Source organism: Sphingobium sp. V4, from assembly GCF_029590555.1.
Classification (GTDB): Bacteria; Pseudomonadota; Alphaproteobacteria; order Sphingomonadales; family Sphingomonadaceae; genus Sphingobium.
Map to the genome: position 1 here is coordinate 1,107,933 of NZ_CP081001.1, position 57,671 is coordinate 1,165,603.

Annotated in this window: 47 protein-coding genes and 3 pseudogenes (2 of these 50 cut by a window edge); 28 read left to right on the forward strand and 22 right to left on the reverse strand. The window is 58.9% G+C overall.

The genetic code is table 11. The features are described from left to right. Window positions 1–776 carry the start of a TonB-dependent receptor gene (locus tag K3M67_RS05755; RefSeq protein ID WP_285832557.1) on the reverse strand. It extends 1,693 nt beyond the left edge of the window, so only the first 776 of its 2,469 coding nucleotides appear in the window; it begins with the start codon at window positions 774–776; its stop codon lies beyond the left edge, outside the window. A 446-nt stretch (window positions 777–1,222) separates the two neighbouring features. On the opposite strand from K3M67_RS05755, the gene K3M67_RS05760 reads away from it, so the two are divergent. The 12 genes and pseudogenes from K3M67_RS05760 to K3M67_RS05815 form a co-directional block, all read left to right on the forward strand. Beyond that, the gene (locus K3M67_RS05760) at window positions 1,223–3,445 is read left to right on the forward strand and encodes a molybdopterin-containing oxidoreductase family protein (RefSeq protein ID WP_285832558.1); all 2,223 of its coding nucleotides are present in this window, start codon (window positions 1,223–1,225) and stop codon (window positions 3,443–3,445) included. A 409-nt stretch (window positions 3,446–3,854) separates the two neighbouring features. Beyond that, window positions 3,855–5,096, forward strand: a complete 1,242-nt coding sequence (locus tag K3M67_RS05765; protein WP_285832559.1) for a CoA transferase — start codon at window positions 3,855–3,857, stop codon at window positions 5,094–5,096. Between the two features lie 62 nt (window positions 5,097–5,158). Continuing rightward, window positions 5,159–5,857, forward strand: a complete 699-nt coding sequence (locus K3M67_RS05770; protein WP_285832896.1) for a nitroreductase — start codon at window positions 5,159–5,161, stop codon at window positions 5,855–5,857. A gap of 192 nt (window positions 5,858–6,049) precedes the next feature. After that, on the forward strand, window positions 6,050–7,474 hold the full coding sequence (locus tag K3M67_RS05775; RefSeq protein WP_285832560.1) for an IS4 family transposase: 1,425 nt from the start codon (window positions 6,050–6,052) through the stop codon (window positions 7,472–7,474). Window positions 7,475–7,555: 81 nt separating this feature from the next. Further along, window positions 7,556–7,936, forward strand: a complete 381-nt coding sequence (tnpA, locus tag K3M67_RS05780) for an IS66-like element accessory protein TnpA (RefSeq protein ID WP_285832561.1) — start codon at window positions 7,556–7,558, stop codon at window positions 7,934–7,936. A gap of 80 nt (window positions 7,937–8,016) precedes the next feature. After that, a pseudogene (tnpB, locus tag K3M67_RS05785) lies at window positions 8,017–8,279 on the forward strand (IS66 family insertion sequence element accessory protein TnpB). 50 nt (window positions 8,280–8,329) lie between these two features. Further along, window positions 8,330–9,650: pseudogene (gene tnpC, locus K3M67_RS05790) on the forward strand (IS66 family transposase); the annotation flags it as partial. Window positions 9,651–9,952: 302 nt separating this feature from the next. Next, a complete protein-coding gene (locus K3M67_RS05795) occupies window positions 9,953–10,135 on the forward strand; it encodes a hypothetical protein (RefSeq protein WP_099185689.1) in 183 nt (60 codons plus the stop codon). Then, complete coding sequence (locus tag K3M67_RS05800; protein ID WP_285832562.1) at window positions 10,122–10,823, forward strand: recombinase family protein; 702 nt, start codon at window positions 10,122–10,124, stop codon at window positions 10,821–10,823. The genes K3M67_RS05795 and K3M67_RS05800 overlap by 14 nt, the downstream gene beginning before the upstream one ends. Beyond that, on the forward strand, window positions 10,777–12,189 hold the full coding sequence (locus K3M67_RS05805; protein WP_285832563.1) for a recombinase family protein: 1,413 nt from the start codon (window positions 10,777–10,779) through the stop codon (window positions 12,187–12,189). The genes K3M67_RS05800 and K3M67_RS05805 overlap by 47 nt, the downstream gene beginning before the upstream one ends. A gap of 95 nt (window positions 12,190–12,284) precedes the next feature. Beyond that, window positions 12,285–13,310 carry an IS110 family RNA-guided transposase gene (locus tag K3M67_RS05810; protein ID WP_285832564.1) on the forward strand — a complete coding sequence of 342 codons (1,026 nt, stop codon included), beginning with the start codon at window positions 12,285–12,287 and terminating at the stop codon, window positions 13,308–13,310. 251 nt (window positions 13,311–13,561) lie between these two features. Then, window positions 13,562–13,755 (forward strand): annotated as a pseudogene (locus K3M67_RS05815) (transposase domain-containing protein); the annotation flags it as partial. Window positions 13,756–14,054: 299 nt separating this feature from the next. Here K3M67_RS05815 and K3M67_RS05820 read toward each other — a convergent pair. The 7 genes from K3M67_RS05820 to K3M67_RS05850 form a co-directional block, all read right to left on the reverse strand. Further along, complete coding sequence (locus K3M67_RS05820; RefSeq protein ID WP_285832565.1) at window positions 14,055–14,438, reverse strand: amidase family protein; 384 nt, start codon at window positions 14,436–14,438, stop codon at window positions 14,055–14,057. 64 nt (window positions 14,439–14,502) lie between these two features. Continuing rightward, window positions 14,503–15,324 (reverse strand): IS5 family transposase, encoded by an 822-nt coding sequence (locus tag K3M67_RS05825; RefSeq protein WP_285832566.1) that lies wholly within the window; start codon window positions 15,322–15,324, stop codon window positions 14,503–14,505. Between the two features lie 83 nt (window positions 15,325–15,407). Beyond that, entirely contained in the window at window positions 15,408–16,388 is a 981-nt protein-coding gene (locus K3M67_RS05830) for an amidase (RefSeq protein WP_285832567.1), read from the reverse strand. 273 nt (window positions 16,389–16,661) lie between these two features. Beyond that, window positions 16,662–17,471, reverse strand: coding sequence for a metal-dependent hydrolase (locus K3M67_RS05835; RefSeq protein ID WP_285832568.1), 810 nt, complete (start codon window positions 17,469–17,471; stop codon window positions 16,662–16,664). Window positions 17,472–17,547: 76 nt separating this feature from the next. Beyond that, window positions 17,548–19,293, reverse strand: coding sequence for an N-acyl-D-amino-acid deacylase family protein (locus K3M67_RS05840; RefSeq protein WP_285832569.1), 1,746 nt, complete (start codon window positions 19,291–19,293; stop codon window positions 17,548–17,550). Window positions 19,294–19,337: 44 nt separating this feature from the next. Continuing rightward, complete coding sequence (locus K3M67_RS05845; RefSeq protein ID WP_285832570.1) at window positions 19,338–20,432, reverse strand: acyl-CoA dehydrogenase family protein; 1,095 nt, start codon at window positions 20,430–20,432, stop codon at window positions 19,338–19,340. 11 nt (window positions 20,433–20,443) lie between these two features. Next, complete coding sequence (locus tag K3M67_RS05850; protein ID WP_285832571.1) at window positions 20,444–21,625, reverse strand: acyl-CoA dehydrogenase family protein; 1,182 nt, start codon at window positions 21,623–21,625, stop codon at window positions 20,444–20,446. A 409-nt stretch (window positions 21,626–22,034) separates the two neighbouring features. On the opposite strand from K3M67_RS05850, the gene K3M67_RS05855 reads away from it, so the two are divergent. Next, window positions 22,035–22,802: a TetR/AcrR family transcriptional regulator gene (locus K3M67_RS05855; RefSeq protein WP_285832572.1), complete on the forward strand. Its 768-nt coding sequence runs from the start codon at window positions 22,035–22,037 to the stop codon at window positions 22,800–22,802. A 72-nt stretch (window positions 22,803–22,874) separates the two neighbouring features. Here K3M67_RS05855 and K3M67_RS05860 read toward each other — a convergent pair whose 3' ends face one another. Further along, window positions 22,875–23,222 (reverse strand): hypothetical protein, encoded by a 348-nt coding sequence (locus K3M67_RS05860; RefSeq protein WP_285832573.1) that lies wholly within the window; start codon window positions 23,220–23,222, stop codon window positions 22,875–22,877. 166 nt (window positions 23,223–23,388) lie between these two features. On the opposite strand from K3M67_RS05860, the gene K3M67_RS05865 reads away from it, so the two are divergent. The 4 genes from K3M67_RS05865 to K3M67_RS05880 are packed head-to-tail and all read left to right on the forward strand — an operon-like array spanning window position 23,389 to window position 27,144. Further along, window positions 23,389–24,243, forward strand: a complete 855-nt coding sequence (locus K3M67_RS05865; protein ID WP_285832574.1) for an HTD2 family dehydratase — start codon at window positions 23,389–23,391, stop codon at window positions 24,241–24,243. Next, window positions 24,240–25,454, forward strand: a complete 1,215-nt coding sequence (locus K3M67_RS05870; RefSeq protein WP_285832575.1) for a CaiB/BaiF CoA transferase family protein — start codon at window positions 24,240–24,242, stop codon at window positions 25,452–25,454. The genes K3M67_RS05865 and K3M67_RS05870 overlap by 4 nt, the downstream gene beginning before the upstream one ends. A 13-nt stretch (window positions 25,455–25,467) precedes the next feature. After that, the gene (locus K3M67_RS05875; RefSeq protein ID WP_285832576.1) at window positions 25,468–26,376 is read left to right on the forward strand and encodes an HpcH/HpaI aldolase/citrate lyase family protein; all 909 of its coding nucleotides are present in this window, start codon (window positions 25,468–25,470) and stop codon (window positions 26,374–26,376) included. A 27-nt stretch (window positions 26,377–26,403) separates the two neighbouring features. Then, window positions 26,404–27,144: an IclR family transcriptional regulator gene (locus K3M67_RS05880; protein WP_285832577.1), complete on the forward strand. Its 741-nt coding sequence runs from the start codon at window positions 26,404–26,406 to the stop codon at window positions 27,142–27,144. 109 nt (window positions 27,145–27,253) lie between these two features. On the opposite strand, the gene K3M67_RS05885 is transcribed toward K3M67_RS05880, so the two are convergent. Beyond that, window positions 27,254–28,069 carry an enoyl-CoA hydratase gene (locus tag K3M67_RS05885; protein ID WP_285832578.1) on the reverse strand — a complete coding sequence of 272 codons (816 nt, stop codon included), beginning with the start codon at window positions 28,067–28,069 and terminating at the stop codon, window positions 27,254–27,256. A 103-nt stretch (window positions 28,070–28,172) separates the two neighbouring features. Further along, window positions 28,173–29,732, reverse strand: a complete 1,560-nt coding sequence (locus K3M67_RS05890; protein ID WP_285832579.1) for an AMP-binding protein — start codon at window positions 29,730–29,732, stop codon at window positions 28,173–28,175. A 283-nt stretch (window positions 29,733–30,015) separates the two neighbouring features. On the opposite strand from K3M67_RS05890, the gene K3M67_RS05895 reads away from it, so the two are divergent. From K3M67_RS05895 to K3M67_RS05915, 5 genes are all read left to right on the forward strand, one after another. Further along, complete coding sequence (locus K3M67_RS05895) at window positions 30,016–30,870, forward strand: SDR family oxidoreductase (RefSeq protein ID WP_285832580.1); 855 nt, start codon at window positions 30,016–30,018, stop codon at window positions 30,868–30,870. Window positions 30,871–30,877: 7 nt separating this feature from the next. Continuing rightward, window positions 30,878–31,381: a MaoC family dehydratase gene (locus tag K3M67_RS05900; RefSeq protein ID WP_285832581.1), complete on the forward strand. Its 504-nt coding sequence runs from the start codon at window positions 30,878–30,880 to the stop codon at window positions 31,379–31,381. A 62-nt stretch (window positions 31,382–31,443) separates the two neighbouring features. Continuing rightward, window positions 31,444–32,940, forward strand: a complete 1,497-nt coding sequence (locus tag K3M67_RS05905) for an aldehyde dehydrogenase family protein (protein ID WP_285832582.1) — start codon at window positions 31,444–31,446, stop codon at window positions 32,938–32,940. A 360-nt stretch (window positions 32,941–33,300) separates the two neighbouring features. Continuing rightward, entirely contained in the window at window positions 33,301–34,704 is a 1,404-nt protein-coding gene (locus tag K3M67_RS05910) for a phosphotransferase family protein (protein WP_285832583.1), read from the forward strand. Between the two features lie 105 nt (window positions 34,705–34,809). Continuing rightward, window positions 34,810–36,039: an MFS transporter gene (locus K3M67_RS05915; protein ID WP_285832584.1), complete on the forward strand. Its 1,230-nt coding sequence runs from the start codon at window positions 34,810–34,812 to the stop codon at window positions 36,037–36,039. On the opposite strand, the gene K3M67_RS05920 is transcribed toward K3M67_RS05915, so the two are convergent. The 5 genes from K3M67_RS05920 to K3M67_RS05940 form a co-directional block, all read right to left on the reverse strand. After that, on the reverse strand, window positions 36,026–37,171 hold the full coding sequence (locus K3M67_RS05920) for a CaiB/BaiF CoA transferase family protein (RefSeq protein ID WP_285832585.1): 1,146 nt from the start codon (window positions 37,169–37,171) through the stop codon (window positions 36,026–36,028). The genes K3M67_RS05915 and K3M67_RS05920 overlap by 14 nt on opposite strands. A 2-nt stretch (window positions 37,172–37,173) precedes the next feature. After that, window positions 37,174–38,646, reverse strand: a complete 1,473-nt coding sequence (locus tag K3M67_RS05925; RefSeq protein ID WP_285832586.1) for an aldehyde dehydrogenase family protein — start codon at window positions 38,644–38,646, stop codon at window positions 37,174–37,176. A gap of 65 nt (window positions 38,647–38,711) precedes the next feature. Continuing rightward, entirely contained in the window at window positions 38,712–40,295 is a 1,584-nt protein-coding gene (locus K3M67_RS05930) for a long-chain-fatty-acid--CoA ligase (protein WP_285832587.1), read from the reverse strand. 7 nt (window positions 40,296–40,302) lie between these two features. Next, window positions 40,303–41,481: a CaiB/BaiF CoA transferase family protein gene (locus tag K3M67_RS05935; protein ID WP_285832588.1), complete on the reverse strand. Its 1,179-nt coding sequence runs from the start codon at window positions 41,479–41,481 to the stop codon at window positions 40,303–40,305. Between the two features lie 227 nt (window positions 41,482–41,708). Then, window positions 41,709–42,521 (reverse strand): SDR family NAD(P)-dependent oxidoreductase, encoded by an 813-nt coding sequence (locus tag K3M67_RS05940; RefSeq protein ID WP_285832589.1) that lies wholly within the window; start codon window positions 42,519–42,521, stop codon window positions 41,709–41,711. 987 nt (window positions 42,522–43,508) lie between these two features. On the opposite strand from K3M67_RS05940, the gene K3M67_RS05945 reads away from it, so the two are divergent. The 5 genes from K3M67_RS05945 (at window position 43,509) to K3M67_RS05965 (ending at window position 48,237) form a co-directional block, all read left to right on the forward strand. Next, on the forward strand, window positions 43,509–44,300 hold the full coding sequence (locus K3M67_RS05945; protein WP_285832590.1) for a TetR/AcrR family transcriptional regulator: 792 nt from the start codon (window positions 43,509–43,511) through the stop codon (window positions 44,298–44,300). Window positions 44,301–44,565: 265 nt separating this feature from the next. After that, window positions 44,566–45,711: an aromatic ring-hydroxylating oxygenase subunit alpha gene (locus K3M67_RS05950; RefSeq protein WP_285832591.1), complete on the forward strand. Its 1,146-nt coding sequence runs from the start codon at window positions 44,566–44,568 to the stop codon at window positions 45,709–45,711. A 575-nt stretch (window positions 45,712–46,286) separates the two neighbouring features. Beyond that, the gene (locus K3M67_RS05955; RefSeq protein ID WP_285832592.1) at window positions 46,287–47,279 is read left to right on the forward strand and encodes a DUF7064 domain-containing protein; all 993 of its coding nucleotides are present in this window, start codon (window positions 46,287–46,289) and stop codon (window positions 47,277–47,279) included. Window positions 47,280–47,332: 53 nt separating this feature from the next. Continuing rightward, complete coding sequence (locus K3M67_RS05960) at window positions 47,333–47,824, forward strand: FAS1-like dehydratase domain-containing protein (protein WP_285832593.1); 492 nt, start codon at window positions 47,333–47,335, stop codon at window positions 47,822–47,824. Beyond that, a complete protein-coding gene (locus K3M67_RS05965) occupies window positions 47,821–48,237 on the forward strand; it encodes a hotdog family protein (protein WP_285832594.1) in 417 nt (138 codons plus the stop codon). The genes K3M67_RS05960 and K3M67_RS05965 overlap by 4 nt, the downstream gene beginning before the upstream one ends. 27 nt (window positions 48,238–48,264) lie before the next feature. Here K3M67_RS05965 and K3M67_RS05970 read toward each other — a convergent pair whose 3' ends face one another. The 6 genes from K3M67_RS05970 to K3M67_RS05995 form a co-directional block, all read right to left on the reverse strand. Continuing rightward, window positions 48,265–49,455 carry a thiolase family protein gene (locus K3M67_RS05970; RefSeq protein ID WP_285832595.1) on the reverse strand — a complete coding sequence of 397 codons (1,191 nt, stop codon included), beginning with the start codon at window positions 49,453–49,455 and terminating at the stop codon, window positions 48,265–48,267. Continuing rightward, the gene (locus K3M67_RS05975) at window positions 49,452–49,709 is read right to left on the reverse strand and encodes a Zn-ribbon domain-containing OB-fold protein (protein WP_285832596.1); all 258 of its coding nucleotides are present in this window, start codon (window positions 49,707–49,709) and stop codon (window positions 49,452–49,454) included. Before K3M67_RS05975 ends, K3M67_RS05970 begins: the two co-directional genes overlap by 4 nt. Before the next feature lie 279 nt (window positions 49,710–49,988). Then, window positions 49,989–50,480 carry a nuclear transport factor 2 family protein gene (locus K3M67_RS05980; RefSeq protein ID WP_285832597.1) on the reverse strand — a complete coding sequence of 164 codons (492 nt, stop codon included), beginning with the start codon at window positions 50,478–50,480 and terminating at the stop codon, window positions 49,989–49,991. Window positions 50,481–50,542: 62 nt separating this feature from the next. Further along, the gene (locus K3M67_RS05985) at window positions 50,543–51,628 is read right to left on the reverse strand and encodes an NAD-dependent epimerase/dehydratase family protein (RefSeq protein ID WP_285832598.1); all 1,086 of its coding nucleotides are present in this window, start codon (window positions 51,626–51,628) and stop codon (window positions 50,543–50,545) included. Between the two features lie 200 nt (window positions 51,629–51,828). Beyond that, window positions 51,829–52,608: an SDR family NAD(P)-dependent oxidoreductase gene (locus K3M67_RS05990; protein WP_285832599.1), complete on the reverse strand. Its 780-nt coding sequence runs from the start codon at window positions 52,606–52,608 to the stop codon at window positions 51,829–51,831. A gap of 207 nt (window positions 52,609–52,815) precedes the next feature. Then, entirely contained in the window at window positions 52,816–55,287 is a 2,472-nt protein-coding gene (locus K3M67_RS05995) for a TonB-dependent receptor (RefSeq protein ID WP_285832600.1), read from the reverse strand. A 694-nt stretch (window positions 55,288–55,981) separates the two neighbouring features. Between K3M67_RS05995 and K3M67_RS06000 the strand changes: the two genes are divergently transcribed. Next, a protein-coding gene (locus K3M67_RS06000) for an acyl-CoA dehydrogenase family protein (RefSeq protein WP_285832601.1) crosses the window boundary here: on the forward strand, window positions 55,982–57,671 show its 5' portion. It continues 680 nt past the right edge of the window; 1,690 of the gene's 2,370 nt are visible here — the first part of the coding sequence; it begins with the start codon at window positions 55,982–55,984; its stop codon lies off the right edge, out of view.

Consider the following 57,671-nt stretch of genomic DNA (forward strand, 5'->3'; position numbering starts at 1 on the left):
GGGAAAGGCTGGGCGGGAGCCGAATTGTGGATGTATCCATCCATCGCTGCATAGCGACCGGCCAAGCGAACTTTTAGAGTGTCGGTTACCGGGCCGCCGATTGCGCCTTCGAAGTAGCGTTCATCAGCTACGAACTCGTAGCCGGCACGCGCATACCCTTCAAGCTTATTGCCCGGATCAGCTGTCGTAATCGATATGACCCCAGCAGGTGAATTTTTTCCATAGAAGAGTGCTTGCGGACCCTTTAGTACTTCCATCTGCGCAAGGTCATAAAGGCCTTGTTGTATCAGGCGGCCTCGCCCGACGAGCACATTGTCAAAGTTTACAAGTACGCTCTGCTGAACCCCCGCATCGGTTGGGGTCGACCCAATGCCACGGATAGAGAGAAGAGCTCCGTTCCCCGCAGCGAAGCGGGCAAGTGTCACGAACGGAACCAATTGGGCAGCCGATTCTAGCGTGGTAACATTATTACGGACAAGCGCGTCCGATGACAGCGCTGTCACCGCGACTGGCACTTTGAGCAAGGATTCTGAACTGCGACGCGCGGTTACGATGATATCTTCCAGACCGCCCGTCGATCCGGTGACTGGGGATCCTCGGTCTTGCCCGCCCTGATATTGCTCTGTAGTTGGTGCCGCAGTAACGGAGGCGCCTGAAATCGGTTGCTGCGTGTCTTGCGGAACGGTCTGGCTCTGCGCCCACGCGGAACCATTCACTGCCAGGGCGGCAATGCTCGCGCCGATCGCCAATGCGCGGCGAACTGATCGAAATTTCATTATTTCCTCCCCTTACATGCTACGGTTCATTAGCCGCTGCGTCGGTCAACTAGTCAGTCGGTAGCTTTTATGCGGAGGAATGGCAAGAGGGCAAGCGCCGACATCCGATTCCGAGCGGACGTTGCGGGAAAGACGCAGGCCGACCTTGAGCGCGATCGATCGATGCCAACCTGAGTCAAAGCGAGGTTTTAACGGCTCGCTCGGATATCGTAGCCGCGGAAGACAAAGCAATATTCGATATGGAATGGATGGATGGAAATGGTTCGACGCTGCGATTTTTATGTCATCACCGATTAACGTGAGACTATCAACTGTCTATATGGTAGATCGCCGTTTGCTAGGGATGATCGGCGGTAGTGGCGAGGGCGAAGCGGGTGATCGCCCCCCGTGCGCAAAAGCAGGATTTTTCCATACCTAAATGGTGTATGCCGGGGAAGGCTTGAAGAATGGTAGATATTCAGTCCAAACACCGGACGTCTAGAGGGCGGCCTGACGGCATATACCCTGGTCTGTGCCGGCTTTGCGTCGGCTACTGCCCGATTATGGTTACAGTTGAGAACGGTCGAGCTGTTAAAGTAGCCGGCGATCCGGACGCACCGTTGTTTGATGGCTACACCTGCCCGAAGGGAAGGGCCCTTCCTGACCTGCATTACGGTCCACAACGATTGCTGCAGTGCCTGCGCCGTCACGTCGACCGAGGCTTTGTGCCGGTTCCAAGCGCAGCAGTCGTAGAGGAAATCTCAGATCGCGTTCGCTCGATCATTGATCGACATGGACCGCAGGCAATTGCGGTATATTACGGCACTGGCAGCACTAGTTCCTCTCTTCCGCTTACCGTCGCAAAGGCTTGGTTGGACGCGCTCGGCTCCACCATGTTTTTCTCGGTCAACACGATCGATAAGCCAGGCATGCAGATTGCGCAGGCACGTCACGGGCTTTGGGAAGCGGGCCATCCCTCTTTTGAAGATGCGGAGGCTTGGATTCTTGTAGGGAGCAATCCCATCATCAGCAAGACGGGCGGTTTTCCTCAAAACAACCCGGGTATGCGGCTTAAGGAAGCAGTCAATCGGGGCCTTAAGCTGATCGTCATCGATCCACGGCGCAGCGAGGTTGCGCGGCGTGCCCATATTCACCTGCAATGCCTACCAGGCAATGATCCCGCGGTGCTTGCGGCGATCGTCCATGTCATCATTGCTGAGCGCCTGTTCGACGCCGATTTCGTGGACGCAAACGCGGATGGGTTGGAGGCACTAGAAAGCGCTGTCGCGTCCTTCAAGCCCGCAGCAGTTGCGGCTAGAGCCGGGGTGGAAGAGGCCGACCTCATCGAGGCGGCCCATGTGCTGGCTCGGGCACGTAGCAGCGGCATTTTCTGTGGGACTGGACCGAGTTTCGCGACATATGGGACGCTCACCGAATATCTCGCTAACTGCCTGACGACTTTGTGTGGTCACTGGGCACGGGCGGGCGACGTTCTCCAGAAGCCCAACGTTCTTCTTCCTGCATGGTCCGCTCGGGCTCAACCGATCGCACCTTATCCGGAAGCCAGCGGCGCGCAACTTCGCGTGCGGGGATTGCGTGGAAATGCGAGTGGTCTCCCGGTGGCCGCGCTTGCTGATGAGATACTGCTGGAGGGTGAGGGTCAGATCAAGGCGCTCTTCTGCCTAGGCGGGAATCCGATGATGGCTTTCCCCGATCAAAGGCGAACCCATGAGGCGTTGCGGAAGCTCGACCTTCTTGTGGTATTGGATCCGGAAATGAACGCGACCGCGAGGCTGGCCGACTATGTCCTGCCACCTTCTTTAATTTTGGAGACGCCGGGTACCAGCCTCTTAATGGAGGCGATAAAATACAACGCCCATTCGCGGGGCCTCGACCAGCCCTATGCGCGGTACGCGCCGGCGATTGTCGATCCCCCGGCGGGATCAGACCTGATGGGAGACTGGGAGTTCTTTTATGAGTTGGCAAAGCATATGGGTTTGCCGCTTACGATCCATAGCCATTACGGCATTGGGCCGCATAGGGAAGCGCCGTGTCACAGCGTGGAGCTCGATATGACTGACCGTCCTTCGACTGACGAACTGATCGAATTATTGCTTCAAACGTCACGAATTCCGTTGGCGGAGGTGAAGAACTATCCACATGGCCATATCTTCGCGGAAGTCAAAGAGCGAGTCCGTGAACGCGATCCCGCGTGTATGGCGCGATTGGATCTCGGAAACAGCACCATGATGGGCGAACTCGAGCAGATTGCCGTCGAAAGTTCTGGTGGTGTCGACGCAGAGGATTATCCTCTCCTACTCGTACCAAGGCGCGTGAATCACCTCGTCAATTCCTATGGGCGCGCAAGTCCGAGCCTTAACAGCAAGAAGCCATATAATCCGCTGTCGATCAACCCAGCTGATGCTTCACGCTTTGCGATCTCCAGCGGTGATCAAGTGCTCGTTCAATCACGGTTCGGGGAGGTGCGCGCCATCGTCGAGGAGGACAAGGAAATACGGCCGGGTGTTGTTTCGATGAGCCATTGCTTTGGTGGAAATCCGGGCGATGATGAAGACCCATCAACGGAAGGTGCCAACGTCGGCAGGTTGATTAGCGTTGAGGATAGACCCGATCCGATAACAGGTATTCCGCGAATGGGTGCCTTGCCAATCCGCATCGTTTCGCTTTGACAATCGGGAGCCTCGAAATTTCGAATCTCTTTGGGCAGGTCTGGAAGTTCGGCAAAGTTGAAATATCGGCAGATTTCAACAAAAGATGGGGTGCGGCCAGCGGCCAGCCACTATTCACGATTCTAACGATAGAATATACTTGAAATCTTATTGGCATTCTCCAGGTGGCGACTGTTTCCATAGTCCTGTCAATCGGGAACAGGTGACTGGGCTGTATTGACCACATCGGCAATTGCTTCTGGCGAGATCATTGGCAGCAATAACCTCGCTATCGTATTGGGCTTGAGACGATATTTTCTCCCAACTGAACGGTTGATTGATTGGCGCTTTTGTAGTAGCCGATACCTTCTAAGGCGTTCCGCGGCGGCAGGGCGGACCAAAGTTGCACGAATGACCGGAAAGGATTTAAATGCTCGGAAACAAGGCTTTACCGGACTTTGGCTGCCTTCGCGGCGTGAAAGTAGTCCATGCAACCTCCAATATCGCCGGTCCTTTCGGTGCGGAGTTGCTTGCGGAGCACGGCGCTGATGTTTTGTGGCTCGAAAATGCGCGCTCACCTGATCCATCGCGGCTCAGTGGCCGCCGGTTTTTCCAGACCGAGCGGCAAAATCAGCGGACCATGGCGCTCGATCTTCCGAGTGAGCAGGGCCGGGAAATCTTTGCCCGCATCATCCGAGAAGCTGATATTTTCATCGAGAACAGTAAGGGCGGACAATATGAGAAATGGGGTCTCACCGATGAGGTCCTCTGGCAGATCAATCCGAGGCTCATCATTGCCCACTTAAGTGGCTTTGGCGAAACAGGATTGAAGGAGTATGTTGAACGGCCCTCTTATGATGCGATCGCCCAAGCCTTCGGTGGATATATCGACCTGAACTCCAACGGAGTTACCGCGCCATATGCCGCACCGGCGACCGCCGACTATGTTGCCGGACTTTTCCAAGTAGTGGGCATTCTGGCTGCGCTGCATCGCGTCAAGCAATCTGGAGTGGGCGAAAGCGTCGACGTCGCTATGTACGAGTGCATTATGAAGGTGCAGTGCGATCAGGGCAATTACTTTACCGACAAAGAGCCTGTGGCCAGGGTCGGTTATCCCTATTGGGTGGCTGGCTGGACTTGCCTGCCTTGCAAGGATGGTGAATATATCCAACTGTGCCTTACCGGCACCGGTGTTCTGAAGAAGGCCATTCCGTTCTTCGGCCTCGAATATGGTTCGGCAGAGTTCCCAGAGGGCATCTCCGGTATGCAGATTGCCAAGCCCAATGGAAGGAAATTCTCCGACGCGATCGCAGCTTACCTTCTTACTAAGACTGTCGATGAGGCGGAGAAAGAAATGATCACCGCAGGCCTTCCTGTGTCCAAAGTCAATACGCTGGCGGACATAGAGCATGATCCACACGTTCTTGCTCGCGAGACCCTTGATGAATGGGAAGCCTTCAACGGAGAGAAAATCAAGTCTGTAGGCCCCGTGCCGAAGTTCCGAAACAATCCTGGGCGACACTGGCGCGCTGCACCGCTCTTCGGTATGGACAACGACGAAGTCCTTGCCGAACTGGGATATTCGGCGGAAGAAATCGCAGCATTTTATACCAGTCGGACTATTGCACGCCAATCCGAACCACGCACAAGAAAGCGTTCGATAGAGGTTTAAAGGTTACGCCATAGCTGCCGAACTTGCCCTGAACGCATCCCATCCATCGTGAGTTTCATTTGATGAAAGAACAGCCTGAGGGGACCTCGCAGTCCGCCGTATTTTTTGAAAAGCTGGTGCGCGATCGTCGTTCCGTACGCGGATTTCGGACAGATCCTGTACCAAAGCCTCTGCTTGAGAAGATATTCACAACGGCTCAACAAGCGCCCTCAAACTGCAATACGCAGCCGTGGATTGCTCATGTCGTTTCGGGGGGCTCTGCCGAGCGCGTGCGGACCTTAATGCATGAGGCTGCAGTCAACAGAGTACGTCCAACCCCCGACATTCCTATCCCGGATGCCTACACGGGGGAATATCGGGCAAGACAAATTGGTGCTGCTGTCGCTTTGTTCGGAGCGCAAGGGATTGCGCGGAATGATGTCGTGGCTCGCAATCAATCATTCTTGCGAAATTTCCGTTTTTTTGACGCGCCGCATGCCGTTTTCATTTTTATTCCCCCCCATGCTGACATTCACGAGGCGTCCGATTGCGGGATCTACATCCAGACTCTGCTTCTTGCTTTCACCGCAAACGGTCTAGCTTCCTGTGCACAGGGCGCCCTCAGTCACTATGCTGACATCGTTCATCGGGAGTTGAACGTTCCGGATGAACATCGCCTGCTTGTTGGCATTGCATTCGGCTATCCTGATGAGGAGCATCCAGCGAACGCTGCTGTTACCGAGCGTGTTTCGCTTCTCGAAGCTGTTACATTTCACGAATAGGTCCAGAGCCTTTCGCCAACCGACATAAGGACGAATTTAACGTGATTATCGTCTGCAGCGCTGTAAGCGTCCGGTCTGGCTTTCAATTACCCACAAGTGGTCGCACGCGTGATTCCCGTGAGCGCATTACGTTTGAAGCCCCTGACTCGGCTGTGATTCCTGCTCAGGCACGGAACCTGCGGGGTGCGTGCTATGGCGAACGACGGAGATGAAGGTGAGACCTGGATCGACGGAGAAATAGACAACACCGGGTTCGGCGATGCTCGGCTTGGTAATCGGCTGCGCAAACTGATGTGCTGCTTGGACAGCGCAACAGGTCAGCCGCTGCCGTTGGCGTGCGAAGACTGGGCAAACACCAAAGCGGCGTACCGCTTCTTGTCGAACAGCTCGGTCACCGAAGAGCACATTCTGGCTGGCCATTTCCAAGCGACAGCGCGTCGTGCAGCCAGCTGCGATGGCACCCTGCTGGTGCTGCAGGACACCACAGAATTCGTCTACCAGCGATCAGCACCAGATAGCATCGGCTACACCAAGCATGTGAACAGCGGGCGCGACAAGGAAGGCCGCTGGCGTCAGCACAAGCTGTGCGGCGTGATGATGCATGCCAGTCTGGCCATCACGCTTGAAGGGCTTCCCCTCGGCTTGACGGCTGCCCGCTTCTGGAGCCGTGCACAATTCAAAGGGCTGCTGGCGCTCAAACGCAAGGTCAACCAGACCCGCGTGCCGATCGAGACAAAAGAAAGCATTCGCTGGCTCGAGAATATGCGCGGCTCGACGGCATTGCTCGGAGGGGATCCCGCCCGCATCGTTCACGTCGGCGATCGCGAGAACGACATCTATGAATTCTACTGCGCGACGCAGGAGCTCGGGACCCATTTTGTCGTCCGCACTTGCGTTGATCGTCTGGCCGGCGACGGCAAGCACACCGTGTCGGCCGAGATGGCCGAGGTCGCTGTCGAGGGACATCACCAGTTCGAGATCGCCGACGGTAGCCGCGTAAAACTGGCCCTGAAGTACAAGCGCATCGGCGTTCTGCCGCCCATTGGCAAAGCGCGGCGCTACCCACCACTCAGCTTGACCGTGATCCACGCCGTGGAAGTCGACCCTCCCGAAGGGCGCAAACCGATTGACTGGAAGCTGCTCACCGATCTTCCTGTCGGAACGGCCGCGGAGGCGATCGAGAAAATGGCCTGGTACTCGATGAGATGGAAGATCGAGCTGTTCTTCAAGATCCTCAAGTCAGGCTTCAACGCCGAGAAACTCAAGCTGCGCGCAGCCGAGCGACTGGTCAACCTGATAGCCATATTCTGCATTCTGGGCTGGCGAATCTTCTGGCTCACGATGCTGAACAGAGCGCGCCCCAATGATGATCCCGGGTCCGCACTGACAGCCACCGAGATCGCGCTCATTGACCGAATTGCCGCCCGCGCCGGGAGAATGACTGCAAGCGCGCCGCCGATTTCATCGTACCTGACTGAGATCGCGCGCTTGGGCGGCTATCTCGGTCGACGACACGATCCGCCGCCCGGCAACATGATCATGTGGCGAGGTTGGACCCGACTCATGGACATCCGACTTGGGGTCGAGCTCGCCGCCGAACCACTTGTGGGTAATTGAAAGCCGGTCTGGGGCGCCTTGCGGGGTAGGTGAGCGGCAAGCCACAGGTGCGGCACTGTGGTTTGCACCGGTGCGGCACCTATGGCTACGCGGATTATCGACGTTTCGGAGTTCGGGAAGCGCCCGCGCCGCTCATGGCCGAATGAGGAGAAGGCGCGACTGGTGACGGCGACGTTGGAGCCGCGGGCGACGGTGCGATCGGTGGCGCGCCGCCATGGCGTTGATCCATCACTGCTTTACCGCTGGCGGCGCGCCTTCCTCGCTGATCGTCTGACGGCGACGCCAGCCCAGGCGGATGGGTTCGTGCCAGTGCAGCTGGCACTGCCGGCACCGGCAGGGCAGCCGCTATCGCTCCCTGCGGGCTCGATCGAGGTACTGACCGCCGGCGGTCACCGGGTGCGGATCATACCGCCGGTAGATCGTGCTACGCTACGGCTGGTGTTGGACGCGCTCGGCCGATGATCGGTCCTCCCGTGGGCGTGCGGGTGTTTCTAGCTGCGGGCGCCACGGATATGCGCAAAGGGTTCGACGGTTTGGCCGCTATGGCGCAGAGCGTGCTCGGCAAAGACCCGTTCTCCGGCGCGGTGTTTGCGTTTCGCGGCAAGCGGGGCGATCTGATCAACTCCTGTGGTGGGACGGCCAAGGCATGGTGCTGCACGCCAAGCGGCTAGAGCGGGGTCGGTTCACCTGGCCAACCACCGCCACCGGCGTTGCGGTGCTGACGCCGGCGCAACTTTCGATGCTCCTGGAGGGGGCGGACTGGCGGGTGCCGAAGCGGAGCGCCGAGCCGGAGTTCGCGTGGTAAGAAGCGGCACTTTATGGCGGTTTTGCGTGCTTTGTTAGTGGCCTGGTGCTATGCTCGGGCATGTCGCTCGACGTTGCATCTCTGCCCGACGATGCCGCCTTTCTGAAGGCGCTGCTGGTAGAGGTTGATGCCGATCGCAACGCGCACAAGCTGATCGCCGAGCGGCTCAAGATCCAGCTGGCGCGGCTCCGCCGGATGCAGTTTGGCACCTCGTCGGAGAAGATCGAGCGCGAGATCGAGCAGCTGGAGCTGGCGCTTGAAGAGGTCGAGGCGGAGGCCGCTGCGACCGTCGTCTCACCCGTGCGAGCCGATGTCGTGAAGCCCTTCCGCCAGCCGCTGCCCGAGCACCTTTCGCGCGACGAGGTCGCGCATGAGCCCGCCTGCATCTGCCCCGACTGCGGCGGTCCGATGCGTCGCATCGGCGAGGATGTCACTGAGCAGCTGGATTATGTGCCCGCCTCGTTCCGCGTCATCCGCCACCTGCGCCCCAAGCTCGGCTGTCGGACCTGCGACAGGATCGTTCAGGCGTCGCTCCCCAGCATGCCGATCGAGCGCGGCAGGCCAGGCGCTGGCCTGCTCGCTCATGTGCTCGTCGCCAAGTACGCCGACCACCTGCCACTCTATCGCCAGTCGGAGATATACGCACGCGAAGGTGTCGATCTCGCCCGTTCCATCATGGCGGACTGGGTTGGCCGCTCGGCGGCGCTGCTTGAGCCGCTGGTCGATGCGCTCGCTCGTCACGTCATGGCCGGCAGCACGCTGCACGCCGACGACACGCCTGTGCCCGTGCTCGCACCCGGTGCGGGGCGGACCAGGACGGGTCGGCTCTGGGTCTATGTGCGCGATGAGCGCGGCCACGGTGGCGAAGCGCCGCCTGCCGCGCTGTTCCGCTATGCGCCGGACCGCAAGGGCGAGCGCCCCGCAGCCCACCTCGGCGGCTTCTCAGGTCACATGCATGCCGACGGCTATGCCGGGTTCAACAAGCTCTACGGCAACCGTATCGCCGAGGTGGCCTGCATGACGCACGTCCGGCGCAAGTTCTTCGACATCCATGCCGCCAATGGCTCGGCAGTCGCCCGTGAGGCGCTCGAACGGATCGCCGCTCTTTATGGCGTCGAGGACGCCATCCGCGGCGCGCCTCCAGACCAGCGTCGGAGCGAGCGGCAGGCACGCGCCGGGCCGCTCCACCAAGACCTGCGTGCGTGGCTGGAAGCGATGCTGCCAAAGCTCTCGCGCAAGTCCGACCTGGCGGTCGCCGTCCGCTACGCCCTGTCGCGTTGGCAGGCACTCGGCCATTACGTCGACGATGGTCGCCTCGAGATCGACAATAACGCCGCCGAGCGCGCGCTTCGCGGCGTCGCCATCTCGCAGACATTCTGCCCATGTCGGGCGCGACGTCGTTATGTGGTATCGGTGGCATCCGTATTTCGAGCGCACGGTTCGATGCGAGTATACGGAGGATCGGGCGACCGGCAGAGTCGCTCATATCGTCGTGCGCCACGGCGAGGTGATTGTCGTTCCGGCGTGGATGCTGGATCGCGGCGTTTGCGAGGCGTTCAGCCTGGGCAGCCCTCGTGTCACCGTGGGTGCGCTCACCGATCTCCATAATCTCTTGATCGAAGCCGGTCTTCGACATGCGCTGCTGAGCGGATCGAACGCTCAGGAGGACATCGATGAAGCTCTTGCCCCCACCGACGCGGCTGCCGGCGCCACGCCAACTGATCATGCCACTCGACTCCAGAAGCCTGGACGGTCTGACGAGGGCCCAGCGCGACGTTGCGGTGGCAAGCCTCGCCAAGCTGCTGATGGCGGCCGCAGGCGTCTCGGACGAGGAGATGACCGATGACCGCCGGTAATCTTCTTCCCCTGGCCCTGCTGCGGCGCAAGGCCGTCGTCTACGTCCGACAGTCGACGCCCCAACAAGTGAACGCCAACCTTGAGAGCCAGCGCCGGCAGTACGAGCTGATCGATGTCGCTCGCCGTTGGGGATTCCGTGATGTCGAGGTCATCGACGAAGATCTCGGCCGCAGCGCCAGCGGTGCAGTCGAGCGTCCCGGGTTTGAGCGTCTTGTCGAAGATCTGTGCACCGGTCATGTCGGCGCCGTCCTGTGCCTGGAGGCCTCGCGCCTCTCCCGCAACGGACCAGACTGGCACCGGCTTCTGGAGCTGTGCGGCCAGGTCGACGCCCGCGTCATCGATATCGATGGCATCTATGACCCTGCCAAGCCGAACGACCGGCTCTTGCTCGGCATGAAGGGCAACATCAGCGAGTTCGAGCTTTCGGTCATTCGCGCGCGCATGTACGAAGCTGCGCGGCAGAAAGCCCAGCGCGGCGAGCTGCGCATCAGCGTCCCGATCGGCTACATCTGGCATCGCGATTACGGCCTCAGCTTCGATCCGGATATTCGGGTGCAGGAGGCCATCAGGCACATCTTTGCGCGCTTCCGCGAGATTGGCAGCGCCCGGCAGGTGCTGACTCGCGCTCACTGCGGAAGGGATGCATTTCCCGCGGCCGTCCGACGGCAAGATGATGATCTCTTTTGACTGGGTGCCGATACGCTACCGCAACGTCATCAGCGTACTCAAGAACCCGTTCTACGCCGGCGTCTATGTGTACGGGAAGACCGAGAAGCGCACCGAGATCATCGCTGGCCGGGTCCGCAAGAGCTATGGCCACCGCAAGTCTTATGACGACTGGGGCGTCATGCTCAGGGACCATCATGCCGGCTATGTCGGCTGGGACGAGTTCGAGCGGAACCAGAAGATCCTCGCGACCAACGCCTATGGCAAGGCCGGCGGCGTAAAATCCGGCCGCGGCGGCAAGGCGCTCCTTGCTGGCATGCTTACCTGCGGTCATTGTGGTCGCCGCCTTTGCGTCGTTTATGTCGGTCGGCGCAGAGGCTATCATGTCTACCGCTGCGACCGTTCGAACCTCATGCTGGCCCGGCCACGATGTATGACCACCAATGGCGATCGAACCGATGCAGCGATTTCGGAGGAAGTGCTTCGCGCTGTGGCCCCCATGGCGATCGAAGCGGCTTTGGAGGCGGAGCGCATGCATCTCGAGGGCGAAGCGCAAAGGCGACAGATGGTCGAACTGGACCTCCAGCAGGCCCGCTACGAAGCCTCGCTGGCCGAACGGCGCTATGCTGCCTGTGATCCCGATAACAGATTGATTGCCGCGCAGCTCGAGAAGAGCTGGGAAGCGACGCTTCGCCGCGTCGAGGCCTGCGAGGCGCGGCTCAACGATCGACAAGCCGATCAGGGCGATATGCCTGACTTCGCGGGCCTGGCCCATGATCTCAAGGCAGCGTGGGCCGATCCCGATGTCGACATGCGCTTCCGGCAACGGCTTTTGCGCGCGCTGGTCAAAGATATCGTCGCAACCACCGACAAAGATGCGCAGGAAGTTGAGCTCACCATCCATTGGCAGGGCGGGCAGCATTCGCAGGTCCGCATCCGCAAGCCCAAGTCTGTAGAGCACACCAAGAGCACGCCGGAAGAGGCCATGGCCATCATCCGCTCGATGGCCACACGCTGGTCCGACGCTGACGTCGCTGCCACGCTCAACCGCATGGGCATGCGCACTGGCCAAGGCAAGAGCTGGACCGGCCACCGCGTCAACTCGCTGCGCCGTGTCCACAAAATCGAGGGCTATAAATCAGCCGGTACAACCCGCGGCGAATGGCTCACAATGTTGGAAGCCGCTACAAAACTGGGCGTTACCAGCCACAAAATTCGGTGTGCTGTCGAAGCTGGGTTGCTTCCGACCGAGCAGATCATGCCCGGAGCACCTCATCAAATCCGCGCTGTTGACCTCGAAAAGCCCGAAATCCGCGCCGCGATCTCGCGAAAAGGTCCGTGTCGCGCTCACGACCAAAACCAGGAATCCCTGTTTTCCGCCATTTGAAAAGGAGCAGCACAATGATGATGTGGACGCCCCCGCACTGACCGGCAATTGCTATGCTGTCGGTTGGTCAACCAAGAGGAAGAGGAGCGTTTACGATGGCGATCACGACGATTGGGCTCGATCTGGCGAAGAGCGTTTTTCAGGCACACGGCATCGACGAGAGCGGTGCCACGGTGCTGGTAAAAAAGCTGCACCGCAAGCAGATGCTGCCTTTCTTCTCAAAGCTGTCGCCATGCCTGATCGGTGTGGAGGCATGCGGAACAGCGCATTATTGGGCGCGTACGCTCGCTGCGATGGGACACGAGGTGCGCCTGATTCCGCCGTCCTATGTGAAGGGCTATGTGAAACGCGGCAAGAGCGATGCGCTTGATGCCGAAGCGATCTGCGAGGCCGTTACCCGGCCAACCATGCGGTTCGTGCCGGTCAAGTCGATCGAACAGCAGGGCATTCTCATGGCCCATCGCGCCCGTTCACTGCTTGTGCGCCAACGCACCATGCTGGCCAATGCCGTGCGCGCGCATCTGGCGGAATTGGGCTTTGTTGCGAATCCCGGCATCGCCAACCTCGTGAAGCTGGCCGAGCAGGCACTTACCGACAGGAACGCTTTGCCAGCCTATGCCCGAACGGCACTGGAGGTACTGGTCCGGCAGGTCATGACAATCAGCGGCGAGATCACGGCGCTCGACCAGCAGTTGGCCGCTTGGCATGCCGACAGCGAGGCCAGTCGCAGGCTAGCCGCGATACCGGGCCTGGGTATAGTCACGGCCACAGCGATCGCTGCCACCGTCACCGATCCCGAACAGTTCCGTTCCGGCCGTCAGTTCGCCGCTTGGCTCGGCCTGACACCTCAGCAGCATTCCACCGGCGGCAAGGCCCGGCTCGGCGGCATCTCCAAGCAGGGAGATCGATACTTGCGCCGACTGCTCGTTGTCGGCCCGACTGCCGTCATGCGGCACGCCAAGGACAAGCCAACGCCCATGGCCGACTGGATCAGGAAACTGTCGGAGAAGAAACCCTTCCGGCTCGTCTCCGTCGCCCTCGCCAACAAGCTGGCCCGGATCGCTTGGGTCGTGCTGACCCGAAAGGAAGCCTACAGACCGTATCAGCAACTCGCGGTCTGATAAGACACCCAACACCCGAATTGGCAGTGGCAGTCGATGATGAGTAACGATCGAGCCAATGGTGAGGCCAACCCGTCTGATTCACTGCGCCTTACAAGCGCGTCACGTTGATCAGGGACCTCATCGGCGGATTTCCATCAGGGCCAGCGGCAAACACGGCGCCGCGCAAACAGGCCGGACACATGAAAGCAACCGATCAAATCCATCCCGACAAAAAGCCCTTGCCATAGGGGGCGTCCACACATGAATCAGGCAGCAAGAACTGGCTGTTTGCAGGCTCCGACAAAGGCGGTGAGCGTGCCGCCACCATCTACAGCCTCATCGAACGGCGAAGCTGAACAGCATCGATCCTGAGGCTTGGCTGAGCGACACCATCGCCCGTATCGCAGACCACCCGGCCCGCCGTATCGACGAGCTGCTGCCCTGGAACTATCGTCCCGCCTGAACGAAACCCGCCACCGGACGCTTACGCAGCGTTCTCGGCGCTTACATTATTATGAAGCGCTTTCTCACGGCGATTAGGTTGAAAAGTTTCGCCAAGCCGTGTTTGGTGCGGTTAGAACCCTGCTGGGGGCTTGGCGCGGGTTGACTTCGCCTGGGTTTGCTGAAGGTCCAGGATTAGCCATATCGTCTGTTGCTCGGACCGCTTCTTGGCCATTTGCGCTTCCTGTCAGCGGTGCGCCTCAGCATCGTCCGCCGGCCGTTCGGAGAAATGATGCCTACTTCAGGAAAACTTTGGCACTTTCACCTGAGCGCCGGGGTGTGGAGATGCCAGTTTGTCACGCGCTGAACGGTATGGCCGATGGCAATCAATGTCGCTTCATTGAACCGCCGTGCCACTAGTTGAAAGCCGACCGGCAATCCTCGACTATCCAAGCCACCTGGCAGTGCAATGGCTGGGCATCCCGAAATGTTTATAGGTAGTGTGAAGGTGCCGGATTCGCTCAACCTTCCACTGCCGCGTTTTTCAAGTTCACCAACTTTGGGAGTGATGAACGGCAGTACGGGCAGCAACAGCACATCGACCTGCTCGAAACAGGCGTCAATAATCCCGCTGAGAACATCGGCATGGTTCATCGCAGCAACCAAGTCCATGGCACTCAAGTCACGTCCGTGATCGAGCATCATAATCGCGCCCGGTCCATATTCCTCGACTTTCTTAGAGCCCGATTCGAAATTATCGGCCGCGATATCAGAGTTTTGCGATACGCCGCGTGAGCAGCTGGACTGAGGCGATGAACAGCCAGGCGGTGGCCGAAGCAATAGTGTTTTCAAAGTCTTTGGCGAGACGGCGATTGCGGTTGAGCCATGCGAGTGTTCGTTCGACGACCCACCGGCGTGGTAGGATCTCGAAGCCTTTGGCGATGTCGGATCGCTTGACGATCTCGATGGTCCATCTGCTCATGGCGCGCAGTGCATCCTTGAGCTTGTCGCCTGCGTAGCCGCCATCGGCGAAGACGTGCCGGAGCCAGGGGAAGCGCTGGATGATGGCTGATAGCACCAGCGGAGCACCGTCGCGGTCCTGAATATCGGCCCCGTGGATGACGGCATGGACGAGGTAACCTTGGGTATCGGTGAGGATGTGGCGCTTGCGTCCCTTGATCTTCTTGCCCGCATCGTAGCCGCGTGGACCGCCGGATTCCGTGGTTTTCACGCTTTGACTATCGATGACACCCGCGCTGGGCGAGGGCTCGCGACCCTGGAGTTCGCGCGCGATCATGAGCAGCATGTGGTTGATCGTCAGCCACAGGCCGTTGTCGCGCCACAGATAGAACCAGCGCCGAACGGTGGACACCGGAGGGAAGCAGGGTGGTAGCATCCGCCATGGAAGCCCGCCCCGCAGCAGATAAAGGATCGCCTCGACGATCCGGCGCATCGGCCATTTACGGGGGCGGCCCACCAGCGAAGGCGGAGGGAAGAACGGTTCCAGCACCCGCCACTCCGCATTCGTCAAATCCGTTGGCAAAGCCAACTCGCTTCGCGCATGCTGCGCGCGAGTGATATCGGTCCACATCGCTGTTCCTCGGAAGTTCTTCGCAAAACTCCAGAATCAGCGACCGCCTTAGACGTCAAGCTAAGGCGCTGATATCACTCACCTTAATTTCGGATCGGCCTCTTAGGGTAGAGTGCGCGGTGCGCCTGCGCCATGCCCGTTGTGACCAAAGTCATCATTTGGGACATGTCTGGGCGCGGAAAGGTGATATTGACCAACCGGCCGCCCAATTCGGCAAGTATTTGCGCAGCCATTTCCATTGTCGCGATTGTTTCGTCATCGCAAATCTCTTCGATCAGGGCGCGGTCATATCCGATGATTGCGTCCCCAATGCCGGCCTCCAAGGAGAGCAGGTAATTAGGAGCAGCCCGGGGATGTGTGGTTGGATCAGCCGGATCGGGACCGGCAATCGCTGCCAGGACCGCAGCACAATCGGCTACAGAACGGGCTAGGGGGCCCAAGGTATCGAGACGTTCGACCAAGGGAAATACCCCATGGCGTGAGACGCGACCCCAACTCGGCTTCAGACCGGTCAATCCGTTCATATTGGCCGGGATGCGGATGGAGCCACCGGTGTCGGAGCCGATGGCGGCCTGACAAAGACCGGACGCAGCGGCTACGCCCGACCCGCTCGACGAGAAGCCCGAACAATATCCTTCGTTCCAGGGGTTTGTCGGGGGCGGGACGCTGGGATGGTGGGCAATGGTTGCAGCTTCGGTCATCTGGGTTTTGCCGACGATGACCGCCCCGGCCCGTTTCAGTCGGGTGACAATCGTTGCGTCCTCTTTGGATATTTGATTAGCTAGCACGGTTGTGCCTGCAGCAGTAGCTTCCCCTTTTATCGACACGAGATCCTTGATCGCGATCGGCACGCCATGCAACGGTCCGCGGTCCAAGCCCATGTGCAGTTCGGCGTCGGCTCTGTCTGCCCGTTCGCGCGCAGCATCGTGAAACACCGTTGCGTAGGCGCGCAGACGGGGCTGTGCCCTATCGATTGCGGCAAGTGTGGCCTCAACAGCCTCGCGCGAGGTGCACGTGCCGCTGTGAATGCGATGCGACAGTCCCATCAAGCTCTCGAACGGCATATCCATCCCTTTCAGGTTTCAACGGAGGTCGTCATCGCCGACCTGAATGTCCTACATATCCATCAGTGTCGGACGTGCATTAGCCGAGTTATCGCGCCACGATTGATGCTCGGTTCCACGCTAGCGCCGTCGAGAGCCATGCCGATAGTGAGTGCGGCCTTTGAAGCTCGACCTGCTGGGGCGACAGATCAGCAAGCAGGGCGGGACCGAGCGATCTTCGGCCTCGTGGCCCGGAATCCATTTCAGCAATCCTGGATCAACGATGAGGCGCCATCACATGGATGCCAGCGCATAGTGATCAAGTATGGCCTGAGCTCCCGCAGGGACCTTGGCCGGCGATGGATCGTACCTTGGCGTGAAAAGCTTGAGGACCTTTGGAAGCTGGAATGCGATCAGTTTCCTGCGGAATTTGCGTTCGCGCTCCAGCGAAAGCTTTCTTTCTGCGGGAGTCATGTCCGCTCGCTCATGCTCCATGATCTGCTGATAAATTCTTTTATTATGTCCACCCAAGTGCCGATAAGCAAAAATGATTGATTTTACGCGATAAAAATAGTCGCCATATATAGCCTGATAAACTTTGTGGCAGACGCTGCGATGCTCATATTCCTCGGCCAAGTGCCATTTCCACATATTCAAAGTGCGCTCGTCGGCTCCTTCGAGATATTCATCCGTTTCTTCGAAAAGGAAAACCGCCAGACTCAGTGCGAGTGTCTCGAAGGCGGCGCTGTATGCGCAATTAAACTTGTGTGACTTCGAGGCAAGGAACTGTCGATAATCGGCCCGTTTCGCCTCGTAACCCTCCCGCAGGAACGGGTAGGATTTGAAAATTTCAGCGTTATAAGCGTTGTGAATCTTGTAATGCTCGGTTTCCTGCTTGACGAAATTGTCGATGTCATCTTCCAGATGGCGGTGCTGCGGGGGCAACTTGGCCTTGGCTTGCGCCAGAACCTGATTCAGGAACGGTTCGACAGCAGGGGTCCCCGTGCTTCCCGCCAGGAAGAAGGCGCCGAACTCTATATTGTTGCACCAGTGACCGGGAACGCCTTCAAATTGCATATTGGGTTGGCGGTGAATGAGTGTCATTTGAGTGACTCCCGAATATCTGAGGGCTTGCCTTTGATTTGCACAGCACTTGGTCAGGGTATCCCACAATTCGTCTCTAAGTTTCTAGAATGGCAGCTTCTGGCGCCCGTTGAGAGCCTCTGATCAGTTTCCCGGGGAGGGCGCCTGTGGGCTTTCCATCTTGTTCGATGATTATACCCCCCACCATTGTGGTGCGGTAGCCTTTAGCGCCTTGAAGGAAACGATGCCCTCCCGCCGGGAGATCGTCCACAATTGTCGGGGGATCAAGGGAGAGTGCATCATAGTCAATGACGTTGATGTCCGCGCGATAGCCCGGCGCAATTCGACCGCGGTCATGCAGACCCGCCAAGGCTGCCGGTTCACTTGTCAGCAATCGCACTGCGTCGGCAAGCGCAATCTTTTGGCCGTCTCGATCTCGTGTCCAGTATGAGAGAAGATATGTAGGGTAACTCGCATCACAGATCATGCCGTAATGCGCGCCTCCATCGCCTAGACCGACTATTGCTGCTGGATGGCGCATCATTTCCAGCGCGGCGTTTAGATTCTGGTCCTCGAAATTAGCAATTGTGGCCAACATCAAGGCGCGCCCATCATTCTCCAGCAGCAGATCATAGGCTACTTGTTGCGGTGTCTTCCCGGTCTGCGAGGCGATGGCCGCCAGGCTGTCTGCGGCGTCCGGCGAATAGTTGCGGCCGTCGAACCGATAGATCCGGTCCCACATTCGGGTAAAACGGGCGATAGGGGATGTCGGTTGTGTCGGTAGTTCGGAAACCAGGCGTTCCCGGGTCGCCGGTTCCCGCATACGGTCCACCCGCTCGGCAAGCGGCAGATGTGCTATCGCTTGAAACGAGGGACACAGGGCAAACGGGTGGAGCGAGGCGCTCAGCGAGAAGAGCATTCCGACCGGGCGGGGGAACACCTGGGGGCGGATGGATACGCCCGGCAATCTGTTAGCCTGTTCCACCAACCCTAGAACTTGTTTCCAATGGTTGGGCGCGAGCGAATTCTGGACGAGGGTAAACGTCGCGGTACAGTCGGCGTTCTTTGAAATCCTGGTAAGAAGATCGACCTCGGTGTCCTCTCCGGCCGATACGGGGGGGCGCACGTCAGGCACCATCTGGAAAAGAGCATTTCCCCCTCGCCGCGCGCCGCACATAATCGCCAAAAGTTCGTCAGATGCAGAATTGTAGCTCGGGATATAGTTTCCGTGGGAGTCGCGATGCGAGTTCAGGCGGGAAGTCGCGAAACCGAGCGCACCGGCTCTAACGGCTTCGCAGGCAATGTCCGCCATTCGTTCGAGATCCTCCGAATTGGCCGGCTCCAACGCAAGGGCTCGCTCGCCCATCACGTATAGGCGAAGTGGACTATGCGGAAGAAAGAACGCGACGTCGATGTCGCGAGGTTGACGTTCGACGCAGTCAAGAAATTCGGGGAAGCTCTCCCAGTTCCAATCGAGACCGGCGGCCATGACGGCGCCGGGGATGTCCTCAACGCCTTCCATGGCGGAAACAAGGGCGTCATGATCGGCGTGGCGGCAGGGAGCAAATCCTACGCCGCAATTTCCCGCGACCACAGTCGTGACCCCGTGGGAAGAGGACGGCTTCATCCGGGACGACCAGATCGCCTGCCCATCGTAATGCGTATGGGGATCGACGAATCCGGGGGTAACGATGCAGTCACCCGCATCAATGGTCTGGCGCGCCGGGCCGGGCACATCGCCGATTGCAGCAATCTTTCCGTTCAGTATCCCGACATCTGCGCGCCGGCCGGATGTTCCGCATCCGTCAAATACGGTCCCACCGCGTATGACGATATCGAGCATCTTCTCTCTCCCTCAGTCGGCTGCCGGTCGGCGTTGACGCGCTTTCACATGTCCCCCGAAAAGGCTGATCTTGCATCGGTAGGCGCGTGATCGACGAAACGGTCTGCTATTTTACCGAGCAAGTCGTATTGCGAGCCCAAGCGGCCGTGGGCGGCAGCTGCACGGCGGTAATAGTGCTGCATGGGATATTCGCGGGTAATACCCATGCCGCCGTGGAACTGGCTGCCTGCGACCGCCGCCTCCTGCAGGGCTCGCTCAGCAAGCCAAGCCGCCAGGGCGCCGGCTGAAGGAATCTGTTCGCCATGTGCGATCCCGGAGACGCCCTCCCACACTGCGAGCCAGGCCGATTCGCTGTAAGCCTTGGCATTGGCCAAGCCGTGCTGCACGGCTTGGAAACTGCCGATCGCACGTCCGAACTGGAATCGTTCCTTCACGTAATTCGTGGTTAGGGCAATCGCGCCTTCGGCGGCCCCATATGCTTCGGCCGCACCCAGCAGGAGGCATTTTTCTCGCCACCGCTCCAGAACCTCTTCTGTCATGGCGGTGCTGATCAGTTTCGTCGGGACAACATCTTCGAGTGAAATCCAGGCACCGCGCAGATTGTCGATCAGGCTGGCTTCGCGGATGTGGGCACCCGGAGTTCCGGCTTCGACCAGTGAGATAGTGATGACACCGGCTTCCGAGATGGCTGGAACAAGGAATGCATCGGTCTGAGCTCCCCAGAGCACCAATTGGTCCGGCGATGTCAGGGACAGATTTTCGCCCGATTGCCTAGAGCGGCAATTTGGCAATGGCACGACGATCCGCTCGCCGGTTTCGATGCTGCGCCGAATTTCTTCCAGGGCCTCGCCATCCGCTGCGTCCTGCAGCAGCAGTATCGCAGCCACGGTTGCGAGAAGGGGCAGGGCGACGGCCGATCGCCCCGCTTCCTCCGCAAGAATGGCGAGGGTTTCCAAGTCGTCTTCGTTCGATGCCGCCGAAAGCCATTCGAGCTTTATGATTTCCTGCCAAAGGGCCTTGTCAAATCCGTCATCGGATTGTTCGGCCGTCAGACGGGCCTCATGGGAGACGTGGTCCGAAAAGACGACTTTGGCCGCTTCGCGAACCTGCTCCTGCTCGGATGAATATCGCAAATCCATCAATGTGCTCCTTAGCGTGTCCGCGGTAGGCCCAAGCCGAATCCGGCTATCAGGTCGCGCTGCAATTCGTTGGTTCCGCCTCCGAACTTTACCGCCGGGGTCGACAGATAGGCCCTTGCCGGCCTGCCTCCAGCCAGCGCTTCTGGATCGCGATGGGCGAGCTGACCTTGCGAACCCATCAGTTTGAAGGCCTCGATCCCCAGTCGCTGGTGCGTTTCGGTGTTGATGATCTTGGAAATGCTGGCTTCGAGCTGGGAACCGGTGAAGCCGGAATCCATCATCCAGGCAGCTCTCATGGCCATTAGCCGGCTGACATGAATATCAGCTGCTAGCTTCGCAAGTTCGCGGCGCTGGAATTCGCGCTCGCCTTCGCTCACCCCTTCTTGCTTTCGCCACCAATCGACCAGCCGATAATGTTCATATAACATTTCAGCATGGCAGAACACGCGCTCGAAGTTGAGCTGTCCGGTTATATATTTCCAGCCTTCGTTCTCCTCGCCCAGGCGCATCTCTTCGGGGAGGAACACATCGTCGAAGAAGACATCGTTGGTCCGTTCGTTCAGCTGGGTGATGATTGGACGGATCGTGATCCCTTTGAGATCGGCCGGGACGATGAACATCGAAATACCCTTGTGTCGGGATTCCGGTGTGCCGGTTCTCGCGGCAAGCCAAATGTGGGTTGCCGTGTGTGCATGGGAGCACCAGGTCTTGTGCCCGTTCAGGCGATAGCCACCGGCCACCGGTGCGGCCCGCGTCGATAGCGCAGCCAAGTCAGTGCCTGCGCCCGGCTCGGAATATCCGATCGCCATAAGCACCTCGCCCGAAAGGCATCGCGGAAGGAACTTTGCCTTGAGCTCCTCGGAAGCGAACAAAGTAAGGCTCGGAATCACCGCTTGGGTGAGCATGGAGCCCGTCGGAAGGCGCCGAAACATCAATTCTTCGTGGAACAGCCACTGTTCGACGAAGCTGAGGCCTTGGCCGCCATATTCACGCGGAGTAGCCAGTCCCAGCCACCCATCGGTACCTAGACGGCGGATAAATGCCCGTTCAGCAGGCCCGTAATCTCCGAACCGACCGCCATGGGATTGCGCAAGCGACTCAAGATCGATCTCGCCCCTTTCCGAAAGCTTGTTCAGATAGTCACTGATACGACGAAGTGTCGCCCTATGCTTCGCTTCCAGGCGGAAATCCAACCCTCCACTCCCTTTTTTCCGTAGGTCGGACGCCTACAAACCAGCATCACGCTAAGTCGTCCCGCAGCCCTAGTCAACCGACCATTCGGTTAACCGTTTGACTGGCCGAGCAGCACAGGTTGATCCGGCCGCCTTCACCAGTCGGTTCTCCTTCAAATGTCCAGCCGATACGGGGACATTGTCATCATTCCTCGCATTGGCTAACATGCGGACATACAGAGTGAGAATTCCGCACGTTTCGTTGTTCCAGGAGTGTCGTAGCCTATGCCGTAATATTTTCATTTTGGTGGCTGTGCCCATGTCGGCAGCGCTGCGATGGCGGATTCGGCAGATGGTCTGGTGTCAAACGGGTGACATTGCGAGACTGGACCGACTAAACCTATAACTTCTACGTTAAGGAATTGAATTGATGGCTGAGCCTTTGGAAAAAATTGATAGAAAAGAAGCGGTGTTGAATGCCGCATCTCACTTGTTTGTAGCAAATGGCTATATGTCCACAACAATGGATGATATCGCGGCGACTGTTTCACTCAACAAGGGCACACTTTACTATTATTATGAAAGCAAGTCTGCAATCCTGTTTGACATTATCTATAGGGGCGAGGAGGGGCGTCTCGCAATGGCACGCGTGGCGAGCGATAGGGCCGCTGACGCAAATCCAAGCGATGCGTTGCGGCAGTTCATCGAGGAGACCGCAATCTATATCCTTGAGAATCCGGTGAGCTCAAGGATTTCAATGCAGGAATCTCCTTTCATCGATATGTGGCTGACCGACGAGCAGTTGAAGATCCTCAATGATTGCCATGAGGAATTTCAAGGCTACATGCTGTCGCAACTCGAACGGGGCATCGCGGAGGGGCTTTTTTCTGGCGTCGATCCGCGCGTGGCCGCTCAGGGCATTACCGGCGCGCTGAGTGCGCTGCCCCGCTGGTTTCGCAGCAAAGGCCCGCTTGGACCGGAAGAGGTCGCCCGAGATTTGGCAAATCTTATGCTCAACGGCGTGATGGGAGGGAAACCGGTGTCCGTTCCCCCTGCGATCAAAACGAGGGCGAAGCGTGCGCTCAATGGGGAGGGGCCTGTGGCTGCGGTGAACAAGGCTCCGAAAAAGCCGCGAGCGCGGGACAAAGCGCAAGAGCGCCGGGCTCGCGCGGATGTTTTCAGCAAAGACCTAGGATAGCGGCCCAAGGCAAGCCGGAGTCCGTTTTGACACCGACCTAGCATGCCGGCAGGAGAGAGGAGGACGCGCGCGTCATCCGGGATTTGCCGGCCGACATTGCGTGACGTAGCTCTGGATAAAGCCGTCCTCGTTCAAAAGCACGATTGCGACGGCTTCGATCCAACTGTCTCCTGCCTTCACGTTATAACGCATAGCGTTGCCGTTGATCAGGACGCCCGCCACCGGTGTACGGGGACGATTGGGTCTGGTAAAGTTGGCGTGGATTTCCTCGCGGCCAACGAAATGGCACTTGTCTCGCCCGACAAGCTTCATTCCACCATCAAAAAAATAGCCGTCTACAGCGAAAAGTTCGGATATCCTCTCGGGCTCGCTATCGAGATATTGCGCATATCGCTTCAGGACATTCATCTCGATCTCCACCTATTGTACATCCATACTATGTGGGTGGGCGCTCAGCGTCAACCAAACGGACGTTTGCACGACAACAATTCCATATGGAATTGAAATTCGAATGTCTTAAGATTTTCTGTCGTTTTGACGTTTCCGATACTACCGGTTTGCCCAGACCCATATGCTGGAAGGCGGAATGTATCAGGTGGATGGTGGAGACAGGAGAAATGATCCGGCCGTTGTTCGACGGACTGAGACCGACAGGATTTGCCTGCAGCTTTGTCAGCGCTTGGCCGCGCTGCTGGACGTCGATCCTGCGAGTTTGGTCGAAGGGCAGGAATTGCCGCTGGCTTGGACGTCAATCCTTTTCCCGACAGTTGTTGTCCAATCCGATCTTGGTCGGGATGGCCATGCGAACCGTGGAAGCTTCATTCCAGCCGGTTTGTCTCCCCGGCGCGTATTCGCTGGGCGAACATTGACGCGGCTCGGCCCTTTGCGGATCGGGGACACCGTGGAGAGGAGTTCGGCAATAGCTAAGGTCGAGCACAAGCAAGGCAGGCGCGGGCCTTTTGAACTTGTCACCCTGCGGCATGAGGTTTCGAGCCCTGCTGGTCCAGGCTACGAAGAAATTCAGAAGATCATTTATCATGATGGCGTGGTCGCGGGCGGGCAGGCGGAAGGATCTGACGCAGGCATAGCTCCGAGTTGCTGGTCTCGGGAGATACGGATCGATGAGACGATGTTGTTCCGGTACTCTGCGTTGACGTTCAATTCCCATCGCATCCACTATGATTTGCCCTATGCCACCGCGGTTGAGGGATATCCGGGTTTGGTCGTGAACGGGGGGCTTACGGCGCTGCTGTTGGCGCAATTCTCGCGCGAAGTCCTCTCCGCTCCTGCTCTTGAATATGAAATGCGTGCCGTTGGCCCGCTATATGCCGGACAGAATATATCTCTTAGAGGGCGCTCTACAGTAGAGGGCGGCGAGTTCGACGCGTTCGCGGAACACGGGGGCCTGGCGTTCTCAGTTCGCGTGAAGGTCGCAGGATGAGCGGCGGTGTACTCGAGGGTGTGCGCGTTGTCGATTTGACGAGCGTGGTGGTCGGTCCCGTGGCCACCATGAATCTCGGCGATCACGGCGCCGATGTGATCAAGGTCGAAAGTCCCGATGGCGACCTGCTGCGTCGTCTGGGCGGAATGTCGCGGTGCGGGCAACTCTCCCCGAAATTCCTGCACATGAACCGAAACAAACGTTCGATTGCCCTCGATCTCAAACGACCGCGTGCACGACAGGCTTTGGAACGGTTGATCGCCAGCGCCGACATCTGCGTCAGCAATATGCGGGAGGCGGCCATGGAGCGGCTGGGGTTGGGGAGGGATGCTCTCGAAGCCGCTTATCCCCGGCTCATTCACTGCCGCCTCGTGGGATTTGGTGATGGAGGTCGATATGCGGCACGCCCGGCCTATGACGGAATTATTCAAGGCATGGGAGGAATGACGGCGATATTCGAGGAGGCGGACGGTCGACCGCGTTTCGTGCCGATGACAATCGCCGACCACGTCGTTGGGTTAGTCGCCGTGCAGCAGATCCTCTATCAACTCTATCGGCGCGAGCGGACTGGAAAGGGGGGCACGCTGAGCGTGCCGATGTTCGAGAACCTGGCTGCGTTCGTCATGTCGGAGCACATGGGCCAGCTCACGTTCGAACCGAAGAGGGGCGAACCGGGTGACAGGCGGGTGCTTGATCCCGGAACGCAGCCGATCCCCACCAAAGATGGCTACATTTGCATTTCCGCGAACACCGATCATCAGGCGCACGCCCTTTTTCGTGCGATCGGAAGGCCCGAGCTGTGCGAGGATCCCCGCTTTGCAACCGTTCAGGCACGCTATGCGAACGTGTCGCAATATTTCAGCCTGCGCAATGCGGCGCTCGGTGAGCGAACGACACAGGAGTGGCTGGATATTCTGGGTGCCGCCGATGTGCCGGCCGGCCCAAGCCATAGCCTGATGTCGCTTCTCGATGATCCGCACCTTTCGGACGTGTCGCTCTTCGAGTTGCGGGAGCATCCGTACGAGGGTATGATCCGCAATATTGCCCTGCCCGGCCGTGCAGCGGACCTCGCAAGATCCGATTATCTGCCCCCCCCATTGCTGGGGGAGCATGGTCGCGAAATCCTGTCCGACGCCGGACTTCGTCCCGAAGAGATCGACGCGATGGTGGCGGCCAGAGAACTTGTGACGCCAGAGCATGGTTTGTCGTGAGGAGAGGCCGGGCATGATGTTCGACAATCCGGTGTCGTCTTGGAGATCGCTGCTCTACGTCCCGGCGCATGTCAGCAAATATGTCGACAGCGCGATACGGTCTGGCGCCGACGCCGTCGTCCTCGACCTGGAAGACGGCGTACCGTCAGGCGCGAAGCAAGACGCACGTGCGGGCATCAGGGATGCGGCTGAGAAGGTGGCGAGAGCGGGAATCGATGTGGTTGTGCGGATCAACCGGCCGCTCGGCCTAGCCGTGCGCGACATCGAGCGGAGCGTCGGACGGTTCGTCGCCGCGCTGGCGCTACCGAAGGTCGAGTCTGCCGAGCAGGTCCGGCTGCTCGCAGAAGTTATCACAGAGACGGAAGCGGGATTGGGCCTGCCGTCCGGTCGGACGAGGATTATCACCCTCGTCGAAACGGCTGACGCTTGGTTCGGGATGCGCGCGATCGCGACGGCGGATGCGCGCGTCTCGGCCATGCTGCTCGGCGGTGAGGATCTGGCTTCCCAAGTGGGAATGGAGCCCAGCGCCGAGAACCTTCTGTCGCTTAAGCAGACCATGATCATGGCGTCGGCGGCCGCGCGCATTGTCCCGCTGGGACTGGTCGGCAGCTTCGCCAACTTTCGCGATCTGGACGCTTTCCGGACGATGGTGCATCGATCCCGTTCCCTGGGGTTTCAGGGATCGACATGCATACACCCGACCCAGGTTGCTATCCTGAATGAGGTGTTCACGCCTAGCCAGGCAGAGTGCGAAGAGGCCATCGCTATTGTGAACGCCTTCGAGCAATCGCAGTCTGCCGGCTTTGCCGTGGCCGGGAACGGAGGCGCAATGGTCGATCTGCCGGTGGCGGAACGAGCGCGCCAACTCATCAGACGGCATGAGCGCATCATTGCAAAGCGGCAGGAGCGGGGATTTGGCTAGAATCGCAAAGAAGGTATTTAGTGTGGAATGACCGAGATTAAGTCAGCGAGGCGCGCGCTATCGATTTTGGAGGCGCTGTCGGATTTTCAGCGGCCGGTTCGGGTCTCGGAATTGCAAGGCGCGCTCGGTATACCGCAGTCGAGTATGTCGAAGTTGCTTCGCTGTCTCGCCGACATTGGCTATCTGCACTATAGTCCGGAAGACCGGACCTACTTTCCAACATTGCGCGTGTCGTTGCTTGGGAGTTGGCTACAGGACAAGTCGTTCGGTCGTGGCAGTTTGCTTGCCAGAATGGAGGCCTTTCGCGACCGCTGGGAAACGAGCGTATTGCTGGGCGTGCAGAACGACATGCATGTCCTCTATATTCTGGCTCTTCCAGCGCTGCGTGCGCCACGGCCTCCACTGGGCTCTGGCGCGCTGCGCCCACTGTGCCGCGCGGCGGTGGGCAAGGCTCTGTTGATGCTCAAAACGGACCAGGAGATCGGCCTTATTGTTCGGCGTATTAATGCGGAACAGCCAGATCCGCGTAGTCGGATCAATTTGACGGAGTTGCTGGCCGACGTCGGACACAGCCGTGAGCGGGGATTTGCGAGGAGCAATGGGGAGGTCGTCCCAAACACGGGAGTGATCGCGATGCCTCTTGCCGAGATTGCTGGGCAACCGAGTATCGCGATCGGTGCAGGTGCCTCGTTGGATTGGCTCAACGAACATGGTGAGCCCCTAAGTGAGGCGCTTGCGGCTGAAGTTCGCGCGATGGCGCTTGACTAGCGCATGGGTAAGGCGGGAGGTTGGACCGGAATTTTTTTGCAATTACCACGTCGAGTCCAGCGCTCTCGCCAATATGCGGTCAGTATCGGATGGAGAACTGGATCGGTGCTTAGCCGGACGGATCGCTGCGACCGAAAGACGTCTTTCCGGACGCCTGAGCTTTTTTGCGCTCCTCGCGTACCTTGTTGTATTCGAAACTGGTATGCGAAAGTTGATGAGTGTCGAAATGCGCCTGAAGGGCGGTGCGAAAGCCCTGGGCTTCGCGGGTTCTGTTCAATGAGCGCTTAAGGATGCGCAGCGCGAACGGAGGCGCGGCGGCAATTCGTTCAGCCAGTTGCAGCGTTTCGGCTTCAAGTTGCGCGCGCGGAACGACGCGGTTGACCATTCCCAGTTCCAGACCATCCATTGCCGACAGGCGTTGACCCGTGAACAGGAATTCCTTGGCCTTTCGCAGACCAAGGACATAGGGATGGATCAACATTTCGACCGCGGCTGCGCCAAGCGTATGGGCCGTGGGATCGGAGAAGGAGGCGTCGTCCGCAGCGACCATGAGATCGCACATGTTCGCAACCATGAATCCGGCGGCGATGCATGCGCCCTGGACCTGAGCGATCGTCGGCTTGGACGTGTCGTAGATGCGCAGACAGTAGTCGTAGAAATGCTCGAGCTCGTAGTCGAATCGTTCCTCGACGGTAGGATTGGGCCGAGCAACGACCCCTTCCTTAAGGTCGTGACCGGCTGAAAAATGATCGCCCACGCCGGCGAGGACAATGACCCTTATCTCCGGGTCGCGATCGGCGTGAACGACTGCGTGATCGAGCTCTTCCAGTAATTGCCGGCCTTGCGCATTGCGTTTTTGCGGCCGATTATGCGAAATGCGCGCCACTGGGCCGATACGTTCGTACAAGATGTCCTGATAGTCCATGACGTTTCCCGGCTTATGCTTCATGATGATTGCAATGCTGAGGTTAGCGCGCCGAGGCCCCGGCACATAGCGACAAGATATTCCATAAGGAATTCATGGCTGATCAACCGCTATTTGCGACAGCACTGGACCGATTCAACGTGATGCCGACAGCTTCCCTGTCCCAGTGGGCCGGACCTGCAGGCCGTTCCTTGAGAAGGAACTTCTGCACTTTCATCGTTGGAGTCCGCGGCAGCTCATCGATTCGCTCGAAAAATCTTGGGATCATGAAATATGGCAGTCGCCCATCGAGGTGACGCACCAGATCTCCGAAATCGATCTCGCCGGCAATGACCAGGAAAGCCTTGATCTCCTCATCCCCCTGAAATGCGCCCTGGACGGCCACGCATGCTGACTCGAGGACCCCCGGGTACAGGTTGATTTCGCGTTCGACTTCCTGGCTAGATACGTTTTCCCCCCGGCGTCTGATGCTGTCCTTGAGCCGGTCTCGCCAGAAGAAGTTGCCCTCTGCATCGCGCTCGAAAAGGTCGCCAGTCCGGTACCAACCATCATGCCACGCCTCTGCCGTCGCTTCTGGATTATTGAAATATCCGAGCGACATCTGTGTACGGCGGGTGGTACGGATCAGCAATTCGCCGCGCTCGCCGTCGGCCACATCGTTGAAATCTTCATCGACGATTCTCAACTCATAGCCTTTGCGCTGTTGGCCGCAGCTGCCGGTCACAACCGGCTGGCCAAGCGGCTTGCACAGCGCGGTCGAAGTTTCAGTGGACCCAAACCCCGTGCAAAGACCCTCGAGTCCAAATCGCTCCACGAACTTGGCTGGATCGGGCGGAAGAGGCGAAGAGAGGAAAAAGCGCATCTTGTGATCGCGGTCTGCCGGAGAGGGCGGATCCTGCATCAGCTTCGCGGCCATCGAGGAAACCAGTACACCGAAGGTGGTTTCGCAGTCCCGCGCAATTTCCCAGTATCGGGACAAGGAAGGCCGGGTACGCAGGGCGATGCTGCCACCGACGCGCATCATGAGCGTGAAATTCCCGAGCGCCGCCATGTGGAACAACGGCAGGTCGCCCATGAACCGGTCCGATTCCCCGACATCTCCGCTTTCCGCCATCCAGAAGCTTTGGTTGATGACGTGAAAGTTCGATGTAAGCGAACCCTTGGATCGCCCTGTGGTGCCGGATGTAAAGATGATCACATGCGGGCTGTCGCCATTGATCTCACTCAGGATCGGGGGCGTATCGGACGGCACCGCGAGGGACGCGGGAGAGATATACCGCGACTTTGCAGGGGCTTCCGAGACGGGGCTGCTTGCGATCACAAAGCTTGGGTCTGTGGTTTCCAGCAGTTCCTCCAGAATCCGGCCAACGAAGCTCGGGTTGAACGGAACAACAATGGCTCCGAGCAAAGCCGCCCCCCACCAGGCGCGTAGCCAATCCGGCCCGTTCGGGAGAATTACGCAAACCCGGTCGCCAGCGCGAACCCCCTCACGTTGCATCGCGGCGGCAGCGCTCAGCGCGACCTCGAGCGCGTCCCGGCGCGACCAAACCCCCCAGTCTTCGAAAAGGACGAAGGGACGATCGGGCCAATCCCTGGCGCCGGATACAAGCAATCCGCGCACTGTTTCCGGGTTAGCGTCCATCGTGTCGATCAAGTCTTTCAAGTCACCTCTCCTGGGCGCAATCGCATCCTGTCGGACCCGGCGGTCGCTCACAAACCAACAAGACGGGATTCGAAAAGCGATTGATCCAACCGAATGGATGGTTGATACGGCCCGAAGCATTGCGCGCAACATGCCTTATATTCGGCCAGTTCCCGAAGGGCAAGAGATTGCGAAACGTGAAACCAACTAATCGGTTGACCGAGCTGGAGGCAGTCGCCATTCTGCATTCACGGGACTTGATTCCCCGCGGCAAACTGGCCGGTCACGCGAGGGGAGGCAAGCTATGCAGATCAATCATTCAACGGCAATCGTCACTGGAGGCGCAAGCGGAATCGGTCGGGGAATGGCCCTGGCCCTGGCGGAGCAAGGCGCCCGGTTGGTTGTCGCCGATATCGACCTCGCCGGAGCTCAGCAGGTTGCCGAGGAAATCAACGGCTCCAGTGGGGACAAGGCGATCGCGGTGCACCTTGACGCGCGTGATGCCGAATCCTGGAAGCAAGTGGCTGATCGGGCAGAAGAGGCATTCGGCAAGATTCATATCCTTTGCTCAAATGCGGGGGTGGCCGCTGGTCGGGGCAATGTCGAAGATCGAACATTGGAAGATCTCGATTGGGTTTGGTCGGTCAACGCAAGGGGGATGTTCATTGGCGTAAAGGAAGTTTTGCCGCGCATTCGTCGACATGGAGAAGGCGGTCATATTGTGATCACCTCCTCGATGATGGGGTTGTTCGCTTCACCGGGAACATCGCTCTATGTGATGTCCAAATACGCTGCGGCCGGGCTTGGGGAGGTTCTTTTCCTTGAGCTGAAAAACACCAATATCGGTGTATCTATCTTGTGCCCGGGTGTCGTCAACACATCGCTTTTGTCGAACGTCCAAAAAAACATGCCCTCCCAACGCGGAAATGATCGAAACGTTGAAACGGTCGCCTTTTTGGAGGCCGGCGCGGACGCAGTGGATGTTGGCAATCAAGTCGTCAAAGGCATTTCCAACAACGACTTCTATATTTTCAGCCACCCCGAGTACAAGCCGTTGGTTGAGGAACGATTTGATCTTGTCCTTTCGGCTTTTTGCGACAGGGCCACGCCTGACAAGCAGGATGATCTTTCCTACTATTCCGTGACATATAAGTCCTGATTGCATCATGCTATACGTCAACTATCGCCCGTTCGCCGAAATTCGTGCCATGATCGGGGAGGACCTCGGAGCCTCGGACTGGATTCTCATTGATCAGGAACGAATCGATCGATTTGCTGCTGCGACAGATGATTTCAACGACGTTCATGTGGATCCCGAGGTTGGCCGGGCGGGGCCGTTCGGTACGACCATAGCGCATGGGCTGCTGACAATGGCCCTCGTCACGCGCATGGCATCGACAATCGTGCCTGTGCCAAAGGAGATGACCAGCGGCTATTATTACGGGTTTGACAATGTCCGCCTGATCCGGCCCGTGCTCTGCGGCAGCGAGTTGCGCGGTCGGTTCAAGCTGCTCGATTACTTTGAGCGCGCTCCTGGTCAGTGGATGCGTGTGGTCGAAGCGGTTGTCGAGGTCCGCGGCCAGGACAAGCCGGCGCTTACTGCCGAAACGCGCGCCGTGCACTTTTTGCCCCCCGGCTTGGGCGAGGGCGAGCCAAGTCTGTACTTCTGATTATCTCGAGCCAGGAAGCACCGGCGACCTGGGTGAGCAAGTGGATTGCTAGGAGGTCCCGGTTGGTCGAGTACCATGCATCGTTAAGCGCCGAAGCTTCGGCCTTTCTATCCGGCGAGCACCGTTTGTACATTGACGGATGCTGGGTCGAGCCGATGAAGGAAGGCGTTCTCCATGTCCAGGATCCGGCAAAGGGTAGTGAAATCAGTCGTGTTGCCGAGGGGCGGGCGGCAGATATCGATCGCGCTGTAATCGCGGCGCGTCGAGCGTTTGAGAATGGACCTTGGCACGCCATGAAGCCTTCCGGACGCGCGTCGATCATGCTTGCGCTCGCCGACCTGATTGATCGACAGGCGCAAGTCTTGGCAGAAATTGAGACAATGGAGACAGGCAAGCCGCTGGCATTTGCCCTTGGTTCGGTCCGAAGCGCTGCCAATATGCTGCGCTATTATGCCGGGTGGGCATCCAATCTGGGAGGGCGCGAGGTTCCCCTCTCTTCAGCTGGCGAATGGCACGCATATACAAGGCGCGAGCCGGTAGGCGTGGTCGGGCAGGTGATCCCTTGGAACTTTCCTCTCAGTATGGCCGTCTGGAAGATCGCGCCCGTCCTGGCAACTGGCTGCACATCTGTGCTAAAGCCGGCTGAACAGACGCCACTCGGCGCGCTCCGGTTAGCGGCGTTGTTCGAGGAAGCTGGCGTTCCGGCAGGTGTCCTGAATGTAGTGCCCGGCTATGGAGGAGATGCTGGCGCTCGCCTTGCGGCCCATCCGGACGTGGACAAGATCGCCTTTACCGGTTCGGCAGAAACGGGCCGGTCGATCGTGCAGGCGGCGCTTGGGAATCTCAAGCGGGTAACACTCGAGCTAGGTGGGAAGAGCCCGGTGATTGTTCTGCCTGACGCCGATATGGAAAGAGCCGTACCCGGTGCTGCCAACGCGATCTTTTTCAACTCCGGTCAGGTCTGCGCCGCAGGGTCGCGTCTGTTTGTCCACAGGAAGGTTTTTGACAATTTTGTAGCCGATGTCGCGGTGCAGGGTGCGAAAATGAAAATGGGGCATGGCCTTGATGAAAGCTCGAGGGTCGGCCCCCTGATTTCTGCGCGACAACGCGCCCGGGTTCAATCCATGATCGAGCAGGGACTGGCCGAGGGTGCCACCATCGTCGGTGAAACGGCACCGATCCCCGATGGCAAAGGCTATTTTGTGGCGCCGCATGTGCTTGCAGACACTAACCCCGATATGTCTGTCATAAGAGATGAGATATTCGGGCCGGTGGTTTGCGCGATACCGTTTGGCGACGAGGATATAGATGCGATCGCCAAAGCTGCTAATCATACTTCGTACGGCCTTGCGGCAAGCATATGGACCCAAAATTTGAGCGCCGCCCATCGATTGTCTAACCGTATTCGTTCTGGCAATGTAGCGGTTAACTCTCATGCGATCGCGGACGTCGAATTGCCGTTTGGGGGATATAAGGAGTCGGGCTGGGGGCGCGAACGCGGCAGCGAAGTCCTTAACCATTACACGGAAACAAAATCCGTGGCAATTCGTCTCGACTGAGCCGTGGATCTGTCTTTGGCATTGTCATTTCCTGTCGTTGCTAGCGTATTCAGATGGCCATCGGCACCAAATGGAAGGTCAGCTGCGACAAGTCTCGAACAGGCTCCAAGGATTCTTCAGTTCGCCGCAATCCCGGCCCGGAAGCGGGGTGGCGCTGTTGGAATGCAAATAAACCATCCGTATGGATGACAGGGGATTTACTGCGTGATAGCGTGAAAAATGACCCTCGATGTGAGGCGTAGGAGCGGGCATGCGCGGGGTGCAGTCAGCTGGGCGGCGGAGTTTGTCCTGGAAGGTTGCAGGGACGTTTGAAGCCCGAAATTTGGTGGAGGCGCTGTTTTGGCGGATACTATAGCTTATTTGAAAGGCATCAAGAATCTCTTTGAGGTCGATCAATCAACATGGTTCCAGCCGCGCAATCGCGAGCATGCGGCGCGGGCGATTATATCGTCGTTGATTGTGGAAGCGGGGAAGGCGGCTCCGCTACGGGAGCGTGCGGCTAAAGCCAGGTTGGCCGGCCTGAAGGCTCTCCACGGCGAGCTGGCGGGCAGTCCTCTGTCTTCCGACGAGCAGTTGGTTCTCGAGGAGCTTGGGGAGCTCCTTGTCGCTGAGAAGGTCGACGAGAGCCGGATCGAGGCGATTGCGGCAACGCTGATCGGGACGCTCTGCGGCAATCCTCGGGCTGAGCCCTTTCTGAAGCAGATCGCCGTGGCCGAGGCAAAATACAACGAAGATTTCTGGTCCTGCTTCGAAGAGGAAACCGCATCCGAGGACAGTGCTTCGCCCGCCGCAGTTAGGTCTCGCGCAGTCATCGGCGCGGACGCGATCCTGTCCGGCATGGCCGCTGGCGGGGCTCCGGTTGATGGCGCCACGATTGAGAATATCGAGGTCGTTCTCGGCGGCTTTTCCAAACAGACCCTCGTCTGCAATTTGGAGAAGCCAGCGTCCTTTGGCCAGCGCTTCGTGGTTCGCGCGGACATGGGGGCGAGCTACGTGGGGGCTTCCATCGCTGACGAGTTCGACACGGCGAACGCCCTCTTCCGCAACGGCGTAAAGGTTCCGCAGCCGATCGTTTATGTGCCGCCGCGAGATGGCCAACCACAGTTCATGGTCATGCACTGGGCCGATGGCGCAATGATGGGATGGACTCCGACGTTCCGCGACGAGGTTCTCTGCCGCGAATGCGGCTATCAGCTCGGACTCGTTCATGGGATTCCGGTCGAGCAGTTTCCCCATGTGCCGGGTGCCAACAGCAAGACGTCGGAGCAGTTGCTTCTCGACATCGAGATTCGCGAAAAGAAGTGGCGAGACTCCGGTGGCACCGATGCGATCATCGCCTATGGCCTGAACTGGTTGCGGCAGCGCATTGCGCTGTCCGACGGGCCACGCTCGGTCGTGCATGGCGATTATCGCGGTCACAACATCCTACAGAAGGAGGGGGTTATCACCGCCATCCTAGATTGGGAGCACGCCCGGATCGCCAATCCTGCTCACGATTTTGGCTATCTTGGCGATTTTCCCGATGCGCTGGGAAGCTGGAAGATGTTCGTTGAAGGCTATGTCGATGCTGGCGGCATTGTCCCGGACGATGAGATTCTTCATTTCTACGGCGTCTACGCGACCGTCTTCACTCTGGTCGTGCTCACGGAAATCCGCGGAGGCTACAGTGGCTTACCGCAACAACAGCTGGCGACGGCCGCGGCGGTTCTCTACCGCCGACCCTTGGAAATGAAACGACTGGCTAAGCTGATCGGCCTGGAGTGATGACTCTCGTCCAGCCGATCTGCGCATCGCGTTGTCGGCGTCGCAAGACATTTCAGAAAATCCGACATTAATGTTGTCAGGCAATGGATAATATAAGGACCAAGCATGGGTGAGGCGCTTCGCGAATGGCGGGTGAACTGGGGCATCGGGATCACCTCCTTGGTGGGTGCTATAATATCAGTAGGACACATTTTCAGCCTGGGTATCCTCATGCCCATGATCGAGCGGGATACTGGCTGGTCCCGCTCGGCGGTCAGTGCGAGCCTGCTCGTGGTGGCGATCGTCGTGGCAGTGTTCTCGCCCATTGTCGGACGCCTCGTCGACAAAGGGCGCTCGCGCGTCTGCGTCCTCGCCGGAGCGACCTTGTATAGCATTGCGCTGATCATGCTTGGTCTGGTGCCTTTGCCCTATTTGGTCTGGATGGGCGTCTGGGTGCTGGTCGCGACCGGTGCGTCGGCCTTCACGATCACAGTGTGGACTGCGCAGATTACCCGGCGGTTCGTGGCCAGCCGTGGGCTTTCGCTGGCGATCGTGATGTGTGGGGCCGGCGTCGCGGGCTTTATTTATCCAGTGGCGGCCAGTGCCCTGCTCTCCATCATGAGCTGGCGACATGTCTATGTGGTGCTCGGCATGTTCGCGGCGGTTGCGACGCTTCCCGCTTTCTTCCTGTGGGTTCATGAGGACGCCACGAGCAGTCCCGCACCGTTGGGGCAAATGGTAACGGCCTCATCCGGAAGCGTTTTCAAGACTTTAGCTTTCGCCAAGCTGGCTTTCATCGCGCTGGTTCTGACCTCGGCCTTGGTAGGTCTCCAAGTTCATTTCGCACCCGCCCTGATGTCCATGGGCAGTAATTCGGCGGCGTCGGCGCAGGTCGCGTCCCTGCTCGGGATCGGCGCGATCGTTTCGCGCCTCGTGATAGGTCTTATCATCGATCGCAAGGACTATCGGCCTGTCGGAGCAGCGGTTTTCCTGGCCCCCGCGCTGGGCGTGTTCCTTCTCGCCTATACCGCCGGCGTGTCCTCTATCGTGAATATCTTTGTGGCGCTGTTAATCGGCGCGGGGCTTGGCGGTCAGGCAATGCTGGTGGCCTTCGTGACGGGCCGAATTTTCGGAGTCGCGCGGTTCGGAAGCGTCTGGGGCGTCCTGATCTCGCTGATGTCGATCGCCTCTGGTATCGGACCTGTTGTCGCCGGGGAAGTATTCGACCGTTGGCACGAATACTCCTTCTATCTTTACGGGGCAGGCCTGATTTTCGTGGTCAGTGCGTTGATGATCCTGAGTCTCCGTCCGGAGGCGCTCACGGGACGGGTAGCTTCGGACCTTAAGTCCGCCTGATCCGGCCTTCGCCGCAGATCCGGTCGGTATCTTCGCCTAGCGCCGGCGCACCCCGAAAGATCGGTGGACGTTTGCCATCGATTGAGAACGGAGCGCCAACAATCTTGCCTCCGCTGCCCGGGGACTCCTGAAAGATGCCCAAGGCTTCGACCTGGGGGTGATGGCGAGCTTCGTTGACCGGGAGAACGGCGGAGCAGGGCACTCCGGCCTGCGTCAGCAGGGCGATGATTTCGTCGCGGCCTCGGGTCTTCAGCATGGCGCTGATCTGGGGTTCGAGCAGGGCGCGATTGGCGACCCTGTCGCGGTTGCGGCGAAAGAGGGGATCTTCTGCCCAGTCTGGCCGCCCTAGCGCCAGCGACAAGGACTGGAACAAGCGATCATTGCCACACATGAGAAGAATATAGCCGTCGACGGTCTCGAAACAGTCCGCCGGAACGATGGATGGCGCGCGGCTCCCATGCCTCTGTGGCGCATCGCCAGACGCTTCGAATTGCGCGGCCTGCGTATTAACGAAGAACAGCGCCGTTTCAAGCAGCGAGGTTTCGATGAGCGAGCCTTGCCCTGTCCGCTCACGCCGGAACAGGGCAGCGTTGACCGCCATGGCGAGCCACATCGCGGCGCCCTTGTCGACCACTCCACCCGCGGCGACTGACGGCTTGCTATCAGGCTCGCCGTTGATCGATGCGAGGCCTGCCAGGCCTTGAGCCATGCCATCATATCCAGGCAAGTCGCGCAGCGGACCGCGCGCTCCATACCCTGATATGACCCCATAGATCAGGCGCGGATTGAGAGCGCGTGCTTGATCTGGACCCAGTCCGTAGCCCTCGACTACTCCGGGACGCATGTTGTGGAGGAACACGTCGGCATCCGCGACGAGGTCCCGAAGCTGAGCCAATTGATCGGCCTGCTTGAGATCGAGCACGATCGATGACTTGTTGCGGTTGACCGCCGTGAACGTCGCGCCATGCTCACCGAGGAACGGCGGAGCAAAGCGCCTGGCATCGTCGCCCTCGGGGCGTTCGACCTTGATAACCTCGGCACCGAGGTCAGCCAGGATGGTCCCCGCAACGGGCCCTGCGAGGTTCGAACAGGCTTCGATCACTCGAATCCCGCGCAGTAGGTCGTCGGACATCCCTAGTTGATCTTTGCCTGCACGTTCTTGACGTGCACGAACTCGAGCAGGCCTTCATGCCCGCCTTCGCGTCCGAAGCCGCTTTCCTTGATCCCGCCGAATGGAACGGCCGGATGGAGCAGGCCATAGGTGTTGATCGAGAGAAACCCGGTTTCGACCCGGGATGCCATCCGGTGCGCGCGCCCGAAATTCTCTGTAAACACATAGCCCGCGAGCCCGAGATTGGTGTTGTTGGCGATCGCCACGGCCTCGTCTTCATCTTCGAACGGAATTATCGAAAGGACAGGACCGAAAATCTCCTTTTGCGCGAGTTCGCTATGAGGCGCTACGTCGGCGAACAGGGTCGGGGTGACGAACGCGCCAGCGGCGAATTCACCCTCGAGCGGCGTTCCCCCCACGAGCTTCCGGCCGTCGCCACGCGCGCCCGCCGCAGTAACCACATCGAGCACCCGCTGCTGGTGGAACTTGCTGATAACCGGACCCATCTGGGTATCGTCGAGCATGGGGTCACCCTGCCGGATCGATCCGGTCGCCGCCACCGCGCGCTCGAGCACCTCATCATAAATCCCGCGCTGGACCAGCAGGCGTGTGCCGGAAAGGCAGACCTGGCCGCTCATGAGCGAAAGCGCCGGGAGCACCGCGGTTGGAACGGCTGTGTTGAGGTCGCAATCGTCAAACAGGATCGTCGCAGATTTCCCTCCCAGTTCCATCGCCGTGGGGGTGAGGTTCTTCGCCGCGATCTCAAGAATCGCCCGCGCCGTTCCGCCACCGCCAGTGAAGGATATCTTCGCAATGCCCGGCTGTCCTGCGAGCAGGGCCCCGGTCCTGCCGTCACCCGTCACAATGTTGATCACGCCAGCGGGGATTCCGGCGGCTTCGCAAAGCTCGCCGAACAAAAGCACGTTCCATGACGCGAGCTCGGAGGGCTTTATGACCAATGTGTTGCCCGCAGCCAAGGCTGGCGCTGCTTTGAACCCGAGGAAGCTCATTGGGCCATTGAACGCGAGGAGCAGGGCGATCACGCCCATCGGCTCGACGATGGTGTAGTCGAGCGTGCCCTCTCCGATCGGAATCTGTCGACCCTCGATCTTGTCGCACCAACCCGCATAGTAGCGGAACCAGCCGGCGGGTCCGGCTACGCAGCCGCGTCGGTTGAACGCGATCGGGCCACCATTTTCAATCGCTCCGGTTTGCGCGAGGCGTTCGCCATTTTCCTCGATGAGATCGGCAAGTCGAAGCAGCATGGCTCGGCGTTCGACCGCCGGGAGCTTGCGCCAGGCAGGGAATGCCGCTCGAGCTGCCCCGACGGCTGCATCGACTTCATCCTTGCCGGCGACCGGGAACGTTCCTGTGGTGGCTCCAGTGGTCGGGTCGATGTGCGTCACCTCTCCAAGCGAGCCGGTCGAAACCCGTCTTCCACCGATCAGCAACTCGCCTTTCGGAAGCGCCGAATAGTCACGAGTAAGAATTACCATGTCACTCTCCGTAATATTGAATATTTCTGATAAAGCACGAAGGGGTTTGTCAGACGAATTCCATTTTAGTTTATTCGGCGCTCTCGGCCTGCCCAATAGGGGTCGGAAAGGACCCGGCGCAGCACTTTGCCCGCGGCGTTTCGAGGAAGTGTCTCACGAAATATGACCGACTTTGGCGCCTTGAAGCCAGCAATTTTGGATTTGGCAAAGCGGATCAAATCTGCCTCGGTGGCGCTACTGCCCGGCTTGAGTACGACGATAGCTGTCACCGCCTCGCCCCAGCGCTCGTCGGGGATGCCAATGACAGCCACCTCCTGCACGTCCGGATGTGCGAAAAGAGCATTCTCGACTTCGGCGGGATAGACGTTCTCCGCTCCTGTCACGATCATGTCTTTGATGCGATCGCACAGGAACAGATAGCCATCTTCATCCAGATAGCCGGCATCGCCGGTCCGATAGTATCCCTCGTCGGAGAATGCGGCTGCCGTCTCTGCCGGCAGGTTCCAGTAGCCATGCATTATCGCCCGGGTCCTGACCTGGATTTCCCCTACGATGCCTGGTTCACACGATTCTCCTTCAGAAGAAACGATGCGCACGCCCACGCCCGGCAATGGTTTGCCCACCGACTTCATTCGGCTGATGTGGATCCTGGAATGATCCTCCGGGGGCAATGTCGCAACCGTACCGCCTGCTTCTGTCATTCCGTAAACCTGGACGAAATCACAGCCGAAAACATCCAGCCCTCGTTGAAGTAGTTCGAGCGGGATAGGTGCTGCGCCATATTGAATGATCTTGACCGAACTGGTGTCAATCTCTTGTATCTGCGGCGCTTCCACAAGCTGCTGCAACGTGCTGGGGACGACCGTCAATCTGCTGACGCGATATTTCGAGACAGCCTCTAATACGTCCATCGGCTTGAACTCGCGAAGGATGACCGCATGGGCGCCCGAAAAAAACGCACGTGCAAAAGTGACCAGGCCGCCCACATGGCTGATCGTCAATGACACGAGCAGTACGTCGTCCGGCACCTGACAGTCGCATTCCACCTGAGCTGTCTCGCTGGCGGCACGTTGCCAGAAAATGCTGTCGTGACTGAGGAGAACGCCCTTGGGACGACCTGTTGTCCCTGAAGTGTAGAGCTGGATGGCGATAGCCTCATTACCGGGAAGGGGCAGTTTCGCGACATCGGCGGCACTGGAACGCCAATGCGCGAACCCGCGGGGGCCGGCCGAACTGCAGTGCACTGTCCACTCAATTTGTGGCAACGCTCCGAGCAATTGGTCTTCGGCAACAACATAGTCCGGGTCGAGGAAGAGGCATTTGGCTTCCGCATCGTGAATGATGTCAATCGCCTCTTCGATCGTTAGACGCCAATTCAACGGGACCACCACAGCTCCAACGAGCGACGCGCCGGCCCACAGGAAGGCGAAATCCGCAGCGTTCTTCCCAAGGTAGGCGACCCGATCACCGCTCGATATACCCGACTGGCGAAGCGCGCTGGCGACCTCTTCCATTGCCGTGGCGAAATCGAGATAGGTCCACGTAGTGCCTTCGAAAGAAAGAGCTGGCGCAGATCCTCGCGTGGATGCGTGGTTGTAGATCAATCCGGGAAGGTTGCGGATTTCGGCTATGTCCTCGATTAAGGGCATGGCGTGCTCAGACCTGCCAAGGTCCGTCAATAGCGCCATGCTCGTGCAAGGCAGCTATTTCGTGGCTCGAGTAGCCCATCTCCCTTAGCACATCGTCAGTGTGTTCGCCCATGACACACGGATCTTTGAAAATAACCGGGTCCTGACCGATATGCCGCCCTGCGCGAGCGACGTGGACGCGCCCATCGATCTCGACCGCTGTCTTCCTATTCGCCAGATGCTCGTTACCGGCCAACTCCGTGGGCTCAAGAACCGGGAAAACGCACGTCTCATGCAGGGAAAGCAATTGAGTCCAGTCGTCCCGGGTTCTGCTCCGAAATGTTTCGCTCAGTACGATCTTCATATCAGGCCAATGACTTCGGTCGTATTGGTTTTGAAGAGCGGAGTGATCGGCGAGTCCCAGCCGATGCAGCATATTTGTATAGAATTTAGGTTCTATGCAGCCCACGCTGATCCATTTGTCATCAGCGCATTGATATGTCCTGTAGAAAGGCGCCGTGCCATTTAGCAGTTCTCGCATGTGGATGCCTGATTCGCGTGGCTTCGCTGCGACGAGAGAGTGCACGAGCATTGCGGCGCCATCGGCGATGTTAGTGTCGATTACCGCGCCAGCGCCGGTCCGATCACGTTCCCGGAGGGCGGACAAAATGTTGATCGCTGCGACAAGAGAGCCCGCCGAAAAATCGCCCAGGAGCGCCAAGGGCGGTATCGGCTGATCGATACCGATCTGCGATAAGGCACCTCCGACCCCGATATAATTAATGTCATGACCGGGTTCGCCCGCATATGGTCCGGTTTGTCCCCAGCCGGTCATTCGCACATAGATGAGGCCGGGGTTCGCCTTCATCAGCTCGTCCGGACCCAGGCCGAGCCTCTCCATGACGCCAGGCCGGAAGCCCTCCATAATCACGTCGGCACCCGCAGAAAGACGACGCACAAGAGCCTTGCCTTCGTCCGATTTGAGATTGATTCGAACCGATCTCTTTCCGCAGTTATGATGCGAACTCTCTGTAGTGAGATCCGGTCGTCCGGTTCGCGAAACATGAATTACATCAGCACCGAAACCCGCAAGAATGAGGGTACAAAACGGACCTGGCCCGGCGACGCACAAGTCAAGCACGCGAACACCATCTAATCCTCCGCCGCCAGTTTTTCGTGTGCTTGCGGGCCAATTCGTTTCAGACATTGTCTCATTCTCCGTCTTCTAGCCAACCAACTGGATGGTTTGAGATGGCCAGTCAAGTGCAACCCCCAAATTCTGGGATCCAGAAGTGGCTTTCCCGCTTGCGCAGGCATTCGATCCCGAGCGTCGCGGACTGCGAAGGAGGGCGTTGGCCTCCAGGGACAGAACAGCGACCATAGGGCCGACAGATAAGGTCGATTGGTGCCTGCACAGCAGAAAGCCCGAATTCTTCAAACGTCGATTCCGCTACGTTGCAACTCCCAGGCATGGTTTGCATTCATGGCGAGTACGATTGGTTCGATTTTCTCAGCGAAGCCCCGGCCAACGACGATCCGCTGCGGCGGGTCCGGGTCCAATGCTGCCGCAAGGACGGCATTCACCACCGATGTAAGATCCGTCTCCGCGGCGGCGGCATGACCGCTATTCGCGGCGAAGCCGGCCTCGATCGCTGCATAGGCTGCGGAAACCTGCTTGATGAGTGCGTTGTCACGGATCGCGGTTACGAAGAAGCCTGGCAACACCGTTGGGGCACGGATACCGAACGCACGCCCTTCAATGTCGAAGACCGCGGCGGCGGCATCGATGGCATGTTTCGATGCACTATAGGCGCCGCGCAGCGCGGGAGTGGAAACGGATGCAACGGAACTGACGGTGATCATTCTTCCGGCGCGTTGCGTTCGCATGACCGGCAGCGCGAGTTGCATCAGGGCAACAGGTCCAAAATAGTTTGTCTCGAAGATGGATCGATGAACATCTTCGGGAAGTTCCTCGAGGGGCGCTGTCCCGCTGACACCGGCATTGTTCACGAGCACATCGAGTTGCCCAAAGCGTGCCAGAACCAATTCGATAATGGCTTCGCGCGACCTGGCGTCTGCGACATCGAGAGGTTCGACTATGAGATTTGGCCCGAACCCGGTCAGTTCTGCACGTGCCTGCTCCGGCCGCCTCATTGTCGCGATAACGGTGTCACCGCGGCTGGCGAAGCCTAGCGCTATTGCCTGCCCAAATCCGGAACTGCAGCCGGTGACCAGCACCACACTCATCGCCTTCTCTCCCTTGTCTGATCAGCTCGCAGAAGCTGATCCTTTGAATCCGGACAAAATCCGGTCAGCGTGAGCGGCCTCTTTCCTGATCGCCCGGCCATGGGTCAGGTTTCTCGTTGACCGACGCGGGGGCTGGCGGGAGAAGTTAGCGCTTCTGCTCGATGGCATTCGTAAGACTCGCTGTCACTGTAGTCAACCGACCGTATGGATAGGAGACGCAAAAGCCTCGCGAGGCTTTGTCCACACCTTTTCTCCCTTGAGACGCCGGCATTCCACGAGCCCGGACAGGCGTGGCGTGCACCTTGGGTAAGCTGATGGAATCGACCGGAAGGAAAGCACGCACCTTCGCTGCCCAAATCAATCGCGATGCCTTGCCTTCCTGACTGCTCCACACGACACTGCTTATATAACGATTCAACCCAACGGTCAGATAAAATGCTCAGCGCGTACTTTTGCATTGCAAAATGATTGCTGCGCTGCGATACGGGAGATGCCTTTCAGGCATCCTCTCCCAACTAATATGGCCAGCCTGACGGGCTGGCCTTTTTTTGATCGAGGTACCGGGGCAGACTCTGAAAGCGCCTCGTTTCAGGGGACGGGAATAGCGGACAGGCAGATCTGATCCGGGCCCGGCGGAAGAAAATTGGCGGGCCGCGATAAGCTGCTCTGGCGGGCATGTTCCGTGGAGATTTATGCGTGAAGTGGGCCAGGTTCGTTCTTGATCTTTTCATAGCCCGCAGCTGCCTAGACGTGCGTGCCGCCTGGCGTTCTCATATTTCTCGCGCCTGGTTCCTCATCGCGGCTCTGGATGTAAGCCGGGCAGCAGATCAAGATCGCGGTTCGGCTCAATTCTCACACTCGGCAGATTAGGCTCTTTCTGAGCTTCGAAGCCGTTTACTTCGTTAGAAGGTGAGGATCGGGCGATCACCGAAAGAACCGGTTCACCGGACCTACACCTGCCTTGACCGCGAGGCACGCATTGCACCAATGGCGCATGTCGTTTCAGCCCGCGCAAGATCGGTCCGTTCTCTTGCCACCTATCTCTCGATTCGGCATCGTAAGAGTTTGCAAGCGGATGATCGGCAACAAGGTCATAGAATGAGTGGTTTGTTAGAAGAGAGCGGAAGGTCCCGAGCGGCCAGAGCAGCCGCGACGCGGGATTCGCTGTTACGAGTAGCAAGAACCCTGTTCGAGGAACGGGGTTATTTCGAGATCGGCACGCCAGAATTAGTCGTCGCGGCGGGTGTCACGCGAGGAGCACTGTATCATCATTTCGGGAACAAGTTTGAAATATTCAAGGAAGTTTTTCTTATCGTCGAGCAGGAACTCTTCGAGGAAGCGCTGAGTTTGTTCGAGCCAAGCTGGATTACGCACAGGACGCGGCTGCGCGACGGTTCGAGAGCCTATCTCACGGCTGTGGCGGGCTCGGCCGCCAGGCAGAGGATCATGCTCATCGATGGCCCAGCCGTGCTCGGCTGGGAGAAGTGGCGCTACATGCAATCCGCCAGCTTTCGGGATCTACACGAGCGCAATATCCGCTCACTGATGGATTCGGGGGAAATGCGACCGGCCGAACCACAGTTTGTCTCGAGGCTGCTCATCGCAGCTTTGAACGAAGCGGCGTTGGCCATCGCCCACGCCCAGCCGGCCGAGCGCGACGCGGTTCGCATCGGAGTGACAGACTCGGTTATGCTGCTGATCGATGGGCTTCTGCTCTCTCCACCTCCAACAGGGGAACAAGACCCTGTGACCGGCAAGGCGTCGATGCGCGCTCCCTGAAATCCGCCGAATTGTGGCGTGTGACGACAGTTCCCGCAACGGCCGTCCGATCGCGTACGTTACTGCGTGAAGTGGTCCGGAGGCGGTGCCGTCTTTTGCAACAGATATTTGCCGATGATCACATACATGCTGTATGTGAGATGGGAGATGCCAGCCGATTCGAGGCGTAACTACCGCAGGATCAAACTTCTGTCGCATGCGTCTGAACGAACCAATGTTCCGGCCACGAGGCGATTGAAGGCAAAACTGAGAGGATGAGCCGCACATGACCAACCTTCCTGAACTCGTAAGCCGACTGCAGGAGCAACTGACTAGCCAGATGCCCGATTGTGCCGAAGCAGTCATGCATCTTCCATCGGCAGTTTACACCTCGGAAGACAGGTTCCAGCGCGAGCGCAAGGCGTTGTTCCGGCAATTGCCGCTATTCGTGGGTTTCTCGGCGGAACTCCCGGAGCCCAACAGCTTCCGCACCATGACCATCGACAGTGTTCGTATCCTGTTGACCCGCGATAAAGCGGGAACATTACGAGCGTTTCGCAATTCGTGCCGCCATCGCGGCATGGCCGTGACGGAAAAGTCCGAAGGATGCGCAAAGCGTTTCACCTGCCCATTCCACGGCTGGACTTTCGGCAATGATGGCAGCCTGATAGGCATTGCGCAGGCACAGCATTTTCCTGGCGTGGACAAGAAGGATTACGGATTGTCACCGATCGCCGTCGCCGAAAAATACGGACTCATGTTCCTGCAGATCGAAGGCGATGGGCCGATCGATATCGACGCGCATCTGGGCGGACTGGAAAAAGACCTTTCGGAGCCAGGATTTCAGAACTGGCGCCTCGGCGGGCGTAACGAGCATCGTGCCAACGTCAACTGGAAGCTGTTCATGGACGGCTTCTGCGAAGGATATCATTTCAATACGATCCACCCGAACACGTTAGGCGCCGTGGTGGTGCCGAACACCCACGTAGTGGATATTTTCGGTCTGCATGCGCGTGAGCTGTTCGCTAATAAGGGGCTGCAGGAATTCACCGCCCGAGGCGGCGGGCGGCCGATCAGCATGGGCGGTGATGTGGCGCTGATTTACTTGATATGCCCTAACCTCATCTTGATCGCGCTTCATTCGGGTGGTTGGCACGCCATATCTATCTGGCCGGACGGTGCGATCGACCGCACACTGGTCAGCCAGACAATTCTGGTTTCGGATCGGGCAACCGCAGAGGAGCAGATGGATTACATTGCCCGCGCCAACTACATCTGGGAGGAGGTCATCAAGGCCGAGGATTTCGCCGTGTCGGAGAGCATCTGGTCTGCGCTCAAGGGCGGCGATCTACCCGACATGGTGCTTGGTCGTAACGAATATCCCGTCCAGCACTTCCATCGCCAGTTCAACAGGTTGGCGGGTCCCGCGTGACAGCGCGATCGGCGACGCCATGCGCGCCTTTGGCTGCAATGGCCTTTACGCTGGGACACCGGAAAGATTAGTGAGGGCGTGAACATCCTCCAATCCCACCCATTTTCGGCAAACGGTCGAAACGGCGGCCGAATTTCATGACGCTGGGGAGAGTAGAATGGTTCAGTGGCCAGCGGCAGGTTGGATAGCGCCATGCCGTCGATCACGGGGCGGTCAGCAAGCCGCCGTTGCAGGGCATCGGTGATGAGGCGGTCCGCTGATAGATGCTGGTCCTGAGCAATCAAATAGTCCCATTAAAACCATCTTCCAAACGCGCGTCGCTTTTGTCAGCGGTTTCGTTTGAATCCAAAGGATCACAAATCCTCTGAGATGATGTCACGCTGGCTCTCTATTATGGCCGATCCCGCCGCCGTCTTCGTTCATCGATTTCGCGACAGGCCATGGCAGCAGGAGGTATCGACCGGGTAGTCGGTTGACTGGTTGGATGCACTCAACTACGCCTGCAGGGGTACGCCACGGCATGCGCTCAAGGGAGCGTGTTTTCGAGTTCAAATGGCAAGCTGCAGGAGAGATGGATGTCGCGCACGTTGACGTTTCCCGATGGGACGCCGATTACAAATTATTCCTTCGAGGACGAGCATACACACGAGCCAGGACCGGAAGAAAACTGGCAGGAAAGTGTCGCTATGTGGTGGTGGGATCCGGTTTCGCAATGCACTGGGTTCATGCGGATAGGTCATGAGCCCGTCCTGGAAGACGGAAACATGACGTTGTGGTCGTTCATCCGGACGCCGTCATGGGCCTCACAGCACATGGAGCAATTTCCCAAGCAGCCGGGCTGCATTACGCCGGACGCGATGATAGCTGGCGGTGGCAAGGGCACGTACCGCTATGACGGTAAAAATACATATTGGGGCGTGGACCTCCCCGATGCGAGTCTCGAGCTGAAGCTTGATCCCCTGCATCAGCCGATCGGCCTATGGCCCGTAATTCATGCGGAGTATGCCAAGAACATTGGTGCCAAGCACTTTGAGCTGGCCGACCGGGTCGAGGGGGTACTCACGCTGAAGGGCGAGCGGTTCGAAATCAAGGGCTACGCCTATCGCGACCATAGCTGGGGTCCCCGAAATTGGGGCAACCTCAAGGTACACCGCTGGACCAATGGCCTGATCGGGGAGGATTTCGGTTTCGGATTCTCAAATTACATGGTTGAAGGCGCGGAGATCAACAAGCGCGGCTTCATTCGCGAGGGTAACATCATGCATTATACGCGGCAGGTCGATATCTTGCCGCTGATGGAATGCGACGGGGCCACCCACCGTGGCGGCGTCGTTCAAGCTACGCTGACCGATGGGCGGACCTTCCGTTTTGACCTGACGCCCACTGGGCGCGGCTTCATGGGCGGAAAGCGCGGCAGCAGCTGCCAGGACACGCTATGTCGTGTCGCCAATGGCACCCAGACCGGTTTCGGCATACTTGAGGTGAGCGAGAATCCGCGCGGGGGGACTGGCTGGTTCAAAACGCTGGTCAACGCCTATTCCGAGAATGGAATCTATCCGCAACCCTGAAGACAGGTCGATTGGGCCGGCCGCGTACGCCGGCCGGCCGGAGATTGCTTGAAATGGCCGAAGCAGAATATACGATCACGGTTGGCACCGAAGAGGAGGGCCGTAGACTCATTGGCACGTCCACGCCGCCCCGCAAGGGCGGGGTGGCCGTCAATGATGGCATGATACGACTGCTGTGCTCATCCGTTGAAGATGGAAATCCGCGCTATTGGGGCGGTGGAGAGTGTCCGCCGGGAATGCTTTATACCTGGATCCAGGAAATGCCCTGGGCGCCTGGGCAGGCCGTGCGCGGACGAGTCATGGCTGTGACAATCCCACTGCCGGGAAATCAGGTCGTGAACGCCGGGCAGAAAGTCGAATTTCACGAAACGATCCGGGTCGGCGATACTTTGTCTATCGTCGAGACGTTGGAATCGATCAGCGAAGAGAAAAGCACGCCGCTTGGAAGGGGGCACTTCGTGGTGACCCGCGCGGATATTTCGCGTGAGGACGGCACGATCGTGGCATCCGTTGTCAATAATCTTTTCAGGTACCGCGCATCATGACCAGTTATGCAATAGGGCAGACTTTGCCAGATGTCCCGTTTGAGCCCAATAGTCTGGCCGTCATTGCCGCGAATGTTGCGACGGTGGATTTCTTTCCGGGGCTGATCGATCCCGATTATGCTCGCAAGGTCGGTCACAAGACGGTTTTTATGAACACCATGACCTTGCTGAGCCTGATGGATCGTTTCGTTCTTGACTGGGCACCGGAGGGGCGGGTGAAGTCCCATGAACTGGTGATGCGCAAACCCGCCTATGCGGGCATGGCGGTTACCGTTCAGGGCGAGGTAACCGGGGTCTCGCCGTTCGCCGGATCGAACATCGCCGGACCCGGTACGGAAATTGAGGTGTCCATCAAGATCGTCGGGGAAGACCAGCTCTGCACGACCGGCAAAGTGAATATCGTGGTCCCGTGAGACAGGCGCTGACGGCCCGCGAGCGGCTCAATGCTGCTCGCGGGTCAGCAGCAGCGCGGAGCCTCCCCAAAGCGGCCCCAGCGTCGCGACGGCGCTGCGTGCGCCTTCGATCTGGCAGGGGCCGGCGCGCCCTGCCACCTGCAGGATCGAGTCCATCAACTGGGGCACGCCGTGCATTCGGCCGCAGCCAAGATTGCCGCCTGTCGGATTGATCGGCAGCGAGCCTGAGGGCGCGATCCTGTCATCGGCAATGAAGGAAAAACCCTCCCCGGCGCCACAAAAGCCCAATGCTTCGAGCCAGAGAATCGCGATGATCGAGAAGCCGTCGTAGAGATTTGCAATGTCGACATCGGCTGGCCGCATGCCCGACTGCGTCCAGAGAGTGGAGGCGACATGGCGTCCCCATGTCTCCTCGCGATCGAGCACGATGTCCTCGACACGGCTGAAGCGCGTGGCGAGCGGATAGACATTGCCTGCAACATAGGCAGGCGGCTGGCGAAGATCACGTGCCCGCTCGGCCGTCGTGATAATGAACGCCGCCGCGCCCTGAACCGGAATATCGCAATCGTAGATCGACAGGGGAAGGCTCACCGGGCGGGCGTTGAGATATTCGTCAAGATCGGGTGGCTTCGTGCCGGACTGTCGCCAGTAGGAGTGTGGAGCGCGAAATCCGTTCTCGCGCAACTGCAGGACCAGTCGGGCCATCTCCTCCCGGCTACCGCTGCCATATCTGTCGCGATAGCGCGTCCATAACTGGGCGAAGACAGCCGGGGTGAAGAGTCCGTAGGGCAGGCTATACTGATCGATGCCGGTCGCATCCGAAGATTGGATCACGCCATAGCGTGCACGAGGGGAATGCAGCGCCCGGAAAACCACGACATGCCGGCACCGTCCCGATTCCACTGCGCTGATCGCTTCCGCCACCGAACGGCTCAGCATGTTCGCGGTGTTGACGCAGTAGGTGGGCATCACCCCCAGTCTTTCCATCACGAAATCGGCGGAGAGATAGTCGATACCGTTCCATTGCGTGCCTTCGGTATCGAAGGGCTGGCCATCGACGCAGCAGATCCCGTCGATATCGGATTCCGCAAGGCCCGCATCGGCGATCGCGAGCCTGACCGCCTCCATGCCCAGGACGGCCAGCGGCACGTCATCGTGCCGGAAGATGCGCGAATGACCCACGCCCGCAAAGGCCGCCCTGTTCGCACGGGCGCTCACGATGGATCCTCCGCGACAAGGCGGAATTGCGGCATGGCGAGATCGTCGGGGCCCTTCTCGAAAACGACTTCGACCGCCTTGCCGACCCGCAGATCCTCGATCGTCGCGCCCGGAAAATTGGTGTAGAGGAACAACTCGTCTTGTTCGACCAGTTCGACCAGGCCCACAAGATAGGGGGTCACCTTGGCGAAAGCAGGATGACGGGCGCCCGTCACCGTCTGCGTGTAGCTGTAGATCCGGCCCCGTCCTGACACGGCTTCAAACGCCAGATCGGTGGCGAGGCAGCGCTGGCATAGCGGCGCCGGCGGATGTTGCCATGCCCGGCAATGGCAACAACGCTGGACATGGAGTTTGCCGTCCGGATGACGCCGCCAGAACTCTGCCGAGAGGCTGTCGGGAACAGGGACCGGCTTGCCGGATCGCTCTCCATACATGCTTGCTATCGCATCCACTTTTTGATCATCCCTTCGAAATGTATCAATCACATAAATGGTCGAACATTGGCCATGCCGGTTGAACCGGATCCAAGCGCCTCAGCTATCCAGATTGATGTCGTACGACGCATCGTCGCGGTTTGGCTGCGATGTTCCGAGGACGACATCAACTTCGCGGACAATGCTGAAACTTCGTACATAGCGCCGCCGATCGACCGCCCAACGTCCCCCGCGTTCCGACCATCGGTCGAGATAGCGGCCGTGACTGGTGGTCAGAATGTGTTTGTCGCCTTCACGTCGCATGAGGTTGACTTCGACATAGGTTTCGCTCGTGGCAACCTGGCCTGCCACACGGATTGAGACGTTGAAAATCTCATGGCTGGTCACAACAAGCCCCCGGTGGAACTCGGCCACCCATTCGCAAAAGCCTTCGCCGGTCCCTTCGAAAATGCCCTCATACAGTGCTTCCCCACCAGGGTGCCAAAGAGCCCGGGCAAGATCGTCATCAATGCGGTCCATGCCTCGGCAGTAGTCACGTAGCCTTTGGCCAATCGCGTCTTTCGCAAGCAGCACTGCGATATCATTCGACATGGCTCGGGACTCTCCATTATTGTGATGATTGTCGGCCGGACCTTGGGGCGCAAAAGACATTTCTAATGAGGGAGCCACTTGCGGGCCCTCATCTCCGCAAACTGCGCACGCAACATTTCCTCGGTATCGATACAGTCCTGGAACCCATGCGTTCGGGCCTTGATCGTCGACAGGATCGAATGTTGCGGCGTGACGCTGCCGTGCCGAAGCGCGAAATCGATGAACTGCCAGGATGGGACGATCTGTTCGTATGCGATGTCCGCCAACCCGTGTTTCCGAACGATCCGGTCCCACGCGTCGGCATGATCCGGCATCACGCTCGCCAGCGGGAAGGGCTGGTGGATCCCGACTTCGACGTCAAACTCCTTCGCAAGCAGGGGCCAGATGAATGGCCAGGAGAAAATGTCGCCGTTGGCGATGTTGTAGGTCTCCCCGGCACAGCGCGGTTCGTGGCCAGCCCAATAGATCGCCCGGGCAAGCAGGCGTGCGTCCGTGGCCTGCTGAAAACAGGGGACGCCGCCGGGGAAACGAAGGGGCTGACCCAATTCCTGGCAAATCGCGGCATAGACGCCCAGTCCTGCGACGCAATTCATCGCGTTGCCGATGCCGATGCCGCATAGCAATTGGGGCCGCAGAACAGTGAACTCCCAATCCCGCTCGCTACTTCTCGCGCGGACAAGATTCTCCTGCTCGAAATAGAAGTTCGGGGCGAAGAACGGTGGATCGGATTCTCGGGCAGGCATCTTTGGCGGACTGAACTGAATGCCGTAGGCCTTGCCGCCCTGGATAAGCGAGAGATGGCCAAATTCAACGCCGACGATGTCGAGCGCATCCAGCAGGTTGGTCAGCATCAGGAGGTTCGTTTCGATCTGGTGCTTGGACGACCAGCCCGCGACAATGTCCGGTTCCTCAAAGAGAGCTGCGTAGACAATCTGCTCGATCCGGTCATGGCCCTTGAGCGCTTCGATCAGACTATCGCGATCCAGGAGATCGCCGCGCAGGAACCGCATGTTCTCTGTAGGCTGCTCAAGTGGGCGTCGCGCCATCCCCAGCGCCAGCCAGTCCGGGCTCGCGGCAAAATGATCTATCGCCGCGCGACCCACCATGCCGCCGCAGCCAACGATCAACGCTTTTCTTGTCTGGGCCATTACGCGATCCTGCCTCCTTGAAAGCTCATTACGACGCGTGCCTGCAAGTTTGGATTGTCGCGTTTCCCCGGCAGGCGGCGTCCTCCAGATCTATCGAACGACCTCAACGTCTGCCTGAGTGATGTGCAGGCAACGCGCCACCCCCAAGACGTTTCGGATCGAATTTGCCTTTCGGACCCCGATCGAGCCGGCATATGCTGTTACGAGTCGATCACCTTGCGTCCGCCACTCACGGGAATGTTGATCCCCGTGTTCCACGCGCCAGCGCGTGAGCAGAAGAAAATCACGGCGCCGGCAATGTCTTCCGGCGTGCCGACGCGCGCAAGGAAGGGGGACGCTACAGCAGCCAGAAAATCGGGGTCCGACAGCGAGTCGGCCGTGAGTTTCGAAGGGAAATATCCGGGCGAGACAGCGTTCACCGAAATGTTGTCCTGCGCTAGGGCGCGGGCGAGGTGCTCGGTCAACATGAGCAGTCCTGCCTTGCTCGAGCTATAGGAGAAATGCGGGATGCTTCCGGCGCGCATTCCGACGAGCGATGCGATGTTGACGACGCGTGCGGGATCTTCCGGTGTTGCCGAGGCTTTCAGGAGCGGCAGCAGGGCCTGTGTGAGCATAAATGGTGCGGTCAGGTTAAGATCCACCACACTTTCGAACGACGACCGGGGAAATGAACCGAGCGGATGCTCCACGGAAGTTCCCGCATTGTTTACGAGAATGTCGAGCTTGCCAAGGGGGGCGAGCTGTGCGACGAGTTCGGCTATTCCCTCATCCGTGCTGACGTCGGCGCGAATTGCGTGGACTTCCCCGAATTTGCTCAACGCCCTCGTCGCGGCATCGAGTTGTTCCTGCTTGCGCCCGCATATCCAGACCTTCGCACCGGCGCTGGCAAGGCCCTCCGCAATCATTTCACCGATACCGGCCGTTCCGCCCGTCACCAGCGCCATCTTGTCGCTTATGCCGAAAAGACTGCTAACATCCATAATTTCATCCTATCGAGGCGGTGATGGGCTTTACTCTCAAGCGGGCGGCCGTGGCGCTCGGATCAGGGCAATGCTGATTCAAAGGCCGCGGTCACATTTTATTATGCTGTGCCAATGATCGATGGAGAGCCATGGGTGACGGCGATCCGCTATCGTTAAAACGGACGAAGGCCGGCGCGATGCGAGATCGCGCCGGCCTTCTTGGTATTAGAACCGGGCGGTTAGCTGAAGGCTGATTTCCCGAGGACGGTTGAAGTATGCGTTATACTGGCCTTCCGAAGGCTGCCGTGGGAAATCCAGGGCGTACCAAGCCTTGTATGCATCGGTAAGATTTCGCACGTTCAACGCCAGTTCGTACTTATCATCCGAAGTGGAAACCGCGACTGACGTGTTGACCCGCCAGTATCCCTTTACAAACATACGCGGGTCGAGACCGTCGGTGACATTCTGTCCGCCCGTGTAGATCGCATTTGCGCCAAGCCGTCCCTTGAACGAGGAACCGAGTTCCTTCTCGTACGTGAAACCAAAGGAGCCGGCCCATTTGGGCGAGCGGGGCAAAGTCTTACCGCTGAGGTCCTGCACACCGGCAGCAGAACCAACCGGCGTAACGCAGCCGGTGCCGATCGTGGCCTGTCCGGTATAGCAGGTTGCATTGGGGAAGCTCTTATAATGCGTATCGTTGTAGCCAATTGCCGCATCAAAGCTGAGGTCAGGGGTGACCTGGTAGGAAAGGCTGCCTTCCACGCCCTGCTGGAGCGAAGAAGCCGCGTTGGCAACGAGGAAGGTGAATACGCCATTGACCTCAACCAGCGCGGACACCTGCTGGTTCGTGATCTTGTAGCGATAGGCCGTCGCTTCCACACGCAGCTTGCGGTCCAGCAACTGGGCCTTGTAGCCGATCTCGAAGCCGCGGGTCTTTTCCGGAGCGAACTCGGTATTCTCCGGTGTAAAGATCGAACTGAACACCGGCGGTGCCGAGAAGCCGCCCGACTTATAGCCGGTCTTGTAAGCGCCGTAAATTGTCTGATTCTGGCTCGGATGCCAGGTCAGCGTCGCTTCAGGCGATACGTTGTAGTAGTATTTCGAACGATCGAAATACTGCCCCGCGGGGTAGACGCTCGTCACCAGCGGGTGGCGCCAGGAGTTGCCCGAGTGGTCGCTATTATTCTCGGCCGTCCAACGCGCGCCGGCATCGAACTCGAGAGTATCCAGGATTTTCCAGCGAGCCTGACCGAACAGCGAGAAGGTCTCGGTACCTTGGTTGATGTCGCGGGTGTAATTGTAATAGCGGCCCGTCGCAGGATCCTGCGCCTGGAAGGTCTGCAGCGAGTTCGAGATGTTGGTCTGGTGCTGCTTGGAATAGTATCCGCCGACAACGAAGTTGATTGGCATGTCGAACTTGGTGGTGATTCGCGCTTCCTGCGAGAACCCCCAGGCGTCTTCGGAGTTGCTGGTCAGGTTCGCGCCGAGATCGTTAAAGTAGGAGTTGCCCGAACCCGCATAATTGAGATCATAATAGCCGCTGATCAGGCTGACATCCAGATGATCGGTTGTGTAGCCGATCTCCAGTGAGGCGATCTGTGCGTCCGTAGTGATGTAAGGGATGCCGCCATTGGCGCCCGGCATGTTGGTCGCGAGCAGCGGCGGCACGCCCGAAAGCAGATTGTGCTGGTCGCCCTTGCAGTTGGTGTGAGTCATGGGAACGCCGATGCTGACCGGTGTGGTCGCGCCGTTCACGCAGACGCTTTCAGAGATGCCCGTGTCGCTGCCTCCGTCGCGGTGATAGTGCAGCCGCGAATATTTGCCTTTGAAGCTCAATTCCGGGGTGGGCTTCCACACCACCGTGATGCGGCCGCCCTGATTGCTGTCAACCGGGCCGCGGGGGTGGATGGCGCCCGGGACGGGGAGGTTGAGGTTTCCGAAAGCGTTGGTATAGCCAGTGCCCGGGGCGCCGGTTCCATTGGCATTGGTGCCGAAATAGGGGTTCACCGCATAGCCGACGGCATCGTTGACCAGATAGCCATCCATCTTGTTGATGCGGCCCGCCAGCCGAACCGAGAGGTTATCGGTCAACGGTATCGAAACAGCGCCTTCCACGGTCCGCTCGCGCGCGTTGAACTCATAGGAGCCGCGCACGAATCCGGTCAGCGCCGAACCCGGATCCACCGTGCTGATCGAAACCACGCCAGCCGGGCTATTCTTGCCGTAGAACAGGGCCTGGGGTCCCTTGAGCACCTCGACCTGGCTGATGTCGAACATCCCGAGCGGGATCATACGGCCGCGCGCGAGGAACACGTTGTCCATGTTCATCAGCACGGTCTGCTTGATGCCGACGTCAGTTGCCGTGGTTCCGATACCGCGGATGACGAAGCCGCCGCCGTTGCCGCTCGAGGACTGGTTCACCGTCACGAACGGGATGTTCTCGGAGATCTTGGAAATATCGGTCGCGTTTGCCCGCGCGAGCGATTCTCCGCTGACGACGTTGACCTGAACTGGCACGTCCAGCAACCGTTCAGTTGAACGGCGAGCGGTCACGACGATATCGCCCACTCCCTGTTCGGATTCGGCTTGTCCTGAATTCGCGGCCGCCTGATCCGCTTCCGCGGCAACAGCGGGCGCAGACAGGCTCGCCAGAGCCGTTGAGCACGCCAATAGCAACCGCCGCGAATATCCCCTCATAATCCACTCCCTTTGTAGAGGCGGCAACAGTTGCCGCAAGACCACGCCGCGCGTTCAACCGCCCGGTCAGTTAAAACCGCAATACGCAGGGGACGAATAGTCTGTCAAGGCTGCTAGGAAATCGGTTGCATAGCCTGATCGTCCGCGCTGACCCAGCCAGCCTCCGCCTTTCACAGGCCGCCAGTCTCCGACGCGCCCAAGTGCCAAATCCCATTGGCACCTATGGCGATGCTCGCGCAAAACGGCGCGCCGAAACTCACTGCAACTTGTTTAAGGCAATTGCTCTTCGGGGCGAGGCCGCAAGATTGGGCTTATCCTTCCCTCCGGGGAGCGTCCCAGAAATTGGGTTGGAAGCTGATCTGGATAGAAGTTCTCGAATCAAAAGAGAAATTTCCCAGGCATTCACATTTCTCTATCCGAGAACGTCGGGTCGAACATGCGTAATGCGATCAGCTTTTCGGTGTCAAATTAGATGTTCTATTCTGGAACGTGGCTTTGTACCTTGGGTGCCTGGGAAATTCTTGTTTCGTTAGATTCGCGGAATGCGGCCGCGCTCAGGCCCTGATGCGCCGGGTGAGCATGTTCCCAGCCACGAGTAGCCATATGGTTGGTTGACAAATCGCAAAGTTTGGCGAAGTGGAATGAAGGCCCGAAGCGGTAAGGGCTTTGACATTCGACTAGGGAAATGCGGTCAATGAGTGAAAATCAGACAGATGAGCAGCGGTTACTCCAGGATACGGTATCGCGCTTTTTTTCTGATAATTACGTTTTTGATGAACGGCGCACTATGGATTCGGAGCGCCAGGCATTCGATCCGGCCGTCTGGAATTCCATGGTGGAAATGGGCCTTATGGGTCTCCCGTTTCCGGAGGATCTTGGCGGGTTCTCTGGCAGTCTGCTAGACGTCCAAATCGTCACGCAGGCGTTGGGGCGGTCTCTTGTCAGGGAGCCGTGGCTGGCCTCTACAGTCTTGTCCGGCCGCGTGGTGGTCGAGGTCGCTAATCCCGAGCAGCAACGTGAGATTATCCCTGCAATCGCCAGCGGCGAACGTCGCTTGTCGTTTGGATATCAGGAGGGGCGTAGCCGCTGGAATCACGCGAATGTCGGAATGCGTGCCGAGCCCCGCGATGGGGGGTGGCGACTCAACGGGAGCAAGGCGCTCGTCACGGGCGCGCAGGGAGCGGATTCTCTTCTGCTGACAGTTCGCACCGACGGCGGACAATGCGACCGGGATGGCATCTCCCTTTTCCTGGTTGATACCGACACTCCTGGAATCACTCGGCGGGATTACTACACGATTGACGGCGCGTCGGCATCCGACATCACTTTGTGCGATGTCGACATCCCGGCTGCCGCCTTGCTTGGTGAGCGCGGCAAAGCGCTTGATGGTGTTGAGCGTGCCCTCGATTATGCAATTCTGGCGTTGTGCGGTGACGCTGTAGGCGCCATGCAGGCGATGCTCGAAAAGACGATAGAGTATGCCAAGACGCGAATCGCCTTCGGTGTATCGCTCTCTCAACAGCAGATTATTCGACATCGGCTGGTCGATATGGCGGTCGAGATTGAACACGCGGCTGCAATCTCCGAAGCGGCGGCAAAAGCATTGATCCACGGCAGCCCGCGGGGTCGGCTGCTGGTGGCTGCGGCCAAGGCGCTTGTGGGTCGGGAGAGCCGGTCGGTCGCGCAGTGGGCCGTCCAGTTGCACGGAGCGATCGGTTACACCGATGAGCTTGATATCGGGCATTATTTCCGTCGCCTTACCCAGTTCGATATCCAGTTCGGCAACCGCGACTATCACCTCCGCAGATATGCTCATCTTCGTAAATCGGCGGGTGAAGATGGTCGAGCGATGTTCCAGCTTGATGAATTGACCGGAGAGGATCTGGCTTTTCGGGACGAAGTTCGGGCGTTCCTCACCGAAGCGGTTACCCCCGAAATGAAAATCGCCCGGGAACGGACGATGTGGGCCTTCTCGGAATTTGAGCTTTCCCGGGCATGGCAGAAAAAGCTGGCCAAGCGGGGCTGGGCCGTTCCCAACTGGCCGACTGAGTATGGTGGTACAGGCTGGTCGACGAACCAGCATCTGATATGGTCGCTGGAGAGTGCTCGCGCCAAGGCTCCGCTTTGGGTGAACATGGGGCAGACTCTGTGTGCACCCTGCATTATGGCGTTCGGCAGCGATGCTCAGAAAGATGAGTTCCTGCCGCGCATTCGCGATGGAGAAGATTGCTGGGCTCAAGGCTATTCCGAGCCAGGCGCGGGATCTGATTTGGCGAATTTGCAGTTGCGGGCCGTCGCCGACGGCGATGATTACATCCTCAACGGATCGAAAATCTGGACGACCCAGGCACATAACGCGAATAGAATATTTTGCTTGGTACGCA

Coding starts and splice junctions, on each gene's coding strand:
- K3M67_RS05920 (WP_285832585.1), bottom strand. CDS start 37,171: ATGTCCGACGACCTACTGCGCGGGATTCGAGTGATCGAAGCCTGTTCG.
- K3M67_RS05835 (WP_285832568.1), bottom strand. CDS start 17,471: ATGACACTCATTCACCGCCAACCCAATATGCAATTTGAAGGCGTTCCC.
- K3M67_RS05820 (WP_285832565.1), bottom strand. CDS start 14,438: ATGATGCTCGATCACGGACGTGACTTGAGTGCCATGGACTTGGTTGCT.
- K3M67_RS05795 (WP_099185689.1), top strand. CDS start 9,953: ATGAAGCTCTTGCCCCCACCGACGCGGCTGCCGGCGCCACGCCAACTG.
- K3M67_RS05935 (WP_285832588.1), bottom strand. CDS start 41,481: ATGTCTGAAACGAATTGGCCCGCAAGCACACGAAAAACTGGCGGCGGA.
- K3M67_RS05770 (WP_285832896.1), top strand. CDS start 5,159: ATGAAAGAACAGCCTGAGGGGACCTCGCAGTCCGCCGTATTTTTTGAA.
- K3M67_RS05765 (WP_285832559.1), top strand. CDS start 3,855: ATGCTCGGAAACAAGGCTTTACCGGACTTTGGCTGCCTTCGCGGCGTG.
- K3M67_RS05885 (WP_285832578.1), bottom strand. CDS start 28,069: ATGGACTATCAGGACATCTTGTACGAACGTATCGGCCCAGTGGCGCGC.
- K3M67_RS05940 (WP_285832589.1), bottom strand. CDS start 42,521: ATGAGTGTGGTGCTGGTCACCGGCTGCAGTTCCGGATTTGGGCAGGCA.
- K3M67_RS05810 (WP_285832564.1), top strand. CDS start 12,285: ATGGCGATCACGACGATTGGGCTCGATCTGGCGAAGAGCGTTTTTCAG.
- K3M67_RS05945 (WP_285832590.1), top strand. CDS start 43,509: ATGGCGCATGTCGTTTCAGCCCGCGCAAGATCGGTCCGTTCTCTTGCC.
- K3M67_RS05925 (WP_285832586.1), bottom strand. CDS start 38,646: ATGGTAATTCTTACTCGTGACTATTCGGCGCTTCCGAAAGGCGAGTTG.
- K3M67_RS05875 (WP_285832576.1), top strand. CDS start 25,468: ATGATGTTCGACAATCCGGTGTCGTCTTGGAGATCGCTGCTCTACGTC.
- K3M67_RS05805 (WP_285832563.1), top strand. CDS start 10,777: ATGCATTTCCCGCGGCCGTCCGACGGCAAGATGATGATCTCTTTTGAC.
- K3M67_RS05800 (WP_285832562.1), top strand. CDS start 10,122: ATGACCGCCGGTAATCTTCTTCCCCTGGCCCTGCTGCGGCGCAAGGCC.
- K3M67_RS05955 (WP_285832592.1), top strand. CDS start 46,287: ATGTCGCGCACGTTGACGTTTCCCGATGGGACGCCGATTACAAATTAT.
- K3M67_RS05760 (WP_285832558.1), top strand. CDS start 1,223: ATGGTAGATATTCAGTCCAAACACCGGACGTCTAGAGGGCGGCCTGAC.
- K3M67_RS05775 (WP_285832560.1), top strand. CDS start 6,050: ATGGCGAACGACGGAGATGAAGGTGAGACCTGGATCGACGGAGAAATA.
- K3M67_RS05915 (WP_285832584.1), top strand. CDS start 34,810: ATGGGTGAGGCGCTTCGCGAATGGCGGGTGAACTGGGGCATCGGGATC.
- K3M67_RS05985 (WP_285832598.1), bottom strand. CDS start 51,628: ATGGCCCAGACAAGAAAAGCGTTGATCGTTGGCTGCGGCGGCATGGTG.
- K3M67_RS05960 (WP_285832593.1), top strand. CDS start 47,333: ATGGCCGAAGCAGAATATACGATCACGGTTGGCACCGAAGAGGAGGGC.
- K3M67_RS05930 (WP_285832587.1), bottom strand. CDS start 40,295: ATGCCCTTAATCGAGGACATAGCCGAAATCCGCAACCTTCCCGGATTG.
- K3M67_RS05950 (WP_285832591.1), top strand. CDS start 44,566: ATGACCAACCTTCCTGAACTCGTAAGCCGACTGCAGGAGCAACTGACT.
- K3M67_RS05990 (WP_285832599.1), bottom strand. CDS start 52,608: ATGGATGTTAGCAGTCTTTTCGGCATAAGCGACAAGATGGCGCTGGTG.
- K3M67_RS05870 (WP_285832575.1), top strand. CDS start 24,240: ATGAGCGGCGGTGTACTCGAGGGTGTGCGCGTTGTCGATTTGACGAGC.
- K3M67_RS05900 (WP_285832581.1), top strand. CDS start 30,878: ATGCTATACGTCAACTATCGCCCGTTCGCCGAAATTCGTGCCATGATC.
- K3M67_RS05865 (WP_285832574.1), top strand. CDS start 23,389: ATGTATCAGGTGGATGGTGGAGACAGGAGAAATGATCCGGCCGTTGTT.
- K3M67_RS05880 (WP_285832577.1), top strand. CDS start 26,404: ATGACCGAGATTAAGTCAGCGAGGCGCGCGCTATCGATTTTGGAGGCG.
- tnpA (WP_285832561.1), top strand. CDS start 7,556: ATGGCTACGCGGATTATCGACGTTTCGGAGTTCGGGAAGCGCCCGCGC.
- K3M67_RS05840 (WP_285832569.1), bottom strand. CDS start 19,293: ATGCTCGATATCGTCATACGCGGTGGGACCGTATTTGACGGATGCGGA.
- K3M67_RS05995 (WP_285832600.1), bottom strand. CDS start 55,287: ATGAGGGGATATTCGCGGCGGTTGCTATTGGCGTGCTCAACGGCTCTG.
- K3M67_RS05830 (WP_285832567.1), bottom strand. CDS start 16,388: ATGCCGTTCGAGAGCTTGATGGGACTGTCGCATCGCATTCACAGCGGC.
- K3M67_RS05845 (WP_285832570.1), bottom strand. CDS start 20,432: ATGGATTTGCGATATTCATCCGAGCAGGAGCAGGTTCGCGAAGCGGCC.
- K3M67_RS05980 (WP_285832597.1), bottom strand. CDS start 50,480: ATGTCGAATGATATCGCAGTGCTGCTTGCGAAAGACGCGATTGGCCAA.
- K3M67_RS05965 (WP_285832594.1), top strand. CDS start 47,821: ATGACCAGTTATGCAATAGGGCAGACTTTGCCAGATGTCCCGTTTGAG.
- K3M67_RS05895 (WP_285832580.1), top strand. CDS start 30,016: ATGCAGATCAATCATTCAACGGCAATCGTCACTGGAGGCGCAAGCGGA.
- K3M67_RS05855 (WP_285832572.1), top strand. CDS start 22,035: ATGGCTGAGCCTTTGGAAAAAATTGATAGAAAAGAAGCGGTGTTGAAT.
- K3M67_RS05825 (WP_285832566.1), bottom strand. CDS start 15,324: ATGTGGACCGATATCACTCGCGCGCAGCATGCGCGAAGCGAGTTGGCT.